We start from the raw sequence: 55345 nt of genomic DNA on the forward strand, positions 1-55345 counted from the left end.
TGGGCACTTTCATGGCCGCCACCGGGCACCCCCACGTGACCGCCTACGGGCAGTCTTGATGGCCACCAGTGGGCAGTTCTACATGTCCCTTGACACTCGGGCTCGGCGACCGTATCCGAGTCAAACTGATACCACCGAAAGGATGACCGTGAAGTTCGATGTGATTGGTGGGTGGGGTGACCGCGTGGAAAGCCTTGACGGCGTCGCCCGGCGCATGGTGTCGACAGCAGCCCAGGTGCCGACACCGGAGTCGTCCCGGTGGGTGGTCACCGAGTCGAAAGGACGCCGAGTCGAGCTCGTCGATGTAGATATGAGCGAACTCGCCGATGTAGCCGGGCACATCGAGCGCACAACCGAACGCCTCTGGAAGGGGCCACGAAACCGACCGGGATTCAACGTGGAGTTCTATCAGGTCGGCGAGGACGACTGCCCGATCGCAAGCTTCACGATTCGGGCGGGATATGGCGGCGAACCTCGTGCGTTACGCAATCACATCGCGCTGGAACTTGAACTCGCCAAGGATCAATTGCAGACGGCGCGGCTGATCAAGGACTATCTGGCCACTCTCGTGCGCTGCTGGGTCCCCGAAAGCCTCTCCGCGCACACCTATGCGTTCATGAAGGCCCAGGGATGGAAGGCGCCGCAGATATCGGTCGGCTGGGACAACTTCATCAGCAACGCGATAGCGCTCGACGAGTCCGTTCTCGCGCCGACCATTCACCTCGAACATGCTGATGGCGGAGCGTATTTCACGCTCGATGGCACACCCGCGGAGCCGAGCCTCGATCAGTCAAGACTGGTACGAACGGCGCTCGGCTACGAATAGTTGGCGACGCTCGAGCGACGGTCTTTCCTCGCCGCGTCTGTCCTCGAAAATGCGTACGAGTCTGGGGCAAACGCCGAAACCGGATCTGAACAGCGTTATAGGGCTTTGAGAGGCCTGTCGGCGGGCTAGGGGCGGCCAAGCGGACTTGAAAGGCTTTGCCGCGCAGCGGCGATAGCGTACTAGACGGACCGTGAGGTGATAGCGCGGTGCACTTCATTTGCGACATAGAACTTGCGATAGGTTCCGTACGGTCCGGTGAGAACCCCGACCTTCACAAGTTTCTGCACAGCTTGATCGGCTCCTTGTGGGGACTTTCCAAACCGTCGCGCGAGATTGGGCACTCGCACAATCGGTGACTCGACCAGTATCTCGACGATGTCGCGCGCTAGACCGCCGCGGTAGCCGGAGTCTTGTAGCCGCTGGGAGTAGTCGCGCTGGGCGTCTAGCATCAGGTTGACACGGTTGGCGGTATCGATAGCGGAGGCCTCTACGCCAGCGCTGAAGAACTGAACCCAGGAGTCCCATTCGCCGGAGACCGATACGTTCGCAAGTTCGTCTTGATATTGGCTCCGGCGCGTTTCGAACCACGGTGACACGCTGAGGAGAGGTTCCTGTAACAGGCGGTCGACCATCAGTTGCAGGATGATGAGCAGACGGCCGATACGGCCGTTCCCGTCATTGAATGGGTGAAGGGTTTCAAACTGATAGTGGGACATGGCCGCTGCGACCAACGGGTCACGCGCGGCGGTCGAGTCGTTCATCCACGTCATCAGGTCGCGTACCGACGCTTCGAGATCGGGTCCGGGAGGCATCGGAACGAAGCGAGAAGATTCGATAGTTCCGTCGGGACTGCCGATGGCTAGTTGGCAGCGTCGCACACGCCCAGCATCGCGGGTTTCGGACTCCGTTCCGTCGACAAGCTGTTTGTGGGCTGTTTCGATCAGCGATGTCGTGATAACTCGTTGCTCCGCAACGAAATCGAACGCATCGTCTGCTGCGCGGATGTAGTTGATCACTTCAACCAGTTCCGCGCTGTAGTCCTCGGTGTCGCTCTCGTCCGCCGCCAAGACTTCATCGATCGGCGCAAAGGTTCCTTCCAGCGCCGACGTGCTCTGAGCCTCGCGAGTGAGTGTCGGACGGCGGAGGATGCGGGGGTTTGGTACCTGTCGGGAAGCTTGATCTAGCTGTGCGAGAGCCCTGCTGGCGCTGGTGACTGCGCGCCAGGTCTGTCCGGATAGAACCGGCTCGGTCGACAGTGGGTGGGCTATATAGGCGGCGTGTTCGTAGGTTCTGCCGTTGCGTCCATCGGTCCCAGAGATCGGTCGCAGGTTCCCAATCGGACTGCTAGCGAAGCGTTCTAACTGCACATACCAAGTGTAGGCGGCTTTCGGTTGAAGTCACATCTATGAAACTCAACGTCACTTGGTATTGGCTATGAGAGATCAACTGAAGGCCGTCGTTGCTTGTCACTACGAGCTGCTGGGCAAAGACGGGGTTTGCCGCAGTGCACACAAGAATCGTTCTTCGAGCTTCCGGCCGTGTGTGCTCAGTGTGTGCTGACAGCCTCGCTCCGGTTGGGGCTGGCGCCGCAACGAGACTCAGAAACCCACCTTTGCCTGCGTTTTCTAGTGGAGCCGCCCAGGGGAATCGAACCCCTGACCTATTCATTACGAGTGAATTGCTCTACCGACTGAGCTAGGGCGGCGTGCTGCGCGAGGCAGCGCCCACGAGTGTAGCGACCCCGGGCCGTCCGGCAAAAATCGCCCGGCGCGCTCCGCCGCACCTCGGCCGCGGTCGGATCATTCTCCGGTCCGCGTCTCGTGGTCGGTGAGTCGTCGTATTGTCGGCACCATGGCCGGACCCACCAACTCACCTGTTTCAGCCGCCGACGCCACCGCCGCCGTCGCCGACCCCTGGCGGGTGATCACCAACTCGCTGCGCGCCTCGTTCCGCACCGGGTCGATGGTCCGCGGGATGGACTTCCTCACCCGGGTGGTCTACGCGGCCGAACGTGCCAACCACCACCCCGACATCGACCTCCGCTACGGTGCGGTGCACCTCACCCTGACCACCCACAGCGCGCAACGACTCACCGAAGCCGATGTGGCACTGGCCAATACGATCTCGCAGATCGCCGGCGACATGGAACTCGAAGCACTGCCGGCACCGGAACGCTTCGACCTCGCCATCGACGCCCTCGACATCGCGCGCGTGCGCCCGTTCTGGAAGGCCGTTCTCGGCTACACCGAACTCGACGCCGTCGGCAGTGAGAACCTCGAGGCCGACCTGGTCGACCCCGACGGGTTGCTGCCGCCGGTGTGGTTTCAGCAGATGGACGAGCCGCGCCCGCAGCGCAGCAGGATGCACGTGGACCTGTGGGTTCCCGCCGACGTCGTCCATGAGCGCATCCAGGCTGCCCTGGCCGCCGACGGCCAGCTACTCACCGACCGCTACGCGCCCTCGTTCTGGGTGCTCGCCGACCCCGAGGGCAACGAGGTGTGCCTGTGCACGTGGCAGCAACGCGACGACACCTGACATAGGACGACACCGGACGCAGACGGGCGCGGTCGAGCCCCTCCGGAAACTCGAGCCGGAAACCCGAGGCAGCGCCGGTGCGTCCTACCTCGTATGGAGTATCCCGATCTCGGTGTCCACACGCGCGCCTGCTCATCGAATGTGACAGCAAACTGCACCACACACCAGCCTCGGGAACTATCGCAATGACCGAAGCGGACGACCACGGTGACGATCCGCAAAGTGTTTCGACAACCCGGCAAGGCAGGTGTACAACTTGTATCTATGTTGGATCTCAGTACCGAGTCGGCCGCCGACCGCGTGTATGCGGAGGTCAAGGAGCTCATCTTGACCAACGTCATCGCCGGCGGCGAGCTGATCAGCGAAGGCGAGATCGCGCAGCGCTGCGAGGTCAGCCGCACCCCGGTGCGAGAGGCATTCCTGCGGCTGCAGGCCGAGGGCTGGATGCGCCTCTACCCCAAGCGCGGCGCGCTGGTGTGCCCGGTGACCGAGACCGAGGCGCACGACGTGATCGACGCCCGCATCCTCGTGGAGACCCATGCGGTGCGCGGACTCGCCGCGAACCCCATGCCGCTCGACGATCTGCTCACCCGGCTGCGCCGCAACCTCGACGCGCACGGGGCGGTACCGGCCGATCACATCGCCGACTTCGGCCGCCTCGACGCCGAGTTCCACCAGATCATCGTCGCCGCCGGTCACAACGGACTTCTCGCCGACTTCTACCTCGGACTGGGCGAACGGCATCGCCGTATGACCACCGCCAGCATGCACCGCGACCCCGCGGTGGTCGGACGCATCCTCACCGAACACGCCGAACTGGTGACCGCCATCGAGGCTCGCGACGTGGCGCAGTTCGACTCGATGCTGCGTCGCCACATCGCCAGCGTGCATCAGGTTCCCGCACACCGGATTCCCGGCGGTGCAGGGCGATGAGCACCACCGCCGCCGACACCGGCACCCCCACCACGACCGCCGGAACCGTCACCCGCGCCACCTGGACAGCGGTGGCGCTGGCCGTGTTCGCGTCGGCGTGGGGCGGCAACGAATTCACCCCGCTGCTGGTGATGTACCGGCAGGGCGGCGACTTCTCGCCCGTCGTCGTCGACAGCCTGCTCTTCCTCTATGTGCTGGGCATCGTGCCCGCATTGCTCATCGGCGGCCCGCTGTCGGATCGTCTCGGGCGCCGCCCGCTGATGTTGCCCGCCCCCGTCTTCGCTGCCCTCGGCTCGCTGCTGCTGGCGCTCGGCGCCAACTCGGTGGCCTTGCTCTCGGTGGGTCGGGTGTGCAGCGGTATCGCGCTGGGATTGTCGATGGCGGTGGGCGGCAGCTGGATCACCGAGCTATCGGTGCGTGCCGGGGACCGTCCGGCCGCCGGCGCACGCCGGGCGGCGATGAGTCTCACCGCCGGATTCGGCATCGGCGCGGGCGTGGCCGGTGCGTTGGCGCAGTGGGCGCCGTGGCCGCACGTGCTCGCCTACATCGTCAACATCTCGCTCGCCGTACTCGCCGCCGTATTGATCCTGCGCGCACCCGAAACCCGCACGCGCAGTACCGAACCCGGGCGTCTGATCGACGATCTCAAGATACCGTCGGCCGGTCATCGGCGATTCCTGTTCGTGGTGCTGCCGGTGGCGCCGTGGGTATTCGGGGCGTGCGCATCGGCGTATGCGGTGATCCCGGCGCTGATGTCGGCGCGGACATCGGGTGCGCCCATCGCGTTCGCCGCGCTGTGCTGCGTGCTGGGCCTCGCGGCAGGATTCGGCGTGCAGTCACTGGGCCGGCGTATCGACGATCCCGACGGGGTGCGCGGCGTGGCCAGCGCGCTGATCGTGCTGGCCGTCGGCATGGGTCTGGCCGCGCTCGCCGCGCACGCGCTCACCATCTGGTTGTCGCTGCTGGCCGCCACCGTCCTGGGCTGCGGATACGGCATGGCGATGATCGCCGGATTGCTCGAGGTCCAGAGAATTGCGACACCCGACGACCTCGCCGGTCTGACCGCGGTGTTCTACAGCGTCACCTATCTCGGATTCGCGGTGCCCGCCGTGCTGGCGCTGATCGCCGGGACCTGGCACACCGTCACCTACACCGACATGTTCGTGTTCGGCGTGGTGGCCGCGCTGGTGTGCCTCGCCGTGGCCATCGCGGGCCATCGCCGACACCGCTCAGCGGTCACCACCGAGCAGCACGTCCCGTAGCACCCGGAGATCGTCGGCCGATGCCGAGCGGAGCACCTCGGGGGCAGGGTCGGGCACCGTCCACGCCCGCGCGAGCAACGCGCGTCCGGCATCGGTGATCCGCACCTGCTTGCTCCGGCGGTCGCGCGGCGACGGTTCGCGGACCACGTAGCCTCCCGACTCGAGATCGGAGACGGCGACCGAGGCGGCCGGCGCGTCGATGGTGGCCGACGCGGCGATCTCGGTGATGGTCATCGGACGCGTTGCGAGCCTGCGCAGCACTCGAATTCGGCTGAACGGCAATCCGGTGGCGGCGATCACCTCACGTTTCCAGCCGTCGCGTGAATCGGTGACGAGACCGGTCATCGCGCGCCACACCTGCGCGGTCAGGTCGTCGTCGGGGTGGCGTGCCGCGGGCTCAGATGCGGGCATCGGACATCTCCGGTTCGATGAGTCCGCGCGACACCGCGTCGGCGGTGCGGTGCGCCCAGGTGGTGGTCGAGGCGATGCCGAGCGCGAGAATCGTTGCGCTGAAACCGATCACGATGTACCACATGGTGTCCATCGCATCGGTGAAGTGGGCGCCGGTCGCCGAGGTGGCCAACCCGGTGACACTGCCCGCGAGCGCGACACCCAGGCTCACCCCGATCTGACGGCTGGTGGAGGCCACCGCCGATGCGGCGCCCGCGCGATGTCGTGGCATACCCGCGACGGCGGAGTTGGTGATCGGCGCGTTGATCATGCCGAAACCCAGGCCGAACACCGCGAAGATCGTCGCGATCACCGGGATCGACGTCGCATCGTCGATGGTGAGCATCAGCGCCGAACTCACCAGCAGCGCGATGCCCGCGATGACCAGCGACGGCCGGGTGCCCCACCGGGCCACGGCCCGTCCGGACAGCGGCGAACAGATGAGCACCGCCACCGCGGGCGGCACCAGCATGGCGCCGGTACCCACCGCGCTGAAACCGCGAATCTCCTGCAAATACAACGACATCAGGAACAAGAACCCACCCCAGCCGGCGAACGCGCAGATCGCGATGATCGTCGCCGACGAGAACGGCACGCTGCGGAAGAACCGCAGGTCGATGAATGGGTCGGAGTGCCGGCGTTCCCAGGCCAGGAACCCGATGAACGATGCGATCGCCACCGCGAACACGGTCAGTGTGCGGGCCGAACCCCACCCCTGCTCGGGGCCCTCGATGAGGCCGTAGACCACTCCGGCCAACGCGAGGATGGCCAGGCCCTGACCGACGGGATCGAGGGTCCGCATCACCGGCGACCGCGACTCGGGGATCAGCAGCGCGGTCAGCACGATGGCGGCGAGGCAGATGGGCAGGTTGATCCAGAACACCGCTCGCCAGTCGAGCAGGTCGATGAGGAGCCCGCCGATGATCGGGCCCGCGGCCATGGAGATCCCGACCACCGATCCCCAGACGCCGATCGCGCGGGCGCGTTCGCGCGGATCGACGAAGACCTGCGTGATGATCGACATCGCGACCGGATTGAGCATCGACCCGCCGATCGCCTGTAGAGCGCGCGCGGCGATGAGCACACCCACGGTGGGCGCCAGGCTGCACGCCAGCGAGCCGATCGCGAACGTGGTCAGTCCGATCTGGAACACCCGTCGTCGCCCGTAGCGGTCGGCCGCGGCGCCGGAGATCATCAGGAGGCTGGCCAGGACCAACGTGTAGACGTCGATGACCCACTGCAGCTGCGAGACGTCGGCGTGCAGGTCGGTGCGGATCGACGGGAGGGCGACGTTGACGATGGTCGCGTCCATCGACACGATCAGCAGGCTCAGGCAACAGGTGGCCAGAATGGCCATCTTGCGCCGGGGGGACAGATCCCGGGAGATTGTTGTGAGCATACAAATATTGTAGACCTACAAGCATTGGTCCGGTGGTTGCTCACCCGGTGATCGCGGGTAACCTGCACAAAGTTCGGGACGCCGGGGTGGACGGGCGTCGGAGGTGTGTGGCGAGAGGACGAGGTCGGTGCTGCTCGGTGCCTGGGTGAGCGTGGTCACCGCGGTCCTGCTCATCGTTCCCGGCGCCCTGGTGGGCCGCCGGATGACGTTGCCGTGGCCCGTCGCGATCGCCGCCGGTCCGCCGATCACCTTCGCCGTCGTGCACGTGCTCACCGTGCTCTACGGGGCCGTCGGCATCGAATGGAACCTGCTCACCGCGCTACTCGGCACCGTGGTCATCGTCGCGCTGGCCTGGCTCTACGCCCTGGCGCTGCGCACCCGGGTGGGACGTCGACTGGCCCCGGTGCCTGCCGTGGGCTCACCCGACACCGACGACGACGCTGTTGACCGGCCGTTCGGACTCACCGCCGCACTGCGCGCCGGGGTGGGGATCGCGCTGGGCGCGATCATCATCGTGATCACCTGCATCCGGCCCGTCGCCAAGACCGCCTTCGCCGGGCTGAACAACATCCCGCAGGTGTGGGACTCCCTGTGGCACGCGAGTTCGTTGCGCTTCATCGCGGACACCGGGATCGGGTCGTCGTTGCGCATGGGTGAGTTGATGAACTACGACACCCACGGCTTCAACTACTACCCCAACACCTGGCATGCGCTCGGTGCGCTCACCATGCCGCTGACCGGCGCGAACCCCGTCCAGACCTACAACACCTACTCGCCGGCCACCCTGGCGATCACGGTGACGTTCGGGGTGGCCGCACTCGCCTACTGGATGGCCCGGCACCGGTACGACACCACCACGTCGGCGTTGCTGGCCGGTGCCGCGGGAGCGGTGTCGGCGCTGTTTCCCTCCCTGCCGTACGTGGAGGTGCAGCTCACCTCGGTGCCCAACGCGGTCGGTGTGTCCCTGACGCCGGTCGCGGCGATCCTCACCATCAGCGCGGTGCGGGATCGGCGGCGGGTGCTGCCGGCGGCGGTCGCGGTCTGCGGTGTCACCGCGACGCACCCCTCGGGTCTGATCCTGGTCGGGGTGATCGTGGGGCTGTGGTGGCTGCTCGAAGCGCTGTGGCGTCCGGTGCGCAGTCGCCTCGGCGACATCGTCACGCTGGTGGTGACCGGGGCGCTCACCCTGGTGCTGGCGTTCCCGGTGGTGCTGGGCACCATCAAGGTGGCCGACACCAACGAACTGCCGTTCTTCGACTTCCGGGTGGAGACGGTCGGGGTGCTCGACGGACTGGCGCAGGCGGCGTTCAACGGCACGGTGCCGCTGTCCACGCAGTCGTATCCGGTGTGGGTGCTGATCGTCCTCACCATCGCCGGTGCCGGCGCGCTGATCTGGTTGCGATGCTGGGGCGGCCTCGCGGCCTGGGTGGTGTTCGTGCTGGTCACCGCGAACTCGGTGGTCTCCTTGGGGCCGCTGTCGTATCCGCTGGGTGCGATCGGCGGCTACTTCTACAACTCCCCGCACCGATTGACATTGGTGGTGTCGCTGTTCTCGGCTGCCGCGGCGGGCATCGCGCTGGGAATGGCGACACTGGCGGTTGCGCGATGGGCCGCACGACTCGGTACCGACGACTCGTCGGCCTCCCGCCGACGCTGGCTCGCGCCGACCGCCGTCGCCGTGCTGTTCGCGCTGATCGCCGCCGGCGGGGTGTGGCGCTACCCGGTGAACGCGCAGATCGCGTCGAAGGAGCGTGGTGGCAAGTTCGTCGGACCCGACGATCTGGCCGCCTACCACTGGCTGGAGCGGCAACCCGACGCGCACGACGCGGTGATCCTCAACAATCTCGATCAGGGCACCGGATGGATCTATCCGGTCACCGGACTCACCCCGATGTTCGCGTTCTACCGCGCCAACGACTTCTCGCAGCGTCAGCGCGACCTGTTCTGGGGGACATCGAAGATCGGGACGGACCCGTACATCGACGGGATCGTGCGAGATATGAACGTGCGGTACGTGATCGACAGTCCGCCGAGTTACTGGCCGTTCCAGAACGGTGTACCCGACCCGGAACACGGCGTGCAGGGCGACCCGTTCCTCGAACTGCGCGAGCACGGAACCCCGGGCCTGACCGAGGTGTTCCGGCAGGGCAACGCGACCGTATACCGCGTGAACGAGAAGGTGTTTCAGGCGTCGGGGTAGCCGTCCGGGTTGTTCGACTGCCAGCGCCAGGTGTCCACGCACATGTCGTCGATCGTCTTGGTGGCGAACCAGTCGAGGTCCTTGTTGGCGCGGGTGGGGTCGGCGTAGGACGCGGCGATGTCGCCGGCACGACGCGGCGCGATCTCGTAGGGAATCGGCCGACCGCTGGCCCGCTCGAACGCGTGCACCACCTCGAGCACTGAAACCCCTTGTCCGGTACCGAGATTCCACGTCGACATGGGGTCGTTGCCGGTGCTGATCCGCGTCAGTGCGGCGACATGTCCGGCGGCGAGATCGTCGACGTGGATGTAGTCGCGCACCCCGGTGCCGTCGGGGGTGTCGTAATCGTCGCCGAAGATCGAGAGCTTGGCCCGACGGCCCACCGCCACCTGCGCGACGAACGGCATCAGATTGTTGGGGATGCCGCTGGGGTCCTCCCCGATCTGCCCGCTCGGGTGCGCGCCCACCGGATTGAAGTAACGCAGGGCGGCGATCCGCCACGACGGGTCGCTGGCGGCGACGTCGCGCAGCACCTGCTCGATCATCACCTTGGTCCACCCGTACGGATTGGTCGCCGACGTCGGCGAATCCTCGGTCATCGGCAGCACCGGTTCGGAGCCGTAGACCGTCGCCGACGACGAGAACACGAGTGTTCGCACGTCGTGTCGGCCCATCGCGCGCAGCAGCGAAAAGGTGGTGTCCAGATTGTTCTGGTAGTAGTCGAGCGGCTTGGCCACCGACTCGCCGACCGCCTTGTATCCGGCGAAGTGGATCACCGCGTCGAGATCCTCGTGCTCGAAGAGCTTCTCGGTCTTGTCGACGTCGGTGAGGTCGAAGGCGTGCACCGGGATGTGGGTGCCGGTCAGCGCCTCGAGCCGGGCGATCACCGTCGGCTTGGAATTGCTGAAGTCGTCGACCACCACCACGTCGTGGCCTGCTTCGACGAGACGGATGACGGTGTGCGAGCCGATGTAGCCGGCGCCGCCGCTGACGAGTACGCGCATGGAAACCACGGTAAGGGGTGCACCTGGTGGCCGCCACGGAGGATGCTGTGAGATGGAGCCGTCACGGTGCAGCGGAGGATTCAGAGGTGGGCATGTTGCGAACCGATGTGGAGTTCACGTCGTCGGGGACGACGATCCGGGCATGGCTGTACCGGCCCTCGGCAGAATCCGGCTCGACAACGGATGCCAACCCCCCGGTGATCGTGATGGCGCACGGGCTCGGCGGTGTGCGGACGATGCGTCTCGACACGTTTGCCGAGCGGTTCGCCGACGCAGGCTACGCCTGTCTCGTCTTCGATTACCGGCACTTCGGCGACAGCGACGGGGAACCCCGGCAGTTGCTCTCGGTGCGCCGACAACTCGCCGACTACGAGGCCGCCATCCGCTACGTCCGGTCACTAGACGGCGTGGACACCGCCCGCATCGTCGTGTGGGGTACGTCGTTCTCCGGTGGCCATGCGCTGACGCTGGCCGCGCGGCACCCCGAACTCGCCGCGGCTATCGCGCAGTGCCCCTTCACGAGCGGAATCGCTTCCACCCTGGCGCTCGATCCGATCTCGGCGGCCAAGGTGACCGCACGCGGCGTCGCCGACCTCGCGTCGAGCGTGGCGGGCCGTGGACCGGTCACCGTCGCGCTCGTCGGCACCGGACACCAGGCGGCGCTGATGACCGCGCCCGACGCCGAACCCGGCTACCTGGCGCTGGTGGCGCCCGGTTCGACGTTCCGCAACGAGGTCGCCGCCCGCATCGGGCTGTCGGTTCTGCTGTCCGCTCCGGCCCGCAAGGTCGGCAAGATCACGGTCCCCACCTTCATCGCCGCATGCGACCCCGACACGGTAGCGCCGGTGCGTCCGACGATCCGCGCGGCCGGCCGCAACCCGCGGGTCACGTGCCGGCGATACCCGTACGGGCACTTCGACATCTACGTCGGCGACGCGTTCGACGAGGTGGTTGCCGACGAGATCGCATTCCTGCGCGACGTGGTGCCGGTGTGACGTCGCGCCGTCGGTTCCCGGGTGCTCAGCCGTAGCAGACGCTGCGTACCCAGGCGCCGCCACCGGTCAGCGGGCCGATCGGTCCGACCGACGGCGCGGTGATGCACTGGCTGCGTCCCTGGGGGACGGGCTTGCCGGTGCGCGAATCGAACGGGGAGGTGTAGGCGAAGCTGATGGCGGTGGTCGGGTGCGTCTGCGGATACATGCCGAACAACTCGGGCAGCACGGTGCCCGGCCCGAATCCGAGGAAGCCGTAGCGCTTGCTTCCCGCCTTACCGTCGCGCGGATTGTGCAGCTTGCGCAGCACGGTGTAGTACAGGGGCGGGTTGTAGGCGTCGGTCTGCTTGTAGAAGCCGACGAACTCGTAGACCTGGACGCCCGCGGCGAATAGTGCCTGGTAGGTGACGTCGCCGAGCTGATCCACCCGGTGAATGCCCGGTTGGGTGGCTGCTGCGGACGGTGCTGCGGACGCCTGCGGGGTCACCGCGGCGCCCGCCCCGCCGGCGATGGTCAGTGCGGCCAGGGCGACGGCAACCCGGCGTGAAGCCTTCGAGACGATCGTGCGCATGAGAACCTCCGGGCAATTGGTGGATAGTGGTATCCACGATGTCGGAGGTGCCCGTCCGATCGTTAGCATTGGTAATTCATTGGGATGACATCGTGACCCGATCATTGGGGTGCAGGGAGTCTCCGCGGAGCGGTTCGTGGGCGAAAGCGCGAAAGCCGCGGTGTGGACCGATCTGCGCGCGGAATCCCAACACCTGCGCCGCACGGGTGGGGTCGGCCACGACGTGGCGCACATCGCCGAGCCGGAAATCGTGGGTGATGATCGGTGACGGGCCGCCGAGTTCGTCGGACAGGATCGTGGCGAGCGTGCCGATGCTCACCGGTACCCCGGAAGCGACGTTGAATGCGTCGAACGATGATCGAGGCGGACCGCAGTCCTCGTCGACGAGTGCCTCCACGGCCAGGGCGTTCGCCATGGCGACGTCGTCGACGTGGACGAAGTCGCGCATCTGGGCTCCATCCTCGAACACCAGTGGTGCCCGGCCGGCGGCCAGCATCGACCGGAAGATCGACGCCACCCCCGCGTAGGGGGTGTCTCGCGGCATGTGGGGTCCGTACACGTTGTGGTAGCGCAGCGCGATCGTGTGCGACCCGGTGGATACCGCCCACCCGCGCGCATACTGTTCCTGTGCGGCTTTGCTTGCGGCGTAATGATTCTGCGGCGCCTGCGGCGCGTGCTCGGGGGTCGGGGCCCAGCGGGTGTCGCACCCGTCGGGGCCGACGTGGTCGAAACGTCCCGCGCGCAGGTCGGCGGGCCGTCGCTCGGGCACGTCGACGAGCGGAGTGCCGGACGCGTCGACGTGGCAACCGTTGCCGTAGAGGACCATCGACGATGCCACGACCAGTCGACGCACACCGTGGCGGTGCATGGCCGCCAACAATGTGGCGGTGCCGAGGTCGTTGTTCCGGGCGAACTCCGGCGCATCGTGGAAGCCCAGACCCAGACCGACCAGTGCGGCTTGATGATTCACCACGTCGACGCCGGGAAGCACCGTGTCGAGTGCGGCTGCGTCGGTGACGTCGACCATGAAGACACCCGGAGGAGGATCGGCCGCCGCCGGGTGCGCACTGGGCAGCATCGCGTCGATACCCACGACGTCGTGACCACGATCGGCCAGCGTCGCCGCCACCCGTGACCCGATGAATCCGGCTGCGCCGGTGACCAGTACGCGGCTCATCGCGAGATCCCGCCGCGGACTGCCGGACCGTCCTGTTGGCGCCGATGGGCGAGGATGTGGGCGCTCAGCGTCTCGATATCGTGATCTGTTGTGCTGCACTCACACTGCGCGTCCGGATCGATCCCGGAGATCGCAGCTTTGACGCATGCCTTGAGCCGGGGCAGGTTCGCGGCGAACTGTGCGAAGACCTCCGACGCCCCGACACCGTCGCCCGGCGCCACACCGGCGTCGAGGTCGGTGACGAGGCACAGTGTGCCATAACACATTCCGAGTTCACGGGCCAACGATGCCTCCGGTTGTCCGGTCATGTTGATCAGATCGGCACCCCAGGCGGCATACATCCGGCTTTCGGCGCGGGTGGAGAAACGGGGCCCGTCGATGATCATGAGGGTACCCCCGTCGGTGATCGCCGCATCCGAGTCGCACAGCGCCGATCGAATGCGATCGCAGTACGGATCGGCGAACGAGAGATGCACCGGGTCGTGCGGATGATCGCCCACCGACGAACGATCGAAGAAGGTCGCCGCACGTCCCGCGGTGCGGTCGATGAGCTGGTCGGGCACGATCAGGCTGCCGGGGCCGGCGTCCGGGTCGAGTGAGCCGACCGCGGCGGCGGCGATCACGGTCGTCACGCCGAGGGAACGCAGCGCCCAGAGATTGGCGCGATAGGGAATCTCGTGCGGAAGATGATCGTGGTGGTTTCCGTGTCGCGGGATGAAGACCACCCGTCGGCCGTCGACCGTTCCCACGACCGGAGGGGCCGACGGTGTGCCGAACGGCGTCTCGATGTCCACGGTGCTGACGTCGGTGTGGAAGAAGTCGTAGAAGCCGGTGCCGCCGATGATTCCGATTGCACCTGTGTCACTCTCGGATACTTCTCTGTCGGATATGATCTCTCCTCTGTGATCGGACGTCGGATTGACAACTGCCGGTAGCGGATTCACGCCAGGGGGTGCCTGCCCACGGGTCCTTATGCGATGCAGCACCAGCCAGATCCCGGTGATCGCCCACACCGCCGCGACCGCCACTGCCAGCCCGGCCGGGTAATTGCGGTCGAGCAGCGTCGGATTCGAGGCGGGCGCCTGCCCGGCCGGTCGTGGCGCCAGCACGGGAACCGCCAGCAGTGTGAGGACCCCGGTGAATGCCAGCGCGATGGCGACGGGCACGTAGCGGCCGCGGTCGCGCAGGGTGCGTCGCAGAATCCACCACACCGCCAACCAGATCGGCGCGAGCACGGCGTCATGGGCGATCACGCCACCGGCGAGCCACCCGACCATGGACGACCAGTCGGTTCGCGCCACCGCGGTCACGGTGAGAAACACTCCGTACCCGATGCCGCAGGCACCCACGACCATCAACGCGGCGCGGGCGGGGGTTGCGCTCATCAGTGTGCCTCGATCCGGGCGAGCCATTTGGTCTGCATCACGCCCGGAAGGTTCGGTGCGATGAGCCGAGCGGGATAGCCGTGATCGAGATTGAGCCGGTTTCCGTTGATGGACAACGCGATCAGTGTGAGGTCGTCGGACACCTGGGCGGCGGGGATGTCGGCGATGGCGTAGGCGCCCCGTTCCAGTGACACCATGCGCGCCATCGATCCGGGTTGCGCGCCGACCGTGGCCAGAAGGTCTCGGAGCCGGATACCTGTCCACTGGGCGGACGCGCTCCAACCCTCCACACACGCGATCGGCAAGGTGACGGTGTGTTGCGGCATTGTGGTTTCCAGTTCGGCGATCGTGAAGGTCTGCGAGGCAGTGCCGTTGACCACGGTGAGCCGATAGTCCGGTGAGGTTGCCGCGGTGGTGATGCCCGCGTCGGACGCGGTGCGGTTGATGGGTACACCCTGTGGACCCTCACCCGATCGCGGCGCCAGAAATGCCAATCGCCGCAGCGGGGTGATGGTCTGCCCGGCGAACGCGACCACGGCGAGTCCCACTCCCACCGACGTGGCCAGCAGAATCGTCCGCCGGGAGGGTCCTGTCCCGACTCGGTGGTCCTCCTCGGCACCGGTGCTTGTCTCGGTCCCCGGTCCGGTCTCGATCCCAGTGCCGGTCTCGATCCCAGTGCCGGTCTCGATCCCAGCGTCGTCGCCGAGTGCCCGCCGGATGAGCGGCAACTTGACGGCTATGTGGATGAGGAGCGCGCCGATCGCCACGTAGGCGACGGCGTGGTGCGCCGCGGGAAAGAAGAATGTCCACGGGTACCAGTGCGCGATGTTCAGGATGCCGGTGACGAGTTCGAAGATCCCGGCCGCCACGAGTACGCCGATGCTGCCGCGTTCGGCCATCCGGACCGGCGATCCGATCAGAGGCCGTTCGAAAAGCTTGCGGTACACCAGACCGAGTTTCACCAGGAGCAACGGGATGGCGGCGATCCCGGACAGCACATGGGTGCCCTGAGTGACCCGGTAGAGCCACACGGGGTGTGCCGGCCAACTGAACCACTCCGGTGGGTGCTGGATCAGGTGGCTGAGGACTCCGGTGACGAAGCAGATCGAAAACGTGACACCGAGGGAGAGCCCGACCAGGGTCACCGTCCGCGGCGGTGCGTCGGCATCGCCGTCGGCATGTTCGGCGGTGTCGAGTGAACGGGTATCGCTCATCGCCGCACGGCCTCGACCAACAGTCGGCCGCTGATCTCGGTGATGTTCAACGGGTCCAGTCCGTGGCCGCGCATGGCCGCGGCCATGCCGTCGACCCCGACCCGGGCCCACGGGAACCAGGGACCGGCGCCGTGACGTCCTTCGGTCCGGACCACGTCCACCTGAACGCCCCCGACATGAGCGTCGAGTTCGGCGATCAGGGTGCCGCCGCGGGCAAGTAGCGCACCCACTCGTTCGAGGAGCAGCCCCGGATCGCCGCCGATGCCGATGTTGCCGTCGATCAGTAGCACGTGAGCCCAGCGGCCCTCGCCGGGGAGATGGCCGAAGATGTCGCGCTGCAGCACGGCGACCCCCCGCCGTCGGGCCGCCGACACGGCGACCCGCGAGATGTCGACACCGAGGGCCGGCACGTCGCCGGCAACCAGCGCTGCCACCAGTCGACCTGGGCCGCAACCGAGGTCGATCGTCGGTCCGTCACACCGGCGCACCACGGCGTCGTCGAACTCGCGATCGGCGGTGTCGTCGGAAGCGCCGTGCCAGCGGGCGACGGGGATGTCGGACCAGCGCCCGTCCGCGGTGCGAAGCACCCCGTGGACCCCGCTGAGCGCGTGGTCGAACCGGGCCGGTGATCGCGAGTCACGCGCGAGCGTGATGTCGATCTCCTCGGTCCTGAGATGGCGGTCCGCCGGAATGGTCACGAGGCACTCACGATCGCTCCGGAAGACGCCGCTTCGACGGCGAATTCGCTTGTCGGGGAACACGAGGCCGCCACCGTCGGCACGTCCTCCGGCCGGTCGACGTCGCAGACCATCGGCAGGAGCTCGGTGACCAGTCCCGCGCGGCGCAGTGCCGTCTCGGTTCTGGCGGCGGTGTCGACCCGCGACATCGGGACGTCGCCGAGCGCCTCGGCGCCCGCGCCGCCGGTCAGTCCCAGTCCCCACCAGCCGCCGTCGGCGGCAGGGCCGAGCCACGCGGTGTCTGCACGGCCGTCGACGATCCAGGACAATGATCGACTCAACACGGCAGGTCCGATTTGTGGTGTGTCCATGCCGATCTGGAGAACATGTCGGGCACCGCTCGCGGTGGCGTCCCGGTGTGCATGGACCAGCCGGTCGGCGAAGGTGTCACCGCGTTGCGCCACGACCGTGCAGCCGTCGAGCTCGGCGGAGATCTCCTCCGATCGTTGTGCGCAGCGCAGATCGCCGTGCCAGGAGACCACCACAGCGGCTCCGGTCGCCCGAGCATGACGCAGGGTGTCCAGCAGCGCGGCCGCAGCCAGCCGGGCCGCTCCCACCGGCCCGTACTCCGGTGCCAGACGGGTTTTCGCCAGCCCCGGGACCGGTGCCTTCGCCACGATGAGGATCGCCCCCGTCGTGACACCCCCCGTCACGACACTCCCCGTCATGACAACGCCGCCAGGAAGTCGTGTCCGGCACGAAGCGAACCCAGTACCGACCCCGAGACCTTGGATCGCCCCGCACTCCGCTCGCGAAACGACACGTCGACCTCGGCCACTGTGAGGCCGGCTTGCGCTGCCCGCACGAGGAACTCGACCGGATAGCCGGATCTGCGGTCTTCGATGCCCAAGTCGATGAGCACATCGCGGGAAATCGCCCGCATCGGGCCGATGTCGGTCACGATGATCCCGAAGCGGCGTCGTAATCGCCAGGCGGCCAGTCTGGTTCCGGCCCGGGCATGCCACGGCCACGCGCCGGCCCCGACGGGGCGTCGGCTTCCCACTGCCACGTCGGCACCGCCCTGGAGTGCTGCGACGAGATGCCGGAGTTCTCCGGCATCGAGCGATCCATCGCCGTCGATCGTGCAGACGACGGATGTCTCGGCGGCGAGAACGCCTGCGTGCACTGCGGATCCGTATCCGGGACGTGGTTCGGCGATCACCCGGGCGCCGTGTGTGCGCGCGACCTCGGCGGTGGTGTCGGTGGACCCGTTGTCCACCACCAGCGTGGCGTAGCACTCCGGAATCGATTGCAGCACAGTGGGTAACGCCGATGCCTCGTTGCGGCAGGGGATGATGACGGTGATGTCGTCGGGATTCACATGGCCCAGCGTAGGAGCAGCACAGGGCGCGGTCAGCAGGCTCGTGCTTACGGAAATGTGACGGCGCACCGCCGGGTCTTACGGAAGTGTGACGAGTGGCCGCGGAGCCATCCGCCCATGTCGGCGGGTGGCTAGGCTGCGGTGTCGTGACCCTCTTCCCGAAGCAACGGGTAGGCGATGTCGCCGAATCCGACGGCGTTGAATCCGACGTCGCCGAATCCGACGGCGTTGAATCCGACGGCGCCGAATCGACTGCGCCCCCGCGCGACCGGTTACGCCGACGCTCGCTGACGGCCGTGGCCGGTGCCGCCCTACTGGTCGCCGCTGCGGTCGTGACACCGCTGCTTGTCGGGGATGGCCTGCGCGGCAGAATCTTTGCCGACGCGGCACCGCTGTTCGGGAAGTGGTTGCCGCACCTCGGACCGGGGACCGTGCCCGCGGTCGTCCTGGCTGTCGCGGCGGTGTCGGTGATTCCGTCCCGACTGGCGTCGTTGCGGATCGGTCCGCTGGCCCTGTGGGCATGGGGGATCGGCGCCGCGTGGACCATGAGTCTCGCACTCGTCGACGGCTGGCAGCGGGGGGTTGCCGGCCGGCTGGTGAGACCCGACGAGTATCTGGCCGAAGTTCCTGGTGTGCACAGTATTTCGGGAATGCTGTCCGGATTCTCGGCGCGTATTCTCGACCATCAGCCCGACTCGTGGACCACGCACGTGTCGGGGCATCCGCCGGGTTCGCTGCTGACGTTCGTCATCCTCGATCGTGTCGGCCTCGGTGGCGGCGGGTGGGCGGCACTGTGGTGCGTGGCGATCGGTACCTCGGGTATCGCGGCGGCGATCGTGACGCTCGAGCGGCTCGGCTCACTCGACAGCGCCCGCCGCGCCGCACCGTTCCTCGCGTTCTTCCCGGGTCTGATCTGGGTGGGCGTCAGCGCCGACGGCTACTACATGGGTGTGGTGGCGTGGGGACTGGCCCTGCTGGCCATCGCGGCAACCACCGTGGGCTCGAGGTCGGCCGCGGCCGCCATCGGTGCGGGCCTACTGCTCGGCTTCGCGCTGTTCCTCAACTACGGGCTCGTGCTGTCCGGGATCATGGCCGCGGCAGTGCTGCTGGCCGCGCGCTCGTGGCGGCCGATTCCCTGGGCGCTCGCCGCCGCGCTCGCCGTGGTCGCCGCTTTCGCTCTCACCGGCTTCTGGTGGCTCGACGGGTACCACCTCGTCGTCGAGCGGTACTACCAGGGCATCGCGTCGCAGCGGCCGTTCGCCTACTGGGGGTGGGCGAATCTGGCGGCGACGGCGATCGCGGTCGGTCCGGCGACGGTGGCCGCCTTCGCCCGACTCACCGACCTGTCGGTACTGCGTCGTAGAGAGTTGTGGCCGGCGCTGGCCGGGTTCGCGGCGCTCGCCGCCGCCGACCTCAGTGCGCTCAGCAAAGCCGAGACCGAACGAATCTGGCTACCCTTCACCTTGTGGATGGTGACGGCGACCGCCGTGCTGCCCATCCGTGACCGGCGATGGTGGCTGGGTGGGCAGGTTGTGCTCGCACTCGTCGTGAATCACCTCGTCCTCACGTACTGGTGAAAGGTGGGTGTGATGCGCATCCTGGTCGCGGATGACGACACGGTGGTCCTCGATGTGGTGGGGCGCTACCTGCGGCACGCGGGCATGGAGGTGGTCGCGGTGGCCGACGGAATCTCTGCTCTCGCCGAAATCGACAGTGGTGACATCGATTTGGCCGTCGTCGATGTGATGATGCCGGGGCTCGACGGCATCGAGGTGTGTCGTGACGTCCGGATGGGTGATCACCGGGATGTCCCGGTGATCCTGCTCACCGCACTCGGTTCGACCGATGATCGGGTGCTGGGCCTGGAATCGGGAGCCGACGACTACGTGACCAAACCATTCAGTCCCCGCGAGCTGACGCTGCGGGTGCAGTCGGTGTTGCGGCGTATCCGCACGTCCCCGCCGCCGGGACGCGAAGCGGGCGAGCCCGATCATCTCCACGGCGGTGACGTCGTCGTGGATCTGCGTGCACAGCTGGTCACCGTCGGCGGGCGTGCGTTGTCGACCACCAAACGTGAATACGATCTGATTGTTCATCTGATGACCCACCCCGACCAGGTGTTCAGTCGCGACGAACTGCTCGAGCAGGTGTGGGGCTGGAAGTTCGGCGATCAGTCGACGGTGACGGTGCACGTCAAGCGCGTGCGCACCAAACTCGGTTCCGCGTCACGGATCGAGACGGTGTGGGGGAGAGGCTACCGCTGGGTCCGGGGTCCGCTCGTCGACGAGTCGCGCCCCGGGGAGTGACACGATGACCGACACACTGCGAATCCTTGCCGTCGCGCTGATGTGGACCGCGCCGCTCGTGGTCGGCGGAGCGCTGTTCCTGTGGTGGCAACAGAAGATGTCGTTGCTGCTCAGCCTGGTCATCATGACGTTGATCCCGCTGGTGGCCACGTTTGTCGGTGTGTTCGCGGTGAGCGGGCTCATGTTCACCGGTGACCTTCGGCGAACGATCACCGTGCTCGCCGCGGTCGCGGTGATCACCGTGCCCGCGGCGCTGTTGTTGGGCCGAATCCAGGCGCGCCGAACGGTGTGGGAACGGCAGATGCGTCAGCAGGAACGCGCCGCCGAGCGCTCGCGGCGCGAACTGATCGCGTGGGTCAGCCACGACCTCCGCACCCCGCTCACCGACATCAAGGCGCTGGCCGATTCCCTCTCCGACAGCGTGGTGACCGAGCCCGGCGAGGTGATCGAGTTCGCGCAGCAGATCGGACGCGACGTGGACCGGCTGTCGGCGATGGTCGACGACCTCTTCGAGATGTCGACGATCAGCGGCGGAACCCTCCGGCTGGACATGGAGGAGATCGACCTGCGTGAAGTGATCGACGAGGTGGTCGGGTCGGTGCGCTCGGTGGCCGCGCGCGTCGGCGTCACGATCGAGGTCGACGCACCCGAGGACGCCGTCGAGATCGTCGGCAGCTCCCACGCCATGTCGCGGGTGCTGACCAATCTCACCGTGAACGCGCTCGCCCACACCCCGCCCGGTGGATCGGTACGCATCGCGACCGGCGTCGACGAGCACCCCGGGGCCGCCACCACGGCGACGGCTCCCGGCGGCGCGGTGGCATGGTGCCGCGTCGACGACTCCGGGTCCGGGATCGACCCCGACGACCTACCGCGCATCTTCGAGATGGCCTACCGCGGCTCCGCGGCGCGCACACCGGGCCGGGCGGACGCGATCCCGGTGGGCTCGGGGATGGGACTCGCGATCGCGCGCGGCCTGATCACGGCCCATGCGGGCACGATCAGCGCGTCGAACACTGCGTCGGGGGCGCGGTTCGAGGTGCGGTTGCCGCCCCGAGCTCAGTCCAGCGAGTGGACGTAATCGCCGGTGTCGATGGCGTCGAAGGTCGTCTCGGTCGCCGAGGTGTCGAGCGTCTTCGACGTGATGGCCAGGCCCTCACCGGTCTGCACAAACAGCTTGCGCTCGGTGAGGTCGTATCCGGCCCAGTACCGCGAATAGTCGCTCCAGGAGGTGGTGTCTCCCTTGTGTTCGAGACCGGGCGGGATGATCACGGTGCGGAAGGCCGCGTACAGCTGGGCGATGCCCTTGTCGCGGTCGAACGGCTTGAGGTAGGCGGCGAGGTTGAAGGCTCGTGCCATGCGGGAGGGCGCGGTGTAGTCGCCCGGCAGCCCGAACATGCCGAAGCCGGTGCCGCCCTCGATCGGCTGCAGCTCATACCCGGTGGGCAACTTCTTCGGCGAACTGGGGTCGACGTTGGTCAGGCCGAGGTAATTGCGGATGTTCACCAGGTGCCAGTCGTACTCGGGGCTGTTGGTGTAGGCGCCGGCGTAGTCGTAGATCTTGAACGAACCGTCCTCGACCGGCTCCAGCACGATGCCGTCACCGGTGGTGTCGACGAAGCAGTAGTGCAGCGGCATCGAGATGTTCAGGCCGAAGGCCGAGTACTTCTGGTCGAGGAGTGCGAAGTCGGTGTACTTCTCGCGGATCTCGGCCACGCTGGCGAACTGGCTGAGGATGTAGCTGACGAACTCCTCGCCGAGTACGGCGGTCTGCTTACGCGCGGCGATGTCGTCTGCGGAGCCGCGGGTGCATTCCATGAGAACTTGGGTATCGCCGGCCAGGCCCTTTTCGTTGATGCCGTCGAGCAGGATGGTGGTGCCCTTGATGCCCACCCCCATCGTGGCGTACTTGCTGGTCCACGCGGTCAGCGGACTCGACATCTCGGTGTTGGCCGGGATGCTGGAGATCACCACGATGTTGTCCAACGTCGGGGGCAGACCCGCCGGGGTGCCGAACATCGGGATGTCGAGATCCATCGTCCGGCCGAAGAAGACGTCACCGTTCTTGGCCGTGACTTTGATCCCTGTACACATGTGTCTCTCCTCCATCGTGGACGCCCTGACGCTGAGGGCTTTCCTTCGTACAACTACACCGCTCGTCGCTTCGTGTGCGCAGGACTCGACGATCAGGGCACAAGTTCGCGACTCGGACCGTCACAGGAGCGCATTCGTCAGCCGACCACCTTCTCGGTGGTCGCGTACTTCGCCTCGGCCGACTCCTTGGCCGCCTGCCACCAGCCGGCGTTGTCGCGGTACCAGCCGACGGTGGCGGCCAATCCCGACCGGAAGTCCACAAACTTCGGCCGCCAACCCAGTTCGGTGCGCAGCCGGGTGGAGTCGATGGCGTAGCGGCGGTCGTGGCCGGGCCGGTCGGTGACGAAGTCGAAGGCGTCGCGCGGCTGTCCGAGCAACTCGAGGATCGTTTCGACAACCGTGCGGTTGTCCACCTCGCCGTCCGCGCCGATCAGGTACGTCTCACCGATCTCGCCCTTGTCGATGATCGTCCACACCGCGTCGTTGTGGTCGTCGACGTGAATCCAGTCGCGCACGTTGCGTCCGTCGCCGTAGAGGCGGGGCCGCACCCCGGAGAGCACATTGGTGATCTGGCGCGGAATGAACTTCTCTACGTGCTGATAGGGGCCGTAGTTGTTGGAACAGTTGGAGATCGTCGCGGGCACCCCGAACGAGCGCACCCAGGCGCGCACCAGCAGATCGCTCCCCGCCTTGGTGGAACTGTAGGGACTCGACGGGTTGTAGGGCGTCGCCTCGGTGAACCGTGCCGGGTCGTCGAGGTCGAGGTCGCCGTAGACCTCGTCGGTGCTGATGTGGTGATAGCGCACGTCGTGGCGCCGCACCGCCTCGAGCAGCGAATACGTGCCCACCAGGTTGGTCTGGATGAATGCCGACGGATCGGCCAGCGAGTTGTCGTTGTGCGACTCCGCGGCGAAATGCACGACGAGGTCGGTGTCGGCGACGAGGCGATCGACCAGGTCGGTGTCGGCGATGTCGCCGCGCACCAGTTCGACACTGTCGGCGACGGGCGTGAGCGTTTCCGGGTTCGCGGCATAGGTGAGTTTGTCGAGCACCGTGATCTGCGCGTCGGGGCGTTGGGAGAGGGTGCGGAGCACGAAATTGGCGCCGATGAACCCGGCGCCGCCGGTGACCAGAACCCGCATCGTCGGCTCCTCCTCGTCAGGTGTTCACAGTGCCATCAGCTGTTCACAGGGGTCAGATGACCAAGCGGTCATTGTGGACTGTACTCAGGTGGTGACGCACGCGCGTGCGGAGCACCGCGCGCACCCTTACCCTTGCTGACATGCGCGGAATCATTCTGGCCGGTGGCACGGGGTCGCGTTTGCATCCGATCACCCAGGGTGTGAGCAAGCAAATGGTGCCGGTGTACGACAAGCCGATGATCTATTACCCGCTGTCGACACTGATGCTGGCGGGTATTCGCGACATTCTGGTGATCACGACACCGAAGGATGCGGCGGCCTTTTCGGGTTTATTGGGGGATGGCAGTCAGTTCGGGATCAATATCTCGTATGTGACGCAGGCCTCGCCGGATGGTTTGGCGCAGGCGTTCGTGTTGGGTGCCGATCACATCGGTTCGGAGTCGGTGGCCCTGGTGTTGGGCGACAACATCTTCTACGGGCCGGGCCTGGGTAGCCAGTTGCAGGGCTTCGAGGATCTCGACGGTGGTGCGATCTTCGCCTACTGGGTGGCCGATCCGAGTGCGTACGGGGTGGTGGATTTCGACGCGAACGGGCAGGCGGTGTCGCTGGAGGAGAAACCGGTGGCGCCGAAGTCCAATTATGCGGTTCCGGGTCTGTATTTCTACGACAACGACGTGATCGAGATCGCGCGGAATCTGACGCCGAGTGCGCGGGGTGAGTTGGAGATCACCGATGTGAATGCGCATTATCTCGAGCGGGGGAAACTCGCGGTGAAGGTGTTGCCGCGCGGGACGGCCTGGCTGGACACCGGGACCTTCGATTCACTGTTGGACGCAGGCAATTTCGTGCGGACGGTGGAGCAGCGGCAGGGACTCAAGATCGCGGTACCCGAGGAAATCGCTTGGCGGCGAGGATATTTGAGTGATGACGAGCTCGCGGTGCGGGCCGAGAAGCTGCGTAAGTCGGGCTATGGCAACTATCTGCTCGACATCTTGGCCCGCGGCAAGGGTTTCGGGTGATCGGGGTGTCGGTGAGGGGAGCGCGAGAGTGAAGATCCGTCCGCTGTCGATCGACGGGGCGTGGGAGTTCACCCCGGTGCAGCACGGCGACGCCCGCGGGCTGTTCGCCGAGGCGTTCAAGGCCGACATGCTCGCCGAGGTCATCGGTCACCGGTTCGATCTCGCGCAGGTGAATCTGTCGGTCTCGGCGGCCGGCGTGCTGCGCGGTGTGCATTTCGCCGATGTGCCACCGGGACAGGCGAAGTACGTCACCTGTCCGTCGGGTGCCATCCTCGACGTCATCGTCGACATCCGCGTGGGGTCGCCGACCTTCGGCACCTACGACACCGTGCTGCTCGACGACACCGACCGCCGTGCGGTGTACCTGTCGGAGGGGCTCGGCCACGCGTTCTGTGCGCTCGCGGACAACTCGACCGTCACCTACCTGTGCTCGACCGGGTACAACCCGACTGCCGAGCACGGGATCAATCCGCTCGACGAGGAAATCGGCATCGCGTGGCCCACCGAAGCCCGGGACGGGTCACCGCTGACCTACGAATTGTCGGGGAAAGACACCGCGGCCCCCGGGCTGAGTGAGGCCCGGGAATCGGGGCTGCTCCCCGATTTCGACGACGTGACAGCCTACCTTCGCTCGCTCACCTGATCCATCCGCAAATTCGTGCCATGGTGGCACGAAACGTGTGCCGACATGATCGGGTGCCCGTCGAAAATCGCCTCCTGCCAGGTTGTTTGCGCAGGTGGGCGATGTCGGAACCCGCAAAGCGGACGCGTCGACGGAGTAGAACGAGGTCATGACCACCTTGTTGCGCAACGCCGTCCTCATCGACGGCACCGGCGCCGATCCGATCCCCGACGCCGTCGTGATCGTCGACGACGGCAAGATCACCTACGCGGGCCCGGCGTCGGGCGCTCCGCAGCCCGCCGACGGTGCACCCGCACCCACCACGATCGACCTCGAGGGCAACACGCTATGCCCCGGGTTCTTCGACTGCCACGTGCATCTGTCGCTCCCGGGTACGAAGGGCAGCCCGTACGCGATCGCACTGGTGCCGCCTGCCTACCGGTACTACCAGCTGATCGACCGCCTCAAGGTCACCCTGCACGCGGGCGTGACCACCGTGCGTGACCTCATGGGCGTCGATGTGGGCGTCCGCGACGCCGTGGCCCACGGACTCGTCGAGGGTCCGCGACTGCTGGTGGCGGTGAACATGCTCAGCCAGACCGCCGGTCACGCCGACTTCCACCTCAAGTCGGGTGTCGACGTCACCGCCGAGGTCGGCGGTTACCGCGTCGACACCGTCGACGAAGCGCGCAAGCGGGCACGTGAGCTGATCCGGATGGGTGTCGACGTGATCAAGGTGGCGTCGTCCGGCGGTGTGGCCTCTCCGAACGACCAGCCGACCTGGCTGGGCCTTCGTGAGGAAGCGGTCGCGGCCATCGTCGAAGAGGGCCAGAACTACGGCGGCGTTCCGGTGGCCGCCCACGCCATCGGCTACCCCGGCATCCGTGCCGCGGTGGAGGCCGGGGTGCACAGCGTCGAACACGGCTATGACCTCGACGAGGAACTGCGCGCGCAGATGGTGGAGCAGGGCACCTTCTTGATCCCGACCCTTCTCGAAACCATGAAGGACGTCACCACGTCGCCGGACAGCCTCGCCAAGAGCAAGGAATGGCATGAGAAGGCACACGTGGCGGTCGGTGAGTCGGTGGCGGCAGGTATCCGGGTGGGTCTGGGAACCGATGCGGGACTCTCGCCCGACCACGGCGACAGCCTGAAGGAACTCGCCCTGCTGGTGGAGTTCGGTGGCATGACCCCGCTGCAGGCGATCGTCGCCGGTACCAAGACCTCGGCGGACCTGTGCGGGCTCGGCGACAAGCTGGGCACCGTCGAGGCCGGCAAGATCGCCGATCTCGTGGTGGTGCGCGGCAACCCGCTCGACGACATCAAGTCGGTGGGCGAGCACGAGAACATCCTGCTGGTGATCAAGGAAGGCAAGACCGCCATCAACCGCGGCGAGTTCGCCAACGCCTGATCCGACGTCGTTTCCTGGGCCCCGGCCAGCCGGCCGGGGCTCAGTTGTCGGCGTTCTCCGATTCCGCGTTCTGCAGGGCGACGGCCCGTGCGAGCCGCGCGTAGCGGATCTCGAGTTCGCGAAACCGCAGATAGGTGGCCACCGTGGTGAACGCGAACGCGATGACCAGGCAGTACAGCACGAGATCGGTGCCGCGGCCCACCCCGACCCACCCGGCCACCACGGTCAGGTCGTTGGGCCGCAGCATCGCGTAGATGCCGAAGGCCACGAACGCGACGAACAGCAGTTTCACGCCGGCCGACGATCGGGCGTTGCCCCGATTGGTGAGGAAGAACCACACCAGCCCCAGCGCGGCGGCCACCAGCAGGATCTGGATGACGATCATGGCATTACCTCCGCATACGTCCGTGGAGCAGGCCGTCGGCCACGATGTTGACCCCGTTGATCAGCGACTGCCCCTTGGCGCGTGAGTAATCGGTGTACAGGATGGTGACCGGTTGTTCGGCCACCCGCCAGTGGTGGTGGTCGATGAGGGTCACGAACTCCGATGCGTGACTCATCCCGGCCATCAGCAGGTCGAGCTCGTCGGCGACGGTCTTGTTGAAGGCCCGCAGTCCGTTGTGCGCATCGCTGAGGCCGAGTCGTCGGGTGCGTGGGCTCAGGAACACCACCGTCCGCAGCACGATGCGCTTGAGTAGCGGTACGGACTCGCTGCGTCCGTCGGCGAAGCGTGTGCCGACGACGATGTCGATCGGCTCGGTGCGCAGGCGATCGACCATGGCCACCACGTCGTGCACCTGATGCTGACCGTCGGCGTCGAAGGTGACGAAATACCGCGCACCCGGCTGTGCCCGCGCATATTCGACGCCGGTCTGGATCGCGGCGCCCTGGCCGAGATTCACCGGGTGCCGCACGAGGCGGATTCCCCCTCCGCCCTCGGGGGTCACCACGCGTGCGGCCGCCTTGATCTCGGCGGCGGAATTGTCGCGGGAGCCGTCGTCGACGCACACGATGTTGGGAAAGGTCTTCGCGGCGTTGACGACCACGTCGCGGATCACCTCGCCCTCGTTGAACACGGGGATCACCAGCCACACGTCGTCGTTGGTGGTCGCCCCCCTGTTCGCTGAGGCCTCCGTCATGTACGTCACCCTATCGCCCAGAACGGCGGGTCCATGTCACGCCCGTTCCCGGCGCGCGAACGTGCGTGCCGCGACCGGGCTGATGAGGCCTCGCGCACCTGATTACCCTGTAGCGGTGCCGATCGACGTGATGATGCCCTTCTACGGCGACGTCGACCAGTTCCGTCAGTCGGTCACCAGCGTGCTCGGCCAATCCGATCAGGACCTGCGGCTGGTGGTGGTCGACGACTGCTACCCCGACCCGGAGCCGCGCGAATGGCTGACCTCGCTCGACGATGCGCGTGTGCACTACCAGCGCAACGAGACCAATCTGGGTGTGAACGGCAACTTCCGCCGCTGCGTCGACCTCGTCACCGCGGATCGGTTCGTCGTGATGGGCTGCGACGATGTGATGCTGCCCGACTATCTGTCCACGGTGCGGTCGATCTCCGACCGGCATCCCGACGCCGCGGTGGTGGCGCCGGGTGTCGAGGTGATCGACTCGCAGGACCGGGTGGTGCGCCCGATCGGCGACCGCATCAAGGCCTTCCTCGCGCCGTCGGGTCCGGCAGTGCTGCGCGGAGAGGTGATGGCCACCAGCCTGTATCGCGGGAACTGGACGTACTTCCCGTCGCTGCTGTGGTGTACCGAGCCGGTACGGCGGGTCGGGTTCCGGCCTGGGCTCGACGTGGTCCTCGACCTCGCGTTGCTCGTCGACCTCGCGTTCGCGGGTGCGGAACTGGTGCACGATCCGGCGGTGGTGTTCCGTTACCGTCGCCACGACGCGTCGGTGAGTTCGGTGCAGGCCGTCGACGGTCGGCGCTTCGCCGAGGAGAACCGGTTCTTCGCCGACGAGGCGGTGCGCTGCGCACAACACGGGTGGCCGCACGCGGCTCGGGCGGCTCGCCTGCATCTCACCTCGCGCCTGCATCACGCGATGTCCAGGGCGGTGTCCACGATGGCCGTCCACAAGGGTCACCGCTGAGGGGTGCCGACTGCACCGGTGCAGGTCGCCGGCCTCAGCCGTGACGTTTGTGGACCTATTGCGCTCGCGCGAGCCCCAACACGTGCACCGACACGCCCACCAGCGGCCCCGCGATCAGCGAGAGCGCGACGCGGTCGGCCACCGACAGGGGGACGGTGAGCAGTGCGGCACACGCGGCCGCGGCCACCCACCAGCCGGCGGCGTACCAGCGATGCGCGCCCACCGCGACGGTCGCCGACCCGGTGACCGTGAGCACCCCCAGCGCGGTGGCGCCCAGGGTGAACCAGGCCAGGGTGAGTCCGGGCAGCGTGTAATCGCCGCCGAAGACATGTGTGAGCAGCCACGAGCCGATCGCCCATGCGGCCACCGCACCCACCGCACCGATCACCGCCACCACCGCCAGCGGGGCGGCCAGTGAGGTGGCCACCCGCGGCCGGGCGGCGACGAAACGGGAGATCAGAAAACCCTGAAAACTGTTGAGCGGCACCAGTAGTGGTGCGCGGGTGAGCGTCACCGCGAGGATCACCGCACCCACCACCTGCTGGTCGTCGGCGGTGCGGGACGTGAGATTGATGAGCACCGGGAATCCCATCACCACCACGGCCGACGCGAGGGCCGCGGCCATGGCGGTCAGGGTGTTGGCGGTCAGCCGCCGGGTGTCCACGTCGCCGGGCAGTCCCACCGCGCGCCGTGCGGCCGACGATCCCAGCAGCACCAGACACCACGAGACCGAACCGATCACGGTCACCACCAGGAACGCGCTCACGCCCCAGCCCGCCGCCACCGCGAGTACCGCACCGCCCAGCCGGATCAGCGCATCCACGCTCAGCAGCACCGCGAACGGGGTCCAGCGCACCGCCCCCGACAAGGCGCCGCACAGGTGGGCGTACACCGCGAAACTCGCGACCCCCAGCACGAGCAGCATCACCGACAGCCCGCGCTGCTCGTCGAAGACGCGGCTGCTCCACAGCGGCGCGGTGGTGGCCACGAGCGCGGCCAGTCCGACGCCGATGCCGATGTTCACCCGCAGCGGCCGGCCTTGTGCGACATCGGATTCCGACGCCGCGCGCACCGCGCGGGTGGTCTCCTGCAACTGCCCGTTCTGGGCGCCGGTCACCAGCCCGTAGGCGGCCCAGAACACCGCGAACACCGCGTACCCGCCGGCGCCGAGGTGGCGTGCGGCCAGCAGCAGTACCAGATACCCCGAGACCGCCGCCACCACGGTCGCGACGGTGACGCGCCGCATCGGATCAGGCCGGTCCTGGGAAGGGTGGCAGTGCGGGTGTGAACAACCACTGGTCCCACAGGTCGTGCAGCGGTGCCGCGGAGTAGTTGGCGGCCAGCGCGATGAAGTCCTCGGTGGTCGCCGACCCGTACCGGTACTTGTCGGTCCAGCGCCGCAGCAGCGCGAAGAAGTTGCCGTCGCCGATGCGTAACCGCAAGGCGTGCAACGTGATCGCGCCGCGCTTGTACACCCAGTCGTCGAACATCTTGCGCGGGGTGGGATCGGTGAGCGGTACCCGGACCGGCGACGCGGCGAGTTTGGCGTAGTAGTGGCGGGCCAGTTCGTCGGCGCTGCGCCCGCCCGAACGCTGACTCCACAGCCACTCGGCGTAGCAGGCGAAGCCCTCGTGCAGCCAGATGTCGTGCCAGCGCGAGAGGGTCACCGAATTGCCGAACCACTGATGGGCCAGTTCGTGGGCTACCAGCCGTTCGGAATGGCCGGTGCCGTCGCAGTGATTGGCGCCGAACGTGGAGAAACTCTGCGCCTCCAGCGGAATCTCCAGTACGTCGTCGGTCACGACCACCGTGTACTGCGGAAACGGATACGGCCCGAACATCTCGGAGAACACCTCGATCATGTCGAGCTGGCGGGCGAAGTCGATCCGGAAGTTGCCCTTGAGCCGCGGTGGGAGCACGGCGGCCACCGCGACCGGACGCGACGCGAGGCGAATGTGCTCGTACATCCCGATCTGCACCGACGCGAGGTAGGTGGGCATCGGCTCGAGCTGCTGGTACACCCAGGTGGTCTGCGCGGCACGCACCCGGCGTGACTCGAGGACGCCGTTGGCCAGTGCGTAGTACGGGCTGTCGGTGGTGATGGCGATCCGGTAGGGCGCCTTGGCGCTGGGATGGTCGTCGCACGGAAACCACGACGCCGCGCCGTTGGGCTGATTCGCGCACAGCGCGCCGTCGGAGAGTTCTTCCCAGCCCACCTCGCCCCAGAGGCCGCGGATCGGTCGCGGCGACCCGCTGTAACGCACCACGATCGTCATCGCACCGCCGGGCGGGATCGGGGTGCCGGGAGTGATGGTGAGTTTGCGATTGCGGTGGCTGTACCGAACGCGCTTGTCGTTCACGCTGACCCGCGAGACATGCAGGGCCGATCCCAGATCGAGGCTGAACCGGCGCAGGTCCACATACGACGTCGCGGTGAGGACCGCGGTGCCCTCGAGCCGGTTGCTCGAGACCTTGTATTCCAGTTCGAGGTCGTATCGCGAAATCCGATACCCGAGGTTGCCGTTGTCGGGAAGATAGGGGTCGATGACATCAACGGGTGATCCGAGAACGGGCTGCCGCGGAATCTTGCCCGACTTACCCGGCACCCATCACTCCTGTCGTCATCTCCGCTGGCCCGCGAAGTGTCAGCCTACCCGCAGTGCGCAGGCGTGGCGGAGCGCACCTTGTAAGCGGACCTTGGTCCGGATAGTGTCGGATCGCAGACGGGCCGGGAGGTCCGATCGCGATCTACGAAAGGAAACCCATGTACCCCACTCGCAGCATCGCGCTGTTGGCGGCCCGCGTCATCCTGGGCATCATCTTCATCGCCCACGGATGGCAGAAACTGCACACCTACGGTCATGAGGGAGTGGTGGCCAGCTTCAAGACGATGGACGTGCCCTTCCCCGAATTCTCCGCCTACTACGCCACCTGGGTGGAGTTCGTCGGCGGCATCCTGCTCATCCTGGGACTGTTCCTGCCGCTGGTGTCCGTGCTGCTGATCATCGACATGATCGGTGCCATCTTCACCGCGCACATCGACCACGGCTTCTGGACCGCCGACGGCGGTTACGAATTCCCGCTGGCGCTCATCGCGGGCCTGCTCGCGGTCGGCTTCGCGCAGGCCGGTGGCCTCGCGGCCGACACCCATGTGTTCCGCCGGCGGCGCTCCACGGTGAGCTGACCGACGGTGAGCTGACCCCGGAAGCGGGGGTTCACGCGATCGCGAGACCGTCGATGCTCACCCGCTCGTCGGAGTCGCGGGTGCCCGGCGGCAGCGTCGCCACGATGTCGGTGACCGCCGCATAGACGTCGGCGCCGTGGCCGAGCGACACCCCGTCGAGGGTGTCGCCGGCCAGCATCAGTGCCGGATCGACGCCGTGCCGGTGCACCACGGCGGCACCGACAAGCCGCCGGGCCTGGGCGGGGTCGGTGTCCCACAACGCGTCGGCGGTGAGGAGATACAGGCGGATGGCCGGCGGATAGTCGGCGAGATGCACCAGCGCCCACGCCCAGTGCTTGGCGACGTCGACGGTGTCGTTCTGGCCGCGCCCGTGGGTGCGGACGTATTTGCCGTAGAGCTCGCGGCATCGTGAATCGGAGTCCGACCACAGCTGCAGCTTCGACATGCAGCGCACGCAGTCGTGCAGATTCGACAGGTAACCCACCGAATAGGGGCCCTCACGTCGCGAGCGGATCTCGGCGAGCACGGAGAATTCGGCGAGGGCGTGGTGGTACTCGCCTGCCGAGTAGAGGGCCTGGGCTTCCCGCTGCATTTCGGCCAGCATCTTGCCCATTGTGGCCGATGGCGGGGTCGGGTGGGGCCGTTTCGGCCGGACGCGGGCGGCGTGGGAAAGCCGGCCGGGTGGGCGTGGCAGAGCAGGGGTAGCCGTGTCCGAACCCGCGTGGCGAAGGCATATCGTGGAATGGTGAACACCGACATCGACACCACTCCGGAAGGCTCGGACGGCGAGTACAGCCTGGACGCCGACGACCAGCTGCAGCCCGAGGACACACTCGACGACCGCGGCGTGGACGACGTGCTCGACGAGGGTTACTCGCCGCCGGATTACCTGCCCAAGGGCGCCGTGCACGGGCTGACCGCCCAGGAGATGCACGACGGCGAGTCGCTCGACGAACGTCTGTCCGAAGAAGAGCCCGACGTCGGTGCGACCGACCCGCTCGACGACATCGAGAGCGACGAGAAACGTGACTGGCGCTCGCACGAAAGCGATTCGAGCGACGAGTTCGTCGAGGACGACCAGGTGGGCAATCGGCGCGCCGGGCGCCTGCTCGCGCCCGACGAGGGCGACGGCTTCGACACCGAATCCGACGCCGTGGCCACCGACTGCGGCATCGACGGAGCCGGTGCCAGCGCGGAAGAGGCGGCGGTGCACTACATCGACGACGAGGACTGACCTCCCGGACGACGAGGACCGACCTCCCGAGAAACCGGAATTGTCGGTGGCCCGTGCTGCACTGGGCACCGGTGCCCTCCTCTACCGGACGGCTGATCATCGTTGACAGTGCCGCGACCCCTGGCACGATGGAGTGGGTCGGCGTGTCGAGGTCCAACGGCACCCCGCGTCCACAAGCCACGGAGAGGTCCGTCCAGTGAGCATCACCGAATCCGTTTCTCCCCTGAGCACCCACCACGCCGATCGATTTCTGGCGGTCCGCGCACTGACCGACCGGCTCACCGCGCCGTTGTCTGCCGAGGACCAAACGCCGCAGTCGATGACCGAGGCCAGCCCCGCCAAATGGCATCGGGCGCACGTCACCTGGTTCTTCGAGGAGTTCATCCTCCGTCAGGACCCCTCCTATGTGGTCTACGACGACACGTTTCGCTACCTGTTCAACAGCTACTACGAGGCGGTGGGTGATCGTCATCCCCGCCCCGACCGCGGACTGGTGACCCGACCGGGGGTTGCCGACATCGCCCACTACCGCGAGTACGTCGATGCCGCGATGGTGGAGGTTCTCGAACGCGGCGCACTCGACGACGACGCGCTCGCCCTGCTGGAACTCGGCTGCAATCACGAGCAGCAGCATCAGGAACTGATCCTGATGGACATCAAACACCTGTTCTCCACCAACTCGGTGCCGGGACCGGGCCGCGGGGGCACCGTCGGCCCGGTGTACGTCGACCGCCCGGCCGACGATTCGGGACTACCCGGTCGGATGGGATGGCGACCGGTGCCCGGCGGCGTGGTCGAGATCGGCACCGCCGATGCGGGTGGCGGCAGCATCCCCGAACGCTTCGCCTACGACAACGAGGGCCCACGACACCGGGTGTTCCTCGAGGACTTCGAGATCGCCGACCGCGCGGTCACCAACGCCGACTGGCTGGAGTTCATGGCCGACGACGGCTACCGGCGCCCCGAGCTGTGGCTCTCCGACGGATGGGCACACATTCGTCAAACAGGTTGGGAGGCACCGGGATACTGGCGCCGCGACGACGCTGCGGCCGATCAGTGGGCGGCCGGTCAGGGGGCAGCCGATCACGGGGCGGCCGAGAGCGCGGGGTGGACCACGTTCACCTTGTCCGGGCGCCGGCCACTCGTCCTCGATGAACCGGTTCTGCACGTCTCCTTCTACGAGGCCGATGCGTTCGCGCGCTGGGCCGGTGCCCGGCTGCCCACCGAGTTCGAGTGGGAGACCGCCGCCGCGTCGGTGGACCGGCCGCGCGGTGAACTCCTCGATCCCGCGCGGTGCCATCCGGGTGCTGCGACCGGCGCGATGATCGGCGACGTGTGGGAGTGGACGTCGAGCGCCTACCTGCCCTATCCGGGTTTCGCCCCGGCCAACGGCGCCGTGGGCGAGTACAACGGCAAGTTCATGTCGGATCAGCACGTGCTGCGCGGCGCGAGCGCCGTCACACCGCCCGGCCACGAGCGAACCACGTACCGCAACTTCTTCCCCGCGCCCTCTCGCTGGGTGTTCGCCGGACTGCGGTTGGCGCGATGACCATCAGCGTCCAGTCCGAACTGGCCACCGACGCGCTGAGCGGTCTGTGGCAGCAGCCACCGGTGCTGCCCACCAAGTGGCTCTACGACGAGCGGGGCAGCAAACTCTTCGATGAGATCACCCGGCTACCCGAGTACTACCCGACCCGTCGGGAGACGGCGATCCTGACCGCGCACGCCCCGTCGATCGCCGAGGTCACCGACGCATCGATGATGGTGGAACTCGGCTCGGGCACCTCCACCAAGACGCGGCTGCTGCTCGACGCCTTCGGTACGCACGCCGCGGCCGGCGGGCGGCGGCTGAGCTACGTGCCGGTGGACGTGAGCGCGGAGATGCTGGGATCGACCGCGGAGACCCTGGCCGCCGATTACCCCGGCATCGACGTCGTCCCGGTGCTCGCCGACTTCACCGAACCGGACCTTCTGCTTCCCGGTGCCGACGGCCCGCGGCTCGCGGTGTTCCTCGGTGGCACCGTCGGCAACTTCGACGACGACCAACGCGCCGAGTTCTTCGGGCGGATGGCGGCGTCGCTGCGCCCGGGCGACTACTTCCTGCTGGGTGCCGATCGCATCAAGGACACCGGCAGGCTGGTGGCTGCCTACAACGACAGTGCCGGTGTGACAGCGGATTTCAATCGCAACATGATCGAGGTGCTGCGTCGGGGCCTGGATGCGAAGGGGCTCTACGTCGACGATTTCGACCACGTCGCGCGATGGAATCCGAAGCGACACCGCATCGAGATGTGGCTCCGTGCGCGGCGCGACGTGCACGCGTATCTCGGTGCGCTCGACCGTGACTGGGTGCTACCCGCCGGCGGTGAGGTGCTCACCGAGATCAGCACGAAGTTCGCGCCCGACGACCTCGCGGCCGAGTTGTCGGCGGCCGGTCTGCCGGTGGTGGAGACCTGGACCGATTCCGCGGGCGACTTCCAGCTCACGCTGAGCCGGAGGTGATCTCGACAAGCTCGATCAGCGGGTGGACGCTCGATCAGCGGGTGGACGCTCGATCAGCGGGTGGGCGCTCGATCAGCGGGTGGACGCTCGATCAGCGGCTGTCCGTCGCGAGTAGTTCCCGAACCAGCGGAATCACCTGCGTGCCATAGAGTTCCACGCTGCGCATGAGGTCGGCGTGGGGGAGTGGGCCGTGTGCGTACTTCAGGTCGAAGCGGCTCAGTCCGAGAGCGCGGGCGGTGTGCGCGATCTTGTGCGCCACGGTGTCCGGCGATCCCACGTACAGCGAGCCGCCGGGTCCGGTGGACCGGTCGAACTCGATGCGGGTGGGCGGCGGCCAGCCGCGTTCGGCGCCGATGCGGGCGACGTTGGCGCGGTAGTGCGGCCAGAGCTGTTCGCGGGCGGCCTCGTCGGTGTCGGCGACGTGACCGGGCGAGTGCACGCCCACGGGCAGGTCGGTGGGATGGCCGAACTGGTCGAGCGCGCGGCGGTAGAGGTCGACGTACGGCGCGAAGCGTAGCGGATCGCCACCGATGATCGCCAGCATCAGCGGCAGGCCGTATCGCGCGGCGCGGACCACCGACTCGGGGCTGCCGCCCACCGCGATCCAGGTGGGCAGCGGCGGATGCGCCAAGGACGGGTAGACACGCTGGTCGGTGAGCGGGGGTCGCAACGCACCCGACCAGGTGACCGGCTCACCGGTGCGCACCCGCGTGAACAGATCCAGCTTTTCGGTGAACAATTCCTCGTACTGTTCGAGTTCGAATCCGAACAGCGGAAACGATTCGGTGAACGAGCCGCGGCCGAGGGTCACCTCGGCCCGACCCGAACTCAACGCGTCGATGGTGGCGAACCGCTCGAACACCCGGATCGGATCGTCGGAGCTCAGCACGGTGACCGCCGATCCGAGGCGCATGCGGTCGGTGCGTGCGGCGATCGCGCCGAGCACGACGTCCGGTGCGGAGATGGCGAAGTCGTCGCGGTGGTGTTCGCCGATTCCGAAGGCGTCCACTCCGACGGAGTCGGCGAGAGTCGCCTGCTCGACGACATCGCGGACGGTCCTGGCCGGATCGGAAGGGTCGGTCACGTCACCGAAGGTGTCGAGTCCCAGTTCGATGGTCATATCCCGATTGTGCCCGCCACGGGTGACCACGTTGTCTCATCCCTTCCGGGTGGAAATGTGTGGCATGCGTTGTCCACCACTCGGCGGGATCACATTATGTGGAATGCTGTACAAGGCCAGATGGCTGGCCGGCGCACTGCGCATCTGATTCTTAAGGAGAAACCCCATGTGGGAAGGGTTCTGGAACTTCCTTTGGACGATGGTCGTGATCTTCGCGTTCGTCGCCTACCTGATCGTCCTGTGGTACATCATCGCCGATCTGTTCCGCGACCATAAGCTGTCCGGCTGGTGGAAGGCGGTCTGGGTGATCTTCCTGATCATCTTCCCGTATCTGACGGCCATCGTGTATCTGCTCGGGCGCGGCAGGGGCATGGCCGAGCGGTCGGCTCAGGCGGCTGCTCAGGCGCAGGCCGCGACCGACAAGTACATCCAGTCGGTGGCGGGTACGGCGTCGCCGACGCAGCAGATCGCCGATGCGAAGGCGCTGCTGGATTCCGGGGCCATCTCGCCCGAAGAGTTCGAAAGCCTCAAGGCCAAAGCGCTCGCCCACTGAGCCCGGCTCCGACGCCACGACGCCCCGCGGTCACATCGACCGCGGGGCGTCGTCGTCGAAGGGGTGTGCGGTGCGGCCGAGGAGGTCGGCGACCGAACTGATCACCTTGGTGGGGCGGTAGGGAAACCGCTCGACCGATGCGTCCGTCGAGATCCCGGAGAGCACCAGGATGGTCCGTAGCCCCGCTTCGAGCCCGCAGATGACGTCGGTGTCCATACGGTCACCGATCATCAGGGTCTCCTCCGAATGCGCCCCCATCTTGCGCAACGCCGTCCGCATGATGAGGGCGTTGGGTTTGCCCACGTAATACGGTTTGCGGCCGGTGGCCCGCTCGATCATCGCGGCCACCGCCCCGGTGGCCGGCAGCGGCCCGGTCGGCGACGGCCCGGTGGCATCGGGATTGGTCGCGATGAAGCGGGAACCGCGGTCGACGAGGCGGATGGCGGTGGTGATCGCCTCGAACGAATACGTACGGGTCTCGCCCAGCACGACGTAATCCGGGTCGGCGTCGGTGATCACATATCCGATGTCGTGCAAAGCGGTGGTCAGTCCCGACTCACCCACCACGTACGCGCTGCCGTTCGGGCGTTGCGAGTCCAGGAATTGGGCGGTGGCCAGCGCCGAGGTCCAGATCGAGTCCTCGGGAATGTCGAGTCCCATCTGCAGCAGCCTCGCGCGCAGGTCGCGAGCGGTGCGGATCGAGTTGTTGGTGAGCACCGTGAAGGGAATCGCGTTCTCGCGCAGCTCGGCGATCAGGGCGTCGGCACCCGGAACCAGGTGCTCCTCGCTGACCAGCACGCCGTCCATGTCCATCAGATACGTCAGTCCCATGTACGGAGACTACGGCCACACCCCGACGCGGACCCGGCGTCGGGGTGACCACGACACGGCGGCGACACGACGAATACACGACAGCCACACGAAGACACGAAGAACGGGAGTCGCGGTGATGACGCGCGAGCACCGCCCGGCACTGCCAGAATGGGCCGAATGATCGGGTACCTCGGCAAGCGCATCGCGGGGTGGGCGCTGCTGGTGTTCCTGGCGACCAACCTGACATTCTTCCTGGCCTCGTGGTTCCTCGATCCGCGATCCAACTACGCCCAACGCAAGCCGCCGCTGCCGACCGAGGTGGTCGACACGACGCTGACCGGCTACAACCTGAACGACAAGACCCCCATCGTGGCGCGCTGGTGGACATGGCTGCGCGACATCGTGCTGCACTGGGATTGGGGAGCGACACCGGTGGGCACCAGCGTCAACGCGCAGATCGGCTTCCGGATCTGGGCGTCGGTGCAGTTGCTGGCCGGCGCCACGATCATCGCGACACTGCTCGGCATCGGGCTCGGCGTCTACACCGCATTGCGCCAGTACCGGCTGTCCGACAGGGTGTGGCAGTTCGTCTCCATCGTCATGATCAACGTCCCCGTCGCCGTCGCCGGACTCGCGGTGGTGCTGATCGGCATCACCATCAACCAGAACCTGGGACACAGCGTGTTCCTGGTCTCCGGATCGTCCGCTGTGGGCGTCGAGGGCTTCTTCCCCGTGCTCGTCGACCGCCTGCAACACCTCATCCTGCCCACCATCACCCTGGTGATCGTGCAGTACGCCGGCCTGCACCTGCTGCAGCGGTCACTGCTGCTCGACACCATCAACGCCGACTACGTCCGCACCGCGCGTGCCAAGGGACTCACCCGCGGCGTCGCGGTGCGCCGACACGCGTTGCGCACCGCGATCATTCCCGTCGCCGTCGGGGTGGCGTTCGCGATCCCGGCGGTGTTCACCGGCGCCGTCATCACCGAGACGATCTTCGGGTGGGAGGGGATGGGCCGGTACTTCGTCACCTCGATCACCACCAACGACGTGCACGGCGTGGTGGCGGTGGCCGCCTTCGGTGCGTTGGCCACCGCGGTGGGCGCCATCCTCGCCGACCTTGCCGTGGTGTACCTCGACCCGCGGGTGCGCATCGGATGAGCGCACCGACATCGGGAAGGGGTGAACCCGCCGCCGACCTACCGGTCATGGGTGAGGTGGGCGGTCTGCTCGACGAGCAGGTCGGGGACGGCAATCGCGTGCCCGTCGCCCGTCGCCGTCGCGGCCGGATGCGACTGCTGGCCACCCGCTTCGCCCGCAACCGCACCGCGCTGGGCGGATTCGCGGTGTTCGTGCTGCTGGTGCTGTTCGCGCTGCTCGGCGGCGTGTTCACCCACTACACCTATTACGACGTCGACTTCGCCGCACTCGGTGTGCCGCCGTCGGGTGAGCACTGGTTCGGCACCAACGACGCCGGCAACGATCTCTACGCCCAGGTGGTGCACGGACTGCAACGGTCGCTGGTGATCGCGCTGACCGTGTCGGTCGCGACCACCGCGATCGCCGCGTTCGTCGGTGCCGCGGCCGCGTATTTCGGCGGGTGGGTACAGAGTTGCGTGCTCGCGCTGCTCTATCTGCTGCTGGTGGTGCCCACGTTCCTGATCCTGGCGCTCATCGCCAACCGCACCGGCGGCGACTGGCGCTGGCTGATCGTGGTGCTCACCCTCACCGGCTGGATGATGCTGGCCCGCGTGATCCACTCGATGGCGCAATCGATCCGGGAGAACGACTACGTGCGCGCCGCGCGCTACCTGGGTGAGCCGCCGCTGGTGATCATCGCACGCCATATCGTGCCCAATCTGGCGTCGCTGCTCGTGATCAACTTCGCGTTGGGTGTGGTGGCCACGGTGCTCGCCGAGACCGGTCTGTCGTTCCTGGGTCTCGGGGTGGCGATCCCCGATGTGTCGTTGGGGTCGCTGCTGCAGGAGGGCACCGCGACGCTCACGTCGTCGCCGTGGCTGTTCTACTTCCCGGCCGCAACGCTGGTGCTGCTCACCGTGTCGATGGCGTTGATCGCCGACGGACTGCGCGACGCGCTCGACCCCACCTCCTCCGCGGGAGCGGGTTCGTGAGCGCCGATGCCGGGACAACCGACCCCGGCCCGGTGCTGTCGGTGCGTGATCTGCGCGTCGAATTCGGCAGCGAAGCAGGGCAGGTGCAGGCGGTGCGCGGGGTCTCCTTCGACGTGGCCGCCGGATCCACCGTCGCGATCGTGGGCGAATCCGGGTCGGGGAAGTCGGTCACCGCACTCGGCGTGTTGGGACTGCTGCCAGACTCCGCCCGCGTGTCGGGGTCGGTCCGGCTGGGCGGCCGCGAACTCATCGGGCTCGACGACAAATCGTTGTCGCGGATCCGGGGCAGCGGGGTCGCGATGATCTTCCAGGACCCGCTCTCGTCGCTGACGCCGGTGTTCACCGTCGGTGACCAGATCGCCGAAGCGCTTCTGGCGCACCAGGATCTGTCGAAACGCCGCGCCGCCGACCGCGCGGTGGAACTGCTCGAACTCGTCGGCATCCCCGATCCGGCGCGTCGTGCCCGTGCCTACCCGCACGAACTGTCCGGCGGCATGCGGCAGCGGGTGATGATCGCGATGGCGGTGGCCAACGACCCATCGGTGATCATCGCCGACGAACCCACCACCGCGCTCGACGTGACCATCCAGGCGCAGATCTTCGAGGTGCTCGCGGCCGCCCGCCGCGAGGCCGGGGCGGCACTGGTGCTGATCACCCACGATCTCGGGGTGGTGGCCGGCACCGCCGACGACGTCGTGGTGATGTACGCCGGACGCGCCGTCGAACACGCCGACGTCGGCGAGTTGTTCGCCGCCCCGCGCATGCCCTACACGATCGGCCTGCTCGGTGCGGTACCACGGGTGGACCGCCGTGCCGAGGCGCTGACGCCGATCCCCGGAACACCTCCGCTGCTGATCGACCTGCCGGACGCATGCCCCTTCGCCCCGCGTTGTCCGGTGGTGATCGACGCGTGCACCGATTCCGAACCGGCGCTCGTCGAGGTCGGGGCCCGGCACACCGCCGCATGCATACGCGCGCAGGAGATCTCGGCGGCGGCGATCGGCGGGGTGCCGGTGTTCGCCAGTGCGGGCGCTTCCGCCGGGGTCGCCTCCGCCGCCACTTCGTCTGCGGCGCAGGCGTCCTCGTCGCGCGACGCGCGTGAGCCGGTGCTGACGGTGCGCGGACTGCGCAAGGAGTTCGCTCTGACGTCGGGATTCCTGCGTCGTAGGGTCGGCGCGGTGCGGGCGGTGACGGGGGTGTCGTTCGACATCCGCGCCGGCGAGACCGTCGCGATCGTCGGTGAGTCGGGCAGCGGAAAGTCCACGACGCTGCTCGAACTGATGGACTTCACCCAGCCGGCGGGTGTGGTGAGGGTGGAGGGCATCGACCCCGCGACCGTGTCGCGGCGGGAGGCGCGACGGCTGCGCCGCCGGATGTCGATGGTCTTCCAAGACCCGGCGAGTGCCCTCGACCCGCGGTTCACCGCCTTCGACATCATCGCCGAACCGCTACGGGCACTGGGCTTGTCGCGTGCGGACACCGCCACCCGGGTGGACCGGCTCATGCGACGGGTGGGTCTGGACCCAGCGCACGCCGACCGCTACCCGACCGCCTTTTCCGGCGGCCAGCGCCAGCGCATCGCGATCGCGCGCGCCCTGGTGACCGACCCGGCACTGGTGATCCTCGACGAGCCGCTCTCCGCGCTCGACGTGTCCGTGCAGGCCGACATCGTCAATCTGATCGAGCGGTTACAGGCCGACTCTGATATCGCCTATCTTCTCGTGGCACACGACCTTTCGGTGATCCGTCAGGTTGCCGACCGGGTGGCCGTGATGTATCTGGGGGCCTTCGTGGAGGTCGGCGACACCGACGAGATCTTCGGTTCACCCGCACACCCGTACACGCAGGCGCTGCTGTCGGCGGTGCCGATCCCCGATCCCGTGATCGAGCGCGCCCGCATCCCTATCCTGCTGACCGGCGAACAGCCCTCACCCACCGCGGTGTATGCGGGCTGTGCCTTCGCCGGGCGGTGTCCGCGCTACGCGCTACTCGACGACGAACGCCGCAGCCGGTGCCGCACCGAGATTCCCGGGTTGCGGGCGACCGGCAACCCGGCCGAGGCCGGACACCCAGACGAGCCCGGACACCCCGACGAGCACGGCCACCGGGCGGCCTGCCATTTTCTCGACCCAGGTTCGATTCCCACCAGTTCTGTACCAACCCAGGAGGTTGCACGGTGACACGTCAGAGACCCACCCCACTCGTCCTCGTTCGACTCGCCGTCGTCGCGGTGATCGCGACGATGATCGCACTCGTCGCGGGTTGCGGGTCGGGAGACGAGGAGACCACCGCACCGAAAACCTCGGGTGCCCAACTCAATCCGCAACCGCGGGAGAACCTGCGCGACGGTGGCACACTGACCACCGCGCTCCCCGAGGTGTCACCGCAGTGGAATATCTTCCATGCCGACAGTACGGCCTTTACGACCACGCTGTGGCGCTGGTACAACCCGACCCTGGCATTCTTCACACCCGACGGAACCTACTCGTTCAACCGTGACTATCTGACCAATGTGCAGACCGGGCTGGACAACGGGAAAACGGTGGTCACCTACACCATCAACCCGAAGGCCTTCTACAACGACGGCACCCCCATCGACTACCGCGCCTTCGTCAACACCTGGGTGGCCGATCGCGGCACCGATCCGTCGTACGTGGTGGGTTCGTCGGACGGATACGACCAGATCGAGTCGGTGACCCGCGGTGTCGACGACCGGCAGGCCGTCGTGCGTTTCAAGGGCGTGTGGGCGTGGCCCAACGGTCTGTTCAACTATCTGGTGCACCCCAAGGTGGCCAGCGCCGAACAGTTCAACCGGGCCTATATCCAGCAGCCGCACCCGGAATGGGGCGCCGGGCCCTACACCTTGCGGTCCTATAACCCCGAAACGGGTGTGGTGGTGTTCGAACGGAACGCCAAGTGGTGGGGCGATCCGGGCAAGCTCGACCGGCGCGTGTTCCGCCAGCTCGAGGATCAGGCCTCGATCAACGCTTTCCGCAACGGCGAACTCGACGCGATCGGTGTGTCCACCAAGGAGAATCTCGCACAGGTGAAGACGATGCAGGGCATCGACATCCGCAGCTCGGCCGCACCGTCGAACTCGTTGATGGTGGTCAACCTCGACACCCCGGCGCTCACCTCGCCGGAGGTGCGTCACGCGGTACTGGCCGGAGTGGATCGCGCGACGCTGGCCAAGGTGCGTTTCACGGGTCTCAACTACTCCGAGAAGCTGCCCGGCTCGTTCGCGCTGTTCCCGTTCCAGCCCGGCTACTCCGACAACGTGTCCGGCGTGATCGACCACGACCCCGACCTCGCGAAGAAGCTGCTCGACGAGCAGGGATGGGTGACCGGCCCCGACGGAATCCGCACCAAGAACGGGCAACAGCTCGCGTTGACGTTGCCGATTCCGGGCGATTCGCCGACGGTGACCAATGTCGCCCGCTCGCTGCAGGCGATGCTCAATTCGATCGGGGTGCAGGTCAACATCCAATCCCGTGGCAGCGCGGAGTTCTCCAAGATCGTGGTGAACCGCGAGTTCGACATCTTCCTGATGGGTTTCCAATCCACCGATCCGTACGGCATGGCCTACCTGTGCCAGGTGTGGTGCAAGGGTTCGGAGCTGAACAAGGCGGGCGCGGGTAGCGCCGAACTGGACGCGAAGATCCGCGCGGTGGCCCGGATCCCCGACCCGACGGCGCAGATCGAGGCCGGCAACAAGGTGGAACGCGAGGCCTTCGGACAGTACTCGGATCTCCCGCTGTTCAACGGGCCGTCGATGGTGGCCGTGAAGCAGGGACTGGCCAATTACGGTGCGGGCCAGTTCTTCATCGGCCCGGTGCAGGACATCGGTTGGCAGAAGTGAGCCCGACGGCCGCCTACTCGGCGGGGGTCGACGGCACCGCAACGCGCCACAACGGGTTCACCGGGCCGTGGCCCGCGCCGAGCGGGTAGGCCGCCTGCAATCCGCGGGTGACCCACTCCTTCGCGAAGCCCACCGCATTCGGCACCGAATATCCGTGCGCCAGTGCGCATGCGGTGGCCGCGGCAAGGGTGTCGCCGGCACCGTGATCGTGTGGGGTGTCGATCCGCGGCCGGGTGTACTCGACCACCTGCGTGCCGTCGAAGAGCAGATCGGGACTCAGCTCGCTCGACCGCAGGTGACCGCCCTTCACCAGTGCCCACTGCGCACCGAGGTCGTGCAAGGCGTGAGCCGCCGCACGCTGGGTCTGCGCGTCGATCACCTCGATGCCGGTGATCAATCGCACCTCGTCGAGGTTCGGGGTGACCACCGTGGCAAGCGGGAAGAGTGTGCGCCGCAACACATCGAGTGCGTCGTCGGGCAGCAACTGATCGCCGTGCATGGACGCGCACACCGGGTCGACCACCAGCGGCACCGAACCGCCGCGCCCGATGCCGAGGTCGGTGCACACCTCGGCGACCGCCTCGATGATCTCACCCGACGCGAGCATGCCGGTCTTGACCGCGCCGGTGCCGATGTCGGTGACCACGCTGCGCACCTGGGCGGCCACCACATCCGGCTCGATCGCCTGAAAGCGGCTGACCCCCAACGAGTTCTGCACCGTGACCGCGGTCACCGCCACCAGGCCGTGCAGACCGAGGAGCGCGAAGGTGCGCAGATCGGCCTGAATGCCCGCGCCGCCACCGGAATCCGACCCCGCGATGGTCATCACCCGCACCGGGGTGTCGCCGGGTGCGGCAGTGGGCAGCAGGGGCGGTGCGCTCATGGGGCGTCGATCGGCAGGTAGACCCTGTTGCCGGCCTCGGCGAACTCCGCGGACTTCGCGGCCATCTCCTCCGCGAGCCGCCGGTCGATGTCCTCGGCGGTCACCAGGTTGTGTTCCTCGGCGTAGGCGCGGACGTCGGCGGAGATCCGCATCGAGCAGAACTTGGGTCCGCACATCGAACAGAAGTGGGCGGTCTTGGCCGGCTCGGCGGGCAGCGTCTCGTCGTGGTAGGCCCGCGCGGTGTCCGGGTCGAGCGCCAGGTTGAACTGATCGGTCCAGCGGAACTCGAAGCGCGCCTTGCTCAATGCGTCGTCGCGTTCCTGCGCCCGGGGATGACTCTTGGCCAGGTCGGCGGAGTGCGCGGCGATCTTGTAGGTGATCACACCGACCTTCACGTCGTCGCGGTCGGGCAGACCCAGGTGTTCCTTCGGGGTCACGTAGCAGAGCATCGCGGTACCCGCCTGCGCGATCATCGCGGCACCGATCGCCGAGGTGATGTGATCGTAGGCGGGTGCGATGTCGGTGGCCAGCGGCCCCAGGGTGTAGAACGGCGCCTCCTCGCACAGTTCTTCCTCGAGCCGTACGTTCTCCGCGATCTTGTGCATCGGGATGTGTCCCGGACCTTCGATCATCACCTGCACGCCATGCGATTTCGCGATCGCCGTGAGCTCTCCCAGGGTGCGCAGCTCGGCGAACTGCGCCTCGTCGTTGGCGTCGGCGATCGACCCCGGACGCAGCCCGTCGCCCAGCGAGAAGGTGATGTCGTATCGGGCGAAGATCTCGCACAACTCGTCGAAATGGGTGTAGAGGAACGATTCCCGATGATGCGCCAGGCACCACGCCGCCATGATCGACCCGCCGCGCGAGACGATGCCGGTGACCCGTCGTGCGGTGAGCGGCACGTAACGCAGCAGCACTCCCGCATGCACCGTCATGTAGTCGACGCCCTGCTCGGCCTGCTCGATCACGGTGTCGCGGTAGATCTCCCACGTCAGCCGGGTGGGATCGCCCTTCACCTTCTCCAGTGCCTGATAGATCGGCACGGTACCCACCGGCACGGGCGAGTTGCGCAGAATCCACTCGCGCGTGAGATGGATGTCGTCGCCGGTGGACAGGTCCATGATGGTGTCGGCACCCCAGCGGGTGGCCCACACCATCTTCTCCACCTCCTCGGCGATCGAGCTGGTGACCGCCGAGTTTCCGATGTTGGCATTGACCTTCACCGCGAACGCCTTGCCGATGATCATCGGCTCCGACTCGGGATGGCGGTGGTTGGCCGGGATCACCGCGCGGCCCGCGGCCACCTCGGTGCGCACCAACTCGGCGTCGACGTTCTCGCGGGCGGCGATGAAGGCCATCTCGTCGGTGATGATCCCGGCGCGCGCCCAGGCCAGCTGGGTGGCCGCCCCGTCGACCGGCTCGGGCCGTTGCCAACTGTCGCGGGCGGGTGGCAGTCCCGCCTCCACGTCGATGGTGGCGCCGGCGTCGGTGTAGGGGCCCGACGTGTCGTAGACGTCGAGGTGCTCGCCGTTGGTGAGGTGGATGCGGCGTTGCGGCACGCGCAGGCCGTCGACGTCGAGATAGTGCTTGGTGCTGCCCGCGATGGGGCCGGTGGTGAGGATGGCGGTGTCGACGGATCGGTCGGTGGATACACGTGTGCCCATGAGGTCTCCCTACGCCGGCATTACCCGGACAGGTTCAGGCGGTCGGCGGCCGCCTGCCGCCCTCTCAGCCCTCGGTTCGGGAGAGCCCCCGCGTTGATTCAGTTGGTGTACCCGCCATGGTAGCCGCGGGCAGGCCGATCCTCTCGGGTCGGTTACGGATCGGACCCAAGCCGATGTCGTGGATGTGTTGCCCCACAGGGTTACGGGACCGTAGGCTACTGTGACAGCGGTCACAAGAGGTACGTGCGCCGGGGAATCGCTCGTGTCGCCGTGGCCCGTCGTTTCGTCGCGTCCTTCGAGCCCTGAGGGGAAACCCATGCACCGGAAATATCGGCATCGACCGCCCCAGTCGGCCCGGTCGATCCTGCAACAGATCTCGCAGGTGGTGCACAATCCCACCCGCGATCGGTTCGAACTCTGGGTGGCCGGCGACCTGGTGGGTGTCCTCGGCTACTCCACGGAGACGGTGGACGGCGCGACCACGCTGACCGTGCTGCACACGGTGCTCTACGACGAATACACCGGCCACGGTCTGGCCACCGGACTCACCCGAAGCGCAATCGCCTACGCCCGCGAGCAGGGCGCACGGATTCGGCCGATCTGCACGTTCACCAGGCATTACATCGATGCCCATCCGGGTGTGGTGGCACTCGCGCCGGTCTGACCGGCAGGCTGCCGTTGTCCGGTAGTTGAGGTGAGCCTATCCTGAGGCGCACGTGTGGTTTCTGTTCTCGGGATCGAGGAGCGCCGACCAGTGAGTGAACCCGACGGCACCGGCCCGGCCACGACGCCGCCTCGTCGTGCGGCGGTGAATGTGTCCACGGTTCTCGCCTCGGCGGGCGTTGCGGCGCTGGTTTCCGTGCTCATCGTCGCGATCGGCGTGGCGGGGGTGGCGCTCGGCACCGGGAACGGCTCCGGCGACTCCGCCTCCGCGCAGGTCCCCACGGTGGTGAATCTCGGTGCCGCCGCCCAGCAGCAGACCCCCGGTGCCCAGGCTCCCGCAGCGCAGGCGCCCGGGACACAAACTCCCGGTGCGGCGCCTGCCCCCGGTTCCGGTCCGGCCGCCGCGCCGGCGCCGGCAGCCGAACCGGTGCCCGAGAGTGGTGGCGGCGGTGACAGTGGTCCCGCGCCCGGCGTACCCGCACAGGCGCCGGCCGCGCAGACGCCGCAGGCCGCCGCCGCGCCCGCCCCGCTGACCCCCGGGCAGTTGAACGCCGGGCAGTTGAACACCAAGATCAAGCTGATCCTGAACACCGGTGCACCGCGCGCCGCGCGGGCATCGGAACTGCAGGCGGGCGAACGCGCCCTGCCCCCGGTCGACACGGTGGCCAACATGCTGAACGTCTATCGCAACTCCGGCTTCTCCTATCAGGTGATCGGGCCGGTGACCCAGAACGGCACCACCCTCAATGCCACGCTGCAGATGTCGCTGGTGGGGCAGGGATCGCGGTACCGGCCGCTGAGCTGGGTGTGGATGGACGGCAAGTGGAAGCTGTCGAACACCAGCGTCTGCACCATCGCCGCCTACGCGATGATTCCCTGCCCGGTGTGACGGTCCCGGCCGACGACCACGGTGTGACGACGCGAGGCGGTTCAGCCTGCGACGACGGTGACCGCCACTCGCGCGTCCCGCCAGCGGGATTCCAGCGCCCGGCGACGGTCGGGCGGTGCGCTCAGCAGCGTGGCGAACGTGGCATGCGGAATCGCGGTGTCGCGGTAGTGATCCCGGTAGTGACCCAGTGCGCGTCCGAACCAGCGCAGTTCGCCCGGTGCCGCGGCGAGCAGGCGGTCGGCGTCGTCGATGACGGTGAGGTACCCGGCGGGAGCACGTGTTCCCTCGGAGAGCGCGGTGCCGTCGAGGTCGCGCATGCAGTCGTCGAACGCGTCCTTGTTGCGCCCGAAGTAGTCCGGGAAATCCCAGCCGCGCGCGTACTCGTCGTACAGGCCGGCGATCGTGCTCATCTGCGTGCCGTCGAGGGTGCGCACCTCGAATCCCGCAGGCTGCGGCGGCGACGTGTCCTCGATCCATACGCCCACCGCGGGACCGTGGCGACGAGCGCCGATGAGGAAGCGCGACAACGTGATCGGGCTGGGGGTGCGGTCGTGGTGGGCGGTCATGTGGGCCCCCGGATCAGGATGAAGGTGTTGTAGTGGTCGGCGGTGTACCAGGCGGAACCATCGCTGCCGGTGACGATGCGTTCGGCGTCGCGGCCCTGACCGGACTTCTTGCGGTTGACGTCCCACTCGCGGTAGGCGATCCGGGTGCCCGACGCGTTCGTGCGGGGGAGATGACCTTCGTTGTTGCCGAAGGAGGTGCCGCCACGCGTGCCGGGGGAGTCGGCGGGTGGCCAGTCGCCGGCGTCGATGAGCGCGAGCGTGCGGGTGACCCGCGCCGGCACCGCGTTCGAGGGCGCCGTGCTCGGCGGCGACGTGGTGGTCCCGGTGGTGCGTGGCCCTGTGGTGTGGGGCCCTGTGGTGTGCGGTGCTGTGTGTGCGGTGGTGGTCTGTCCCGCGGTCGGGGACCCCGGTTCGCCGGAGTGGTCGATGAGCCAGGTGATGGCCACGACCACGCCGATCATGACGAGCGCGACGGCGGTGATCAGGGCTTGCCGACGGCGCTGGGCGACGGTCGGTGTGCGCGCGGGCATCAGGGTGTCCCGGACGTGATGCGCAGGTACTCGTAGGTGTGATGCAGTGCGAAACCGCGCCGGCGATACCAGTTTCCGGCGACCCTGTTCTCGACCTCGGTCTGCACGTAGGCCACCGTGGCGCCCTGCGCCGTGCCCCAGCCGATCAGGCGGGACATGATCGCGTCGCCGATGCCGCTGCGGCGGCGGCCCGGTGCCGTCCACAACGCCGTGACGCCGAGCCGGTGTGCGCCGTCGGGCGCGCTGGTCACGCTCGCCCGCCCGGTGCCGACGAGGTTGCCGTCGCCGTCGGTGACCGAGGCAACGGTCACCGGCCCGTCGGAGGCGCTGACCACCCGCGTCACCGTCTCGGCGTCGGCGCGCTCGCCGCCGTAGGCGCGTATCCAGGCCGGCGACGGCTGCGCGGCGAGGTCCACCGCGACCCCCGGCGTCACCGCCGGGTAGCCGGCCACCGGCCGGGTGAGGACGTGGATGACTCCGCTCGCCGGCTCGCCGGGAAGGTGCCCGGTGGGCACCAGTCGGTCGGGCGCGGCGAGCAGCACGGGCAACCCGCGCGCCGCATACCATTCGTCGATCCGGCGCAGCGTGTCCGCATCTGCCCGCGCGGCACGGTCGGCGGGTACCGCCGAGTTGGCCCGGCGGGTGAACCCGCCGCCCGCGCGCACCAACCAGCCGTCGATCCACTCGGATTCGATTCCCGGCCAGGCGTGCGCCGCCGCGTACTCCAGGTTGCGGATCTCGCTGTTGCGCACCGGCCGGGCCGTGAGCAGCCGCACCGAGGTGATCGCGTCGCGCGGTATCGACTCGGTGATCCCGTTCCGGGAGATCAGCAGCGGGTCGCCGTCGTCGACGAGAAATCCGGTGACGTCCGACAGTGTGGGCGAGGCGGGTGTGCGCGGTGCCGGATTGGGAGCGGGTCGCCAGTCGGCGGGACCGCCGGCACCGAGCCGGTACCGCACCACCACACGGTCACCGACATAAGATCCCTCGGCACCGGATCCCTCAGGCATTGGTCGCGCTCAGTCCACGTCGTCGTCGTGGCCGAACGGGTCGGCGGTTGTCCCGGGCAGCCAGGTGAGGCCGGGAACACCCCAGCCCGCCTTCTTGATGGCCTTCTTCGCGGCGCGCGCGTTGCGTCCGATGAGGACGTCGACGTACAGGAACCCGTCGAGATGGCCGGTTTCGTGCTGCAACATGCGGGCGAAGAAGTCGTGTCCCTCGATCGTCACCTTCTCGCCGCTGCGATCCACACCGGTCACGCGCGCCCACTCCGCCCGCCCGGTGGGGAACTGTTCTCCCGGCACCGACAGGCATCCCTCCACGTCATCGTCTGGGTCGGGCATGGTCTCGGGGATCTCGGAGGTCTCGAGCACCGGGTTGATCACCTCGCCGCGCCGGCGCCCACCGGCGGTGCGCTCGCGGTCGGGGCAGTCGTAGACGAACATCCGCAGGCCCACACCCACCTGATTGGCGGCCAGGCCCACTCCGTGTGCGGCGTCCATGGTGTCGTACATGTCGTCGAGCAGCTTCACCGTCTCGGCCGACGGGCGGCCCTCGGCGTCGAGTTGCACCGGTTCGGTGGGCCGGTGCAACACCGGTTCGCCGACGATGCAGATCGGTAGTACAGGCATGGGATGCAACATTACTGCGCGCCGGTGAGCGGCCGCGCCGGCCCGGGCGAGTCACGCCGGCTCCCCACGGCCCCCGTGGTTAGATGGCTACGAACCACACCGCTGTCATTCGCATTCCACATCGACGCGAGCGGCAGCGGTCGGCAAGGGTTACTGGTCGAAGAGATCCCGGGGCGCAACCGGGGGGCGATCTTGAGGGAGCGAGATGGACGGCGCAGCAGCGCGTAGCCAGAAGCAGGGCGATCACCCCACACCCGACCCCGCCGCCGGACAGGCCGCGACGGATCCGCACGAGGTGGGTCCGGATGGACTGTCGCGTCGCGAGCACGACATCCTGGCGTTCGAACGGCAGTGGTGGAAGTACGCGGGCGCCAAGGAAGAGGCGATCAAGGAATTGTTCGGGCTGTCGGCCACCCGGTACTACCAGGTGCTCAACGCACTGGTCGACCGGCCCGAGGCGCTGGCCGCCGACCCGATGCTGGTGAAGCGGCTGCGCAGGCTGCGCGCATCGCGGCAGAAGGCCCGCGCGGCGCGGCGCCTGGGGTTCGAGATCACCTGAACGCTGGTCGGGGCATGGTGCAGGTCGTGCGTTAAGGTCGTCGGTGATGAACCCTGATCGCGAGCCGAATCGTCTCCCGTTGCGGGCCGGTGCCATGCTGCTCATCGCCGTGGCCATCGTCTTCGTGGCACTGGGATGGCACTCCGCGGCGACGTCCGGCCAGAATCCCGACGAGGGACTCGAGGCCGCCGGGTCGAGCGCACCGAAGGCTTCCCCCACCGCCACGTCGCCGTCTGTGGCGGCCGGGGCCGCCCGCCTGTGCGTGATCAACGCCGGGTCGATAACCGGACTGGCGTCCGAGGTCAGCAATGACCTGAAGCAGAAGGGTTTTCGCACCGCCACCCCGACGAACTATTCGGGGAGCAGCTTCACCGAGAACACCATCTTCTACGACGATCCCACCCAGCAGGCCGAAGCCAAGAAGGTGGCCGACGCGCTCGGCAACGACGCGAGCGTCGAGGAGCGTCCCTCGTCGTTCACCATGTGCCGCGACGGGATACCTGTCGTGGTGGTGACGAGATGAGGGACCTTCTCCAGTCGCGGCGCGTGAACGGGACACACTATTCTTCCGGCGGGGTGCACGCCCGGCCGCATCGCACGGCCCACAACGGATTCACCCACAACGGATTCATAGGAGCGACATGACCGGCAGTAGGAAACCTGGCACGACGACGCTGCGCACCCTCGCGGTGCTCGCCTCGGCGGGTGCGATCGGCCTGGCCCTGGCCGGATGCTCCGTCGACGAGTCCTCCACGTCGGCTCCCGGCACCACCCCGTCCGTGGTGACCGGCAACCAGGCACCTCCCGGCGAGGTCGACGATGCCGATCAGGTCCCGAAATCGGGCGCGGAAACCGCGGTCGCGAACCTCGTCGACACCAAGGGCAACACCGTGGGTGAGGCCACCTTCACCCCGTCGGGTTCGTCGGTGAAGGTCGACGTGCGCGTCACCAAGGGGCTTCCGGCGGGCTTCCACGGAATGCACATCCACGAGAACGGCGTGTGCACCGCCGGGGGCGACCAGCCGTTCTCCTCGGCCGGCGGGCACCTCCAGGTCGACGGCAACACCTCGCATCCCTCCAGCGGCGACCTGGTGTCGATCAACATCCTCGCCGACGGCACCGGCGAAACCATCACGTCGACCGACGCGGTGACGCTCGAGCAGATCACCGGCAAGGCCATCGTCATCCACGAGAAGCCGGACAACTTCGGCAACATCCCCAATCGCTATGCCCCCGCACCCGACGCCGAGACCCTCAAGACCGGTGACGCCGGCAGTCGGATCGCGTGCGGTGTGATCACGGTCAAGGGCTGACCCCAACGGTGGCGCCGCCGTCCATCGAGTTTCACGGATCGCCGAATCCCACCCTCGGCGTCGAATGGGAGTTCGCGCTCACCGACAAGCGGACCGGTGATCTCGCGAACTCTGCTGCCGACCTGTTCTCCCTTGTGGCCGAACGCTTTCCGGAACGCGGCGGCAAGATCCACAAGGAGTTGCTGCGTAACACCGTCGAACTGGTCACCGGCATCTGCACCACCACCGCCGAAGCGGTCGACGATCTGTCGGCGACCCTCGACGTGGTCCGCACGCTCACCGAGGATCTCGGCGTCGACCTGTACGGGGCGGGCACCCACCCGTTCGCCGAGTGGTCCACGCAGTTGCTCACCGAGGGACATCGGTACGCGGAACTGATCAACCGCACCCAGTGGTGGGGTCGGCAGATGCTCATCTGGGGCGTGCACGTCCATGTGGGCATCGACCGCCGCGACAAGGTGCTGCCGATCCTCTCGTCGCTGCTGAACTACTACCCGCATCTGCTCGCGCTGTCGGCGTCGTCGCCGATGTGGTCGGGTCAGGACACCAGCTACGCCAGCAACCGGGCCATGATGTTCCAGCAGCTACCCACCGCGGGGCTGCCGTTCCAGTTCCAGACGTGGACCGAGTTCGAGGGATTCGTCGCCGACCAGAAGACCACCGGCATCATCGACCACATCAACGAGATCCGGTGGGACATCCGGCCGTCACCGCACCTGGGCACCATCGAGGTCCGGGTGTGCGACGGGATGACCAACGTGGCCGACCTGTCGGGCATCGTCGCGTTGATCCACTGCCTCGTCGTCGACCTCGACCGCAGGTTGTCGGCGGGTGAGACGCTGCCGCAGATGGCGCCGTGGCTGGTGCAGGAGAACAAATGGCGGGCCGCCCGCTACGGCCTCGACGCGATCGTCATCCTCGACTCGCACTGCAACGAACGGCTGGTCACCGACGATCTCGCCGACGTGCTGCGCCGGCTGGAACCGGTGGCCGCCGACCTGGGCTGTCTCGACGAGCTCGCGCGGGTGGCCCTCATCGCCGACGGTGGCGCCAGCTACCAGCGCCAGCGCGCGGTCTACGAGCAGACCGGCGACATGCGGGCCGTGGTGGCCTCGGTGGTCGACGAGCTGGGCTGAGGGGGCGCGACACGACGCACGGTCGTCAGTCGCGAGTGCGGTCGTCCTCCCGCGCCTCTGATTCCTTCCCGCGCACGTAATCGACGACGCGGGAAGGAAAAAGAGCCGCGGGAGCCGTGTCGAGGCAGTCCGAGCTCAATCCACATCCCCACGTTCCAACTGATCCTGCGCGATCAGACCGTCGCGCGCCCGCTGCTCCTGATAGACCAGCCGTCCGATGCGCTGGGCCACCACCGGCGCGGTGATCAGCGCGAACAGTCCGGTGAGGATCAGCATCCCGACGTCGACACTGCCGCTGAGTCGAATGCAGGCGCCCACCAGAACCTGCAGCAGCCCGAAGGTCTGCGGTTTGGTGGCGGCATGCATCCGGCTGAGCGTGTCGGGGAACCGCAGCACCCCGATCGACGCGGTCAACGCCATCAGCGCGCCGGTCACCAAGAAGATCGAACTGACGATGTCGACTACCACCGGCCCACCCCCGGCCCGCAGATCATTGCTGATCATCCCGCACGCGGAAGCGGGCGATGGCGATCGACCCGACGAAGCTGACCAGCGACAACGCGACGATCGCGGGCACCACGGTGGTGTCGCGGCTGTACGCCGCCCACACCGCCAGACCGCACATCGCCAACGCGATCAGGGTGTCGAGTGCCACCACCCGGTCCAGCGTGCTCGGGCCCATCAGGATGCGCGTAGTGGTCAGTACGGCCGCGACGAGCAGGCACCCGGTGACGACGAACCACACCACCGTCATGAGTTCTCCTCCGCGGTGAGCGCGATGCGTTCGGTGACGCGAACGTGGTGATAGTTGTCGTCGATGCCGTGATACGGGCTCGGATGCCACTCGCTGTCACGCTCGAACGCCTTGATGAACATGCGCTCGACGAACTCGATCTGTTGGTAGAAGGAGCGGACCTTCTTCTCCGAGCGGACGTCGAAGACGTGCACGTAGAGCATGCGACGCAGATGGTCGATCTCGAGCACCATCGTCCCGGGTACGAGGTTGAGATAGTCCACGGCCAGGGTGAGCACCATGTCGGATTTGATGGCCACCCGCACCCGGATCACCGCGCCCATCGGCCGGTAGCCGGGTCGCAGCGCGGCCACCGCCACCTGCGCGCTGGACACGAAGAAGTCGATGACCAGGCGGGTGACGAGCCGGATCACCGACAAGGGGTGAATCCGGCCCTCCACCGGTACCCGCGGCAGCGGCAGCAGCAGCTGGATGGCGATGCCGAGCACCACGCCGGCGATGACGTTGGCCCACGAGAGCGTGCCCCACAGCAGCACCCACACGAAGGCGAGCCACGCGATGGTCCACAATCGCACCGCGACCTCACGCGAGTCGCTGCCGAGCCACGACGGGATACGCAGGTGCTCCCGCAACCAGACCAGCGCCTTGACGGTGTTC

The 55345-nt window shown here is 67.6% G+C and carries 57 protein-coding genes, 1 tRNA gene and 1 riboswitch (1 of these 59 cut by a window edge); of the genes, 28 read left to right on the forward strand and 30 right to left on the reverse strand.

The features are described from left to right. The first annotated feature begins 148 nt into the window (after positions 1–148). The gene (locus tag ACWDTD_RS18845; RefSeq protein WP_449748667.1) at positions 149–826 is read left to right on the forward strand and encodes a hypothetical protein; all 678 of its coding nucleotides are present in this window, start codon (positions 149–151) and stop codon (positions 824–826) included. Positions 827–1005: 179 nt separating this feature from the next. Here the strand turns inward: ACWDTD_RS18845 and ACWDTD_RS18850 are convergent, their stop codons facing one another. After that, positions 1006–2193: a Fic family protein gene (locus tag ACWDTD_RS18850; protein ID WP_449748668.1), complete on the reverse strand. Its 1188-nt coding sequence runs from the start codon at positions 2191–2193 to the stop codon at positions 1006–1008. A gap of 262 nt (positions 2194–2455) precedes the next feature. Continuing rightward, positions 2456–2531 (reverse strand) — tRNA-Thr (locus ACWDTD_RS18855). 146 nt (positions 2532–2677) lie between these two features. Between ACWDTD_RS18855 and ACWDTD_RS18860 the strand changes: the two genes are divergently transcribed. The 3 genes from ACWDTD_RS18860 (at position 2678) to ACWDTD_RS18870 (ending at position 5556) form a co-directional block, all read left to right on the forward strand. Next, a complete protein-coding gene (locus tag ACWDTD_RS18860; protein WP_449748669.1) occupies positions 2678–3361 on the forward strand; it encodes a 4a-hydroxytetrahydrobiopterin dehydratase in 684 nt (227 codons plus the stop codon). Positions 3362–3625: 264 nt separating this feature from the next. Beyond that, positions 3626–4294 carry a GntR family transcriptional regulator gene (locus ACWDTD_RS18865; protein WP_449748670.1) on the forward strand — a complete coding sequence of 223 codons (669 nt, stop codon included), beginning with the start codon at positions 3626–3628 and terminating at the stop codon, positions 4292–4294. Continuing rightward, a complete protein-coding gene (locus ACWDTD_RS18870; protein ID WP_449748671.1) occupies positions 4291–5556 on the forward strand; it encodes an MFS transporter in 1266 nt (421 codons plus the stop codon). The genes ACWDTD_RS18865 and ACWDTD_RS18870 overlap by 4 nt, the downstream gene beginning before the upstream one ends. On the opposite strand, the gene ACWDTD_RS18875 is transcribed toward ACWDTD_RS18870, so the two are convergent. Together ACWDTD_RS18875 and ACWDTD_RS18880 are read right to left on the reverse strand one after the other, a co-directional pair. Further along, positions 5524–5967, reverse strand: a complete 444-nt coding sequence (locus ACWDTD_RS18875; RefSeq protein ID WP_449748672.1) for a MarR family winged helix-turn-helix transcriptional regulator — start codon at positions 5965–5967, stop codon at positions 5524–5526. The two genes, ACWDTD_RS18870 and ACWDTD_RS18875, sit on opposite strands and share 33 nt — an antisense overlap. Next, positions 5954–7405, reverse strand: coding sequence for an MFS transporter (locus ACWDTD_RS18880; protein WP_449748673.1), 1452 nt, complete (start codon positions 7403–7405; stop codon positions 5954–5956). Before ACWDTD_RS18880 ends, ACWDTD_RS18875 begins: the two co-directional genes overlap by 14 nt. Positions 7406–7532: 127 nt before the next feature. On the opposite strand from ACWDTD_RS18880, the gene ACWDTD_RS18885 reads away from it, so the two are divergent. Next, positions 7533–9605, forward strand: coding sequence for a DUF6541 family protein (locus tag ACWDTD_RS18885; RefSeq protein WP_449748674.1), 2073 nt, complete (start codon positions 7533–7535; stop codon positions 9603–9605). On the opposite strand, the gene galE is transcribed toward ACWDTD_RS18885, so the two are convergent. Further along, positions 9590–10609: a UDP-glucose 4-epimerase GalE gene (gene galE, locus ACWDTD_RS18890; protein ID WP_449748675.1), complete on the reverse strand. Its 1020-nt coding sequence runs from the start codon at positions 10607–10609 to the stop codon at positions 9590–9592. The two genes, ACWDTD_RS18885 and galE, sit on opposite strands and share 16 nt — an antisense overlap. A 92-nt stretch (positions 10610–10701) precedes the next feature. On the opposite strand from galE, the gene ACWDTD_RS18895 reads away from it, so the two are divergent. Next, entirely contained in the window at positions 10702–11604 is a 903-nt protein-coding gene (locus ACWDTD_RS18895; RefSeq protein WP_449748676.1) for an alpha/beta hydrolase, read from the forward strand. Positions 11605–11629: 25 nt separating this feature from the next. Here ACWDTD_RS18895 and ACWDTD_RS18900 read toward each other — a convergent pair whose 3' ends face one another. The 7 genes from ACWDTD_RS18900 to ACWDTD_RS18930 form a co-directional block, all read right to left on the reverse strand. Beyond that, positions 11630–12172 (reverse strand): hypothetical protein, encoded by a 543-nt coding sequence (locus ACWDTD_RS18900; protein ID WP_449748677.1) that lies wholly within the window; start codon positions 12170–12172, stop codon positions 11630–11632. Positions 12173–12248: 76 nt separating this feature from the next. Continuing rightward, the gene (locus tag ACWDTD_RS18905; protein WP_449748678.1) at positions 12249–13349 is read right to left on the reverse strand and encodes an NAD-dependent epimerase/dehydratase family protein; all 1101 of its coding nucleotides are present in this window, start codon (positions 13347–13349) and stop codon (positions 12249–12251) included. Beyond that, a complete protein-coding gene (locus tag ACWDTD_RS18910; protein ID WP_449748679.1) occupies positions 13346–14734 on the reverse strand; it encodes an S-methyl-5'-thioadenosine phosphorylase in 1389 nt (462 codons plus the stop codon). The genes ACWDTD_RS18905 and ACWDTD_RS18910 overlap by 4 nt, the downstream gene beginning before the upstream one ends. Then, complete coding sequence (locus tag ACWDTD_RS18915; protein ID WP_449748680.1) at positions 14734–15948, reverse strand: molybdopterin-dependent oxidoreductase; 1215 nt, start codon at positions 15946–15948, stop codon at positions 14734–14736. The genes ACWDTD_RS18910 and ACWDTD_RS18915 overlap by 1 nt, the downstream gene beginning before the upstream one ends. Then, entirely contained in the window at positions 15945–16646 is a 702-nt protein-coding gene (locus ACWDTD_RS18920; RefSeq protein ID WP_449748681.1) for a class I SAM-dependent methyltransferase, read from the reverse strand. The genes ACWDTD_RS18915 and ACWDTD_RS18920 overlap by 4 nt, the downstream gene beginning before the upstream one ends. Then, complete coding sequence (locus ACWDTD_RS18925; RefSeq protein ID WP_449748682.1) at positions 16643–17338, reverse strand: TIGR04282 family arsenosugar biosynthesis glycosyltransferase; 696 nt, start codon at positions 17336–17338, stop codon at positions 16643–16645. Before ACWDTD_RS18925 ends, ACWDTD_RS18920 begins: the two co-directional genes overlap by 4 nt. Positions 17339–17349: 11 nt before the next feature. Next, a complete protein-coding gene (locus ACWDTD_RS18930) occupies positions 17350–18006 on the reverse strand; it encodes a glycosyltransferase family 2 protein (protein WP_449748683.1) in 657 nt (218 codons plus the stop codon). A 146-nt stretch (positions 18007–18152) separates the two neighbouring features. On the opposite strand from ACWDTD_RS18930, the gene ACWDTD_RS18935 reads away from it, so the two are divergent. The 3 genes from ACWDTD_RS18935 to ACWDTD_RS18945 are packed head-to-tail and all read left to right on the forward strand — an operon-like array spanning position 18153 to position 21393. Beyond that, positions 18153–19583, forward strand: a complete 1431-nt coding sequence (locus tag ACWDTD_RS18935; protein ID WP_449748684.1) for a hypothetical protein — start codon at positions 18153–18155, stop codon at positions 19581–19583. A gap of 12 nt (positions 19584–19595) precedes the next feature. Then, entirely contained in the window at positions 19596–20312 is a 717-nt protein-coding gene (locus tag ACWDTD_RS18940; RefSeq protein ID WP_449748685.1) for a response regulator transcription factor, read from the forward strand. A 4-nt stretch (positions 20313–20316) separates the two neighbouring features. Then, positions 20317–21393: a sensor histidine kinase gene (locus ACWDTD_RS18945; protein WP_449748686.1), complete on the forward strand. Its 1077-nt coding sequence runs from the start codon at positions 20317–20319 to the stop codon at positions 21391–21393. Here ACWDTD_RS18945 and ACWDTD_RS18950 read toward each other — a convergent pair. Further along, positions 21372–22406: a linear amide C-N hydrolase gene (locus ACWDTD_RS18950; RefSeq protein ID WP_449748687.1), complete on the reverse strand. Its 1035-nt coding sequence runs from the start codon at positions 22404–22406 to the stop codon at positions 21372–21374. The two genes, ACWDTD_RS18945 and ACWDTD_RS18950, sit on opposite strands and share 22 nt — an antisense overlap. 137 nt (positions 22407–22543) lie before the next feature. Then, positions 22544–23548: a dTDP-glucose 4,6-dehydratase gene (gene rfbB, locus ACWDTD_RS18955; protein ID WP_449748688.1), complete on the reverse strand. Its 1005-nt coding sequence runs from the start codon at positions 23546–23548 to the stop codon at positions 22544–22546. Between the two features lie 140 nt (positions 23549–23688). On the opposite strand from rfbB, the gene rfbA reads away from it, so the two are divergent. The 3 genes from rfbA (at position 23689) to ACWDTD_RS18970 (ending at position 26600) form a co-directional block, all read left to right on the forward strand. Then, positions 23689–24567: a glucose-1-phosphate thymidylyltransferase RfbA gene (gene rfbA, locus ACWDTD_RS18960; RefSeq protein WP_449748733.1), complete on the forward strand. Its 879-nt coding sequence runs from the start codon at positions 23689–23691 to the stop codon at positions 24565–24567. A gap of 28 nt (positions 24568–24595) precedes the next feature. Then, on the forward strand, positions 24596–25210 hold the full coding sequence (locus tag ACWDTD_RS18965) for a dTDP-4-dehydrorhamnose 3,5-epimerase family protein (RefSeq protein ID WP_449748689.1): 615 nt from the start codon (positions 24596–24598) through the stop codon (positions 25208–25210). Positions 25211–25358: 148 nt separating this feature from the next. Next, positions 25359–26600: an amidohydrolase family protein gene (locus ACWDTD_RS18970; RefSeq protein WP_449748690.1), complete on the forward strand. Its 1242-nt coding sequence runs from the start codon at positions 25359–25361 to the stop codon at positions 26598–26600. Positions 26601–26640: 40 nt separating this feature from the next. On the opposite strand, the gene ACWDTD_RS18975 is transcribed toward ACWDTD_RS18970, so the two are convergent. Both ACWDTD_RS18975 and ACWDTD_RS18980 read right to left on the reverse strand, forming a co-directional pair. After that, positions 26641–26985, reverse strand: coding sequence for a DUF2304 family protein (locus tag ACWDTD_RS18975; protein WP_449748691.1), 345 nt, complete (start codon positions 26983–26985; stop codon positions 26641–26643). A gap of 4 nt (positions 26986–26989) precedes the next feature. Continuing rightward, positions 26990–27739, reverse strand: coding sequence for a glycosyltransferase family 2 protein (locus ACWDTD_RS18980; RefSeq protein ID WP_449748692.1), 750 nt, complete (start codon positions 27737–27739; stop codon positions 26990–26992). A gap of 115 nt (positions 27740–27854) precedes the next feature. Here ACWDTD_RS18980 and ACWDTD_RS18985 point away from each other — a divergent pair, with 115 nt between their 5' ends. Next, positions 27855–28703 carry a glycosyltransferase family 2 protein gene (locus tag ACWDTD_RS18985; RefSeq protein ID WP_449748693.1) on the forward strand — a complete coding sequence of 283 codons (849 nt, stop codon included), beginning with the start codon at positions 27855–27857 and terminating at the stop codon, positions 28701–28703. A 55-nt stretch (positions 28704–28758) separates the two neighbouring features. On the opposite strand, the gene ACWDTD_RS18990 is transcribed toward ACWDTD_RS18985, so the two are convergent. Further along, complete coding sequence (locus ACWDTD_RS18990) at positions 28759–29949, reverse strand: polysaccharide biosynthesis protein (RefSeq protein WP_449748694.1); 1191 nt, start codon at positions 29947–29949, stop codon at positions 28759–28761. 4 nt (positions 29950–29953) lie between these two features. After that, positions 29954–31309 (reverse strand): M1 family metallopeptidase, encoded by a 1356-nt coding sequence (locus tag ACWDTD_RS18995; RefSeq protein ID WP_449748695.1) that lies wholly within the window; start codon positions 31307–31309, stop codon positions 29954–29956. Positions 31310–31467: 158 nt separating this feature from the next. On the opposite strand from ACWDTD_RS18995, the gene ACWDTD_RS19000 reads away from it, so the two are divergent. Further along, positions 31468–31887, forward strand: coding sequence for a DoxX family protein (locus ACWDTD_RS19000; RefSeq protein WP_449748696.1), 420 nt, complete (start codon positions 31468–31470; stop codon positions 31885–31887). A 31-nt stretch (positions 31888–31918) separates the two neighbouring features. Here the strand turns inward: ACWDTD_RS19000 and ACWDTD_RS19005 are convergent, their stop codons facing one another. Further along, complete coding sequence (locus ACWDTD_RS19005; protein ID WP_449748697.1) at positions 31919–32491, reverse strand: hypothetical protein; 573 nt, start codon at positions 32489–32491, stop codon at positions 31919–31921. Positions 32492–32629: 138 nt separating this feature from the next. Here ACWDTD_RS19005 and ACWDTD_RS19010 point away from each other — a divergent pair, with 138 nt between their 5' ends. The 3 genes from ACWDTD_RS19010 to egtD all read left to right on the forward strand — a co-directional run bounded on the left by ACWDTD_RS19010 (position 32630) and on the right by egtD (position 35623). Further along, positions 32630–33121 (forward strand): DUF5709 domain-containing protein, encoded by a 492-nt coding sequence (locus ACWDTD_RS19010; RefSeq protein WP_449748698.1) that lies wholly within the window; start codon positions 32630–32632, stop codon positions 33119–33121. 196 nt (positions 33122–33317) lie between these two features. Next, on the forward strand, positions 33318–34670 hold the full coding sequence (gene egtB / locus ACWDTD_RS19015) for an ergothioneine biosynthesis protein EgtB (RefSeq protein ID WP_449748699.1): 1353 nt from the start codon (positions 33318–33320) through the stop codon (positions 34668–34670). Continuing rightward, entirely contained in the window at positions 34667–35623 is a 957-nt protein-coding gene (gene egtD, locus ACWDTD_RS19020; RefSeq protein WP_449748700.1) for an L-histidine N(alpha)-methyltransferase, read from the forward strand. The genes egtB and egtD overlap by 4 nt, the downstream gene beginning before the upstream one ends. Positions 35624–35714: 91 nt before the next feature. On the opposite strand, the gene ACWDTD_RS19025 is transcribed toward egtD, so the two are convergent. Then, positions 35715–36743, reverse strand: coding sequence for an LLM class flavin-dependent oxidoreductase (locus ACWDTD_RS19025; protein WP_449748701.1), 1029 nt, complete (start codon positions 36741–36743; stop codon positions 35715–35717). Positions 36744–36909: 166 nt separating this feature from the next. Between ACWDTD_RS19025 and ACWDTD_RS19030 the strand changes: the two genes are divergently transcribed. After that, positions 36910–37296: an SHOCT domain-containing protein gene (locus ACWDTD_RS19030; RefSeq protein WP_449748702.1), complete on the forward strand. Its 387-nt coding sequence runs from the start codon at positions 36910–36912 to the stop codon at positions 37294–37296. Between the two features lie 30 nt (positions 37297–37326). Here the strand turns inward: ACWDTD_RS19030 and ACWDTD_RS19035 are convergent, their stop codons facing one another. After that, on the reverse strand, positions 37327–38127 hold the full coding sequence (locus ACWDTD_RS19035; RefSeq protein WP_449748703.1) for an HAD-IIA family hydrolase: 801 nt from the start codon (positions 38125–38127) through the stop codon (positions 37327–37329). A 159-nt stretch (positions 38128–38286) separates the two neighbouring features. On the opposite strand from ACWDTD_RS19035, the gene ACWDTD_RS19040 reads away from it, so the two are divergent. The 4 genes from ACWDTD_RS19040 to ACWDTD_RS19055 all read left to right on the forward strand — a co-directional run bounded on the left by ACWDTD_RS19040 (position 38287) and on the right by ACWDTD_RS19055 (position 44100). Beyond that, a complete protein-coding gene (locus tag ACWDTD_RS19040; protein WP_449748704.1) occupies positions 38287–39270 on the forward strand; it encodes an ABC transporter permease in 984 nt (327 codons plus the stop codon). Further along, the gene (locus ACWDTD_RS19045) at positions 39267–40241 is read left to right on the forward strand and encodes an ABC transporter permease (RefSeq protein WP_449748705.1); all 975 of its coding nucleotides are present in this window, start codon (positions 39267–39269) and stop codon (positions 40239–40241) included. Before ACWDTD_RS19040 ends, ACWDTD_RS19045 begins: the two co-directional genes overlap by 4 nt. Then, the gene (locus tag ACWDTD_RS19050) at positions 40238–42421 is read left to right on the forward strand and encodes a dipeptide ABC transporter ATP-binding protein (protein WP_449748706.1); all 2184 of its coding nucleotides are present in this window, start codon (positions 40238–40240) and stop codon (positions 42419–42421) included. Before ACWDTD_RS19045 ends, ACWDTD_RS19050 begins: the two co-directional genes overlap by 4 nt. 62 nt (positions 42422–42483) lie before the next feature. Beyond that, positions 42484–44100 (forward strand): ABC transporter family substrate-binding protein, encoded by a 1617-nt coding sequence (locus ACWDTD_RS19055; protein WP_449748734.1) that lies wholly within the window; start codon positions 42484–42486, stop codon positions 44098–44100. 13 nt (positions 44101–44113) lie between these two features. Here ACWDTD_RS19055 and thiD read toward each other — a convergent pair whose 3' ends face one another. Both thiD and thiC read right to left on the reverse strand, forming a co-directional pair. After that, positions 44114–44983, reverse strand: a complete 870-nt coding sequence (gene thiD / locus ACWDTD_RS19060) for a bifunctional hydroxymethylpyrimidine kinase/phosphomethylpyrimidine kinase (protein ID WP_449748707.1) — start codon at positions 44981–44983, stop codon at positions 44114–44116. Continuing rightward, a complete protein-coding gene (gene thiC / locus ACWDTD_RS19065) occupies positions 44980–46647 on the reverse strand; it encodes a phosphomethylpyrimidine synthase ThiC (RefSeq protein ID WP_449748708.1) in 1668 nt (555 codons plus the stop codon). Before thiC ends, thiD begins: the two co-directional genes overlap by 4 nt. Then, a riboswitch (TPP riboswitch) is annotated at positions 46637–46749 on the reverse strand. Its footprint overlaps the gene before it by 11 nt. Positions 46750–46963: 214 nt before the next feature. On the opposite strand from thiC, the gene ACWDTD_RS19070 reads away from it, so the two are divergent. Together ACWDTD_RS19070 and ACWDTD_RS19075 are read left to right on the forward strand one after the other, a co-directional pair. Continuing rightward, positions 46964–47311 (forward strand): GNAT family N-acetyltransferase, encoded by a 348-nt coding sequence (locus tag ACWDTD_RS19070; RefSeq protein WP_449748709.1) that lies wholly within the window; start codon positions 46964–46966, stop codon positions 47309–47311. A gap of 90 nt (positions 47312–47401) precedes the next feature. Then, positions 47402–48199, forward strand: a complete 798-nt coding sequence (locus tag ACWDTD_RS19075) for a hypothetical protein (RefSeq protein WP_449748710.1) — start codon at positions 47402–47404, stop codon at positions 48197–48199. Between the two features lie 41 nt (positions 48200–48240). On the opposite strand, the gene ACWDTD_RS19080 is transcribed toward ACWDTD_RS19075, so the two are convergent. The 4 genes from ACWDTD_RS19080 to ACWDTD_RS19095 are packed head-to-tail and all read right to left on the reverse strand — an operon-like array spanning position 48241 to position 50926. Beyond that, positions 48241–48765: a barstar family protein gene (locus ACWDTD_RS19080; protein WP_449748711.1), complete on the reverse strand. Its 525-nt coding sequence runs from the start codon at positions 48763–48765 to the stop codon at positions 48241–48243. Next, positions 48762–49295, reverse strand: coding sequence for a ribonuclease domain-containing protein (locus ACWDTD_RS19085; RefSeq protein ID WP_449748712.1), 534 nt, complete (start codon positions 49293–49295; stop codon positions 48762–48764). The genes ACWDTD_RS19080 and ACWDTD_RS19085 overlap by 4 nt, the downstream gene beginning before the upstream one ends. Next, positions 49295–50305, reverse strand: a complete 1011-nt coding sequence (locus ACWDTD_RS19090; RefSeq protein WP_449748713.1) for an N-acetylglutamate synthase, CG3035 family — start codon at positions 50303–50305, stop codon at positions 49295–49297. The genes ACWDTD_RS19085 and ACWDTD_RS19090 overlap by 1 nt, the downstream gene beginning before the upstream one ends. Before the next feature lie 9 nt (positions 50306–50314). Further along, positions 50315–50926, reverse strand: coding sequence for a peptide deformylase (locus ACWDTD_RS19095; RefSeq protein ID WP_449748714.1), 612 nt, complete (start codon positions 50924–50926; stop codon positions 50315–50317). 205 nt (positions 50927–51131) lie between these two features. On the opposite strand from ACWDTD_RS19095, the gene ACWDTD_RS19100 reads away from it, so the two are divergent. The 4 genes from ACWDTD_RS19100 (at position 51132) to ACWDTD_RS19115 (ending at position 53934) form a co-directional block, all read left to right on the forward strand. Beyond that, positions 51132–51485, forward strand: coding sequence for a DUF3263 domain-containing protein (locus ACWDTD_RS19100; protein WP_449748715.1), 354 nt, complete (start codon positions 51132–51134; stop codon positions 51483–51485). Positions 51486–51531: 46 nt separating this feature from the next. Next, on the forward strand, positions 51532–52008 hold the full coding sequence (locus tag ACWDTD_RS19105; RefSeq protein WP_449748716.1) for a LytR C-terminal domain-containing protein: 477 nt from the start codon (positions 51532–51534) through the stop codon (positions 52006–52008). Between the two features lie 118 nt (positions 52009–52126). Next, positions 52127–52798: a superoxide dismutase family protein gene (locus ACWDTD_RS19110; RefSeq protein ID WP_449748717.1), complete on the forward strand. Its 672-nt coding sequence runs from the start codon at positions 52127–52129 to the stop codon at positions 52796–52798. 8 nt (positions 52799–52806) lie between these two features. Then, positions 52807–53934, forward strand: coding sequence for a glutamate--cysteine ligase (locus ACWDTD_RS19115; protein ID WP_449748718.1), 1128 nt, complete (start codon positions 52807–52809; stop codon positions 53932–53934). 135 nt (positions 53935–54069) lie between these two features. Here the strand turns inward: ACWDTD_RS19115 and mnhG are convergent, their stop codons facing one another. The 3 genes in view from mnhG to ACWDTD_RS19130 are tightly spaced (at most 22 nt apart) and all read right to left on the reverse strand, a layout consistent with a single transcriptional unit that may run on beyond the window. Beyond that, positions 54070–54402 (reverse strand): monovalent cation/H(+) antiporter subunit G, encoded by a 333-nt coding sequence (gene mnhG / locus ACWDTD_RS19120; protein WP_449748719.1) that lies wholly within the window; start codon positions 54400–54402, stop codon positions 54070–54072. A gap of 22 nt (positions 54403–54424) precedes the next feature. Next, on the reverse strand, positions 54425–54688 hold the full coding sequence (locus tag ACWDTD_RS19125; protein WP_449748720.1) for a monovalent cation/H+ antiporter complex subunit F: 264 nt from the start codon (positions 54686–54688) through the stop codon (positions 54425–54427). Next, a protein-coding gene (locus ACWDTD_RS19130) for a Na+/H+ antiporter subunit E (RefSeq protein WP_449748721.1) crosses the window boundary here: on the reverse strand, positions 54685–55345 show its 3' portion. It continues 116 nt past the right edge of the window; the window shows 661 of its 777 coding nt (coding positions 117–777); its start codon lies beyond the right edge, outside the window; it ends in the stop codon at positions 54685–54687. The genes ACWDTD_RS19125 and ACWDTD_RS19130 overlap by 4 nt, the downstream gene beginning before the upstream one ends.

The organism is Gordonia sp. NPDC003425, from assembly GCF_053588635.1.

What these genes read in the sequence shown, in the direction of transcription:
- ACWDTD_RS18860 (WP_449748669.1), top strand. Translation starts at nt 2,678, where the DNA reads ATGGCCGGACCCACCAACTCACCTGTTTCAGCCGCCGACGCCACCGCC.
- ACWDTD_RS18865 (WP_449748670.1), top strand. Translation starts at nt 3,626, where the DNA reads ATGTTGGATCTCAGTACCGAGTCGGCCGCCGACCGCGTGTATGCGGAG.
- ACWDTD_RS18870 (WP_449748671.1), top strand. Translation starts at nt 4,291, where the DNA reads ATGAGCACCACCGCCGCCGACACCGGCACCCCCACCACGACCGCCGGA.
- ACWDTD_RS18875 (WP_449748672.1), bottom strand. Translation starts at nt 5,967, where the DNA reads ATGCCCGCATCTGAGCCCGCGGCACGCCACCCCGACGACGACCTGACC.
- ACWDTD_RS18880 (WP_449748673.1), bottom strand. Translation starts at nt 7,405, where the DNA reads ATGCTCACAACAATCTCCCGGGATCTGTCCCCCCGGCGCAAGATGGCC.
- galE (WP_449748675.1), bottom strand. Translation starts at nt 10,609, where the DNA reads ATGCGCGTACTCGTCAGCGGCGGCGCCGGCTACATCGGCTCGCACACC.
- ACWDTD_RS18895 (WP_449748676.1), top strand. Translation starts at nt 10,702, where the DNA reads ATGTTGCGAACCGATGTGGAGTTCACGTCGTCGGGGACGACGATCCGG.
- ACWDTD_RS18900 (WP_449748677.1), bottom strand. Translation starts at nt 12,172, where the DNA reads ATGCGCACGATCGTCTCGAAGGCTTCACGCCGGGTTGCCGTCGCCCTG.
- ACWDTD_RS18905 (WP_449748678.1), bottom strand. Translation starts at nt 13,349, where the DNA reads ATGAGCCGCGTACTGGTCACCGGCGCAGCCGGATTCATCGGGTCACGG.
- ACWDTD_RS18910 (WP_449748679.1), bottom strand. Translation starts at nt 14,734, where the DNA reads ATGAGCGCAACCCCCGCCCGCGCCGCGTTGATGGTCGTGGGTGCCTGC.
- ACWDTD_RS18915 (WP_449748680.1), bottom strand. Translation starts at nt 15,948, where the DNA reads ATGAGCGATACCCGTTCACTCGACACCGCCGAACATGCCGACGGCGAT.
- ACWDTD_RS18940 (WP_449748685.1), top strand. Translation starts at nt 19,596, where the DNA reads ATGCGCATCCTGGTCGCGGATGACGACACGGTGGTCCTCGATGTGGTG.
- ACWDTD_RS18945 (WP_449748686.1), top strand. Translation starts at nt 20,317, where the DNA reads ATGACCGACACACTGCGAATCCTTGCCGTCGCGCTGATGTGGACCGCG.
- ACWDTD_RS18950 (WP_449748687.1), bottom strand. Translation starts at nt 22,406, where the DNA reads ATGTGTACAGGGATCAAAGTCACGGCCAAGAACGGTGACGTCTTCTTC.
- rfbB (WP_449748688.1), bottom strand. Translation starts at nt 23,548, where the DNA reads ATGCGGGTTCTGGTCACCGGCGGCGCCGGGTTCATCGGCGCCAATTTC.
- rfbA (WP_449748733.1), top strand. Translation starts at nt 23,689, where the DNA reads ATGCGCGGAATCATTCTGGCCGGTGGCACGGGGTCGCGTTTGCATCCG.
- ACWDTD_RS18970 (WP_449748690.1), top strand. Translation starts at nt 25,359, where the DNA reads ATGACCACCTTGTTGCGCAACGCCGTCCTCATCGACGGCACCGGCGCC.
- ACWDTD_RS18975 (WP_449748691.1), bottom strand. Translation starts at nt 26,985, where the DNA reads ATGATCGTCATCCAGATCCTGCTGGTGGCCGCCGCGCTGGGGCTGGTG.
- ACWDTD_RS18980 (WP_449748692.1), bottom strand. Translation starts at nt 27,739, where the DNA reads ATGACGGAGGCCTCAGCGAACAGGGGGGCGACCACCAACGACGACGTG.
- ACWDTD_RS18990 (WP_449748694.1), bottom strand. Translation starts at nt 29,949, where the DNA reads ATGCGGCGCGTCACCGTCGCGACCGTGGTGGCGGCGGTCTCGGGGTAT.
- ACWDTD_RS19000 (WP_449748696.1), top strand. Translation starts at nt 31,468, where the DNA reads ATGTACCCCACTCGCAGCATCGCGCTGTTGGCGGCCCGCGTCATCCTG.
- ACWDTD_RS19005 (WP_449748697.1), bottom strand. Translation starts at nt 32,491, where the DNA reads ATGCTGGCCGAAATGCAGCGGGAAGCCCAGGCCCTCTACTCGGCAGGC.
- ACWDTD_RS19010 (WP_449748698.1), top strand. Translation starts at nt 32,630, where the DNA reads ATGGTGAACACCGACATCGACACCACTCCGGAAGGCTCGGACGGCGAG.
- egtD (WP_449748700.1), top strand. Translation starts at nt 34,667, where the DNA reads ATGACCATCAGCGTCCAGTCCGAACTGGCCACCGACGCGCTGAGCGGT.
- ACWDTD_RS19025 (WP_449748701.1), bottom strand. Translation starts at nt 36,743, where the DNA reads ATGACCATCGAACTGGGACTCGACACCTTCGGTGACGTGACCGACCCT.
- ACWDTD_RS19030 (WP_449748702.1), top strand. Translation starts at nt 36,910, where the DNA reads ATGTGGGAAGGGTTCTGGAACTTCCTTTGGACGATGGTCGTGATCTTC.
- ACWDTD_RS19035 (WP_449748703.1), bottom strand. Translation starts at nt 38,127, where the DNA reads ATGGGACTGACGTATCTGATGGACATGGACGGCGTGCTGGTCAGCGAG.
- ACWDTD_RS19040 (WP_449748704.1), top strand. Translation starts at nt 38,287, where the DNA reads ATGATCGGGTACCTCGGCAAGCGCATCGCGGGGTGGGCGCTGCTGGTG.
- ACWDTD_RS19045 (WP_449748705.1), top strand. Translation starts at nt 39,267, where the DNA reads ATGAGCGCACCGACATCGGGAAGGGGTGAACCCGCCGCCGACCTACCG.
- ACWDTD_RS19055 (WP_449748734.1), top strand. Translation starts at nt 42,484, where the DNA reads ATGATCGCACTCGTCGCGGGTTGCGGGTCGGGAGACGAGGAGACCACC.
- thiD (WP_449748707.1), bottom strand. Translation starts at nt 44,983, where the DNA reads ATGAGCGCACCGCCCCTGCTGCCCACTGCCGCACCCGGCGACACCCCG.
- thiC (WP_449748708.1), bottom strand. Translation starts at nt 46,647, where the DNA reads ATGGGCACACGTGTATCCACCGACCGATCCGTCGACACCGCCATCCTC.
- ACWDTD_RS19070 (WP_449748709.1), top strand. Translation starts at nt 46,964, where the DNA reads ATGCACCGGAAATATCGGCATCGACCGCCCCAGTCGGCCCGGTCGATC.
- ACWDTD_RS19080 (WP_449748711.1), bottom strand. Translation starts at nt 48,765, where the DNA reads ATGACCGCCCACCACGACCGCACCCCCAGCCCGATCACGTTGTCGCGC.
- ACWDTD_RS19085 (WP_449748712.1), bottom strand. Translation starts at nt 49,295, where the DNA reads ATGCCCGCGCGCACACCGACCGTCGCCCAGCGCCGTCGGCAAGCCCTG.
- ACWDTD_RS19090 (WP_449748713.1), bottom strand. Translation starts at nt 50,305, where the DNA reads ATGCCTGAGGGATCCGGTGCCGAGGGATCTTATGTCGGTGACCGTGTG.
- ACWDTD_RS19095 (WP_449748714.1), bottom strand. Translation starts at nt 50,926, where the DNA reads ATGCCTGTACTACCGATCTGCATCGTCGGCGAACCGGTGTTGCACCGG.
- ACWDTD_RS19100 (WP_449748715.1), top strand. Translation starts at nt 51,132, where the DNA reads ATGGACGGCGCAGCAGCGCGTAGCCAGAAGCAGGGCGATCACCCCACA.
- ACWDTD_RS19105 (WP_449748716.1), top strand. Translation starts at nt 51,532, where the DNA reads ATGAACCCTGATCGCGAGCCGAATCGTCTCCCGTTGCGGGCCGGTGCC.
- ACWDTD_RS19110 (WP_449748717.1), top strand. Translation starts at nt 52,127, where the DNA reads ATGACCGGCAGTAGGAAACCTGGCACGACGACGCTGCGCACCCTCGCG.
- ACWDTD_RS19125 (WP_449748720.1), bottom strand. Translation starts at nt 54,688, where the DNA reads ATGACGGTGGTGTGGTTCGTCGTCACCGGGTGCCTGCTCGTCGCGGCC.